This is a genomic window from Pseudomonas mandelii (genome assembly GCF_006438925.1).
Taxonomy (GTDB): domain Bacteria; phylum Pseudomonadota; class Gammaproteobacteria; order Pseudomonadales; family Pseudomonadaceae; genus Aquipseudomonas; species Aquipseudomonas mandelii_C.
Map to the genome: position 1 here is coordinate 344,107 of NZ_RCZA01000001.1, position 56,318 is coordinate 400,424.

The following is a 56,318-nucleotide window of genomic DNA, read 5'->3' on the forward strand; positions in this document are numbered from 1 at the left end:
TTGGCAGAAGCGCCCTACTGCGCAACTGTTAATGACCATGCACGAACTTGAAGGTGAACCTTTCTTCGCGGATCCCCGTGAAGTGCTGCGTCAAGTTGTTGCCAAGTTCGACGAGATGGGTCTGACCATCTGCGCCGCGTTCGAACTGGAGTTCTACCTGATCGACCAGGAGAACGTGAACGGTCGCCCACAACCGCCTCGCTCGCCGATCTCCGGCAAACGCCCGCATTCGACACAGGTTTACCTGATCGACGACCTCGACGAATACGTCGACTGCCTCCAGGACATTCTGGAAGGTGCGAAAGAGCAAGGCATCCCTGCCGACGCGATCGTCAAGGAAAGTGCCCCGGCGCAGTTCGAAGTGAACCTGCACCACGTGGCCGACCCGATCAAGGCCTGCGACTACGCGGTCCTGCTCAAGCGTCTGATCAAAAACATCGCCTACGACCATGAAATGGACACCACGTTCATGGCCAAGCCTTACCCGGGCCAGGCGGGCAACGGTCTGCATGTCCATATCTCGATTCTTGATAAAGATGGCAAAAACATTTTTGCCAGTGAGGATCCCGAGCAGAACGCCGCACTGCGTCACGCGATCGGCGGTGTGCTCGAGACCCTACCGGCGCAGATGGCTTTCCTCTGCCCGAACGTCAACTCCTATCGTCGTTTCGGCGCACAGTTCTACGTGCCAAATGCACCGTGCTGGGGTCTGGACAACCGTACTGTTGCGGTGCGTGTGCCGACGGGTTCCGCCGACGCGGTCCGTCTGGAACACCGCGTTGCCGGTGCCGATGCCAACCCGTACCTGCTGATGGCTTCGGTCCTGGCAGGCGTGCACCACGGCCTGACCAACAAGATCGAGCCAGGCGCACCCGTGGAAGGCAACTCCTACGAGCAGAACGAGCAAAGCCTGCCGAACAACCTGCGTGATGCGTTGCGCGAGCTGGACGACAGCGAAGTCATGGCCAAGTACATCGACCCGAAATACATCGATATCTTCGTCGCGTGTAAAGAGAGCGAGCTGGAGGAGTTCGAACACTCCATCTCCGACCTCGAGTACAACTGGTACCTGCATACCGTGTAAGCGGTTGCAGTAAAAACAACGCCGCAGGCTTCACAGCTTGCGGCGTTTTTTTATGTGTTCCTTCAGTTAAACCGAGGTGGATTCTTCGCGAGCAGGCTCGCTCCCACACTGGATCTTCAGGGAACATGGAAACTGTGCCCAACACAGATCAAATGTGGGAGCGAGCCTGCTCGCGATGGCGTCCAGGCAGACAACATCAAACCCTGCTCGTACAATGCCCGCTGCCCCGCAGGAGACTTCGATGACCCGACTCGCCACCCCACGCAAACCCCGCGCCCGCAGCCAGGCCCGGATCGATTCGATACTCGATGCCGCCCGCACGCTGCTGGCTGCCGAGGGCGTGGCCAGCCTGTCGATTTACAGCGTCGCCGAACGCGCGGAGATCCCGCCCTCCTCCGTCTACCACTTCTTTGCCAGCGTCCCGGCGCTGCTCGAAGCCCTGACGGCCGACGTCCATGCTGCGTTCCGTGCCTGCCTGCAAGCCCCCATCGACCATGACGCCCTCAACGGCTGGCGCGATCTATCGCGACTGGTGGAACAACGCATGCTCGCGATCTACAGCGAAGACGCCGCCGCCCGCCAGCTCATTCTTGCCCAGCACGGTTTGACCGAGGTCACCCAGGCCGACCGTCAGCACGACATCGAACTCGGCGACCTGATGCACAAACTCTTCGACCACCACTTCGAGCTGCCGAGACTGCCGACGGACGTCGATGTGTTTGCCCTGGCCATGGAGCTTGGCGACCGCGTCTATGCGCGCTCGGTGCAACAACACGGACAGATCACCCCACGCATGGCTGAGGAAGGGATGCGGGTATTCGATGCCTATCTGGGTCTGTATTTACCGCCCTACCTGTCCAAGCGCGACGCATAACGCAACGAGGTGTTCATGTCACACGTTCCAGACCACTACCTTGGCGTGTGGCAACGACGCCTGATCAACTTCCAGTCGGGGCGCGTCGACAGCGAAACAGCCGTGTACTGGCTGCAGACCCCGCGCTTGTTTGCCGACCTGCGCATCCCGCCTGCCCCGCTTCCGGCCTTGCCGCTGGAGCAACAGAATTACGCTGACTGGCTGACCCTGAGCGAGCAAAAAGGCTTCGCCGGCGTAACCGAGGTCAATGGCGACATTTGCCAGTGGCATCGCAAACTCGACTACCAGCCCGTCAGCGCCGAAGAAGACATCGGGCGCATGCATTTCGAAACCAGTGAACGCCTGATCGAAACCGCCTTGGACGACAGCTACTACGAGATCTGGGAGCGGTTGCCGGACTCTCGCGGCACCTGTCGCGGTCAGTGGTTGCAGGCGGTCGATGATCCGGCGCGATTTGCCTGCCTGGTGCTGGCCGGTGACTACTTTCTGTTCGCCGCCAGCCGCGCGGTCGCGCTGAACCCCGGCGGCCATTTGCGTGAACACATCGACGGAGCAAGCGCACAGCAACGGCTCGCCTGCGAACTGTCCTTCGGTCGCCACCACGGCGGGCACACGCCGTGGCACATCGACTATTCCACACTGCCCATGCTGACCGGCCAGCCACTGTTGCCGGCAGACATCGATCCAAACGCCAGTGAGCTACTCAGCGACCCACGGCTGCTGTCTTCACTCGGCACCTACGCGCCTGCCGACGGTTGGCGTTGCGTGCCCGAGCCCTGAACACCCGCGCATAAAAAACCCCGAAGGGTTCACACCCTTCGGGGTTGTGCGCAATGCACGCGCTTACAACTTGGCGATCGACACCTCGGTGGATTTCACAAACGCGATCACTTCGCTGCCGACCACCAGTTCCAGCTCTTTCACCGAGCGAGTGGTAATCACCGAGGTGACGATGCCGGAAGCGGTCTGTACGTCGATTTCGGACAGTACGTCGCCGAGTACGATTTCCTTGATGGCGCCTTTGAACTGGTTGCGAACGTTGATGGCTTTGATCGTCATGATGTTGATTCCTGTCGTTGGATAAGGCTTGAGTTATTGAGCCCAACGCAATTGCGTAGGCAATGGTGAAACAGGTTCCGGTGCCGGCGGTTCGCCGGGCAACGCCAGCACGCGATTGAGGACTTCGGTTTCCAGCGCCGCCAGCCGATGGGAGCCGCGAACTCGAGGGCGCGGCAGCTCAACGTGCAGGTCGAGGCCGACTTCGCCCTCTTCGATCAGGATCACCCGATCGGCAATCGCCACCGCTTCACTGACGTCGTGGGTGACCAGCAACACGGTGAAACCATGCTTTTGCCAGAGCCGCTCGATCAGCTGCTGCATTTCAATTCGGGTCAGTGCGTCCAGCGCGCCCAGCGGTTCGTCCAGCAACAGCAAACGCGGTTGATGGATTAGCGCGCGGGCCAGGGCCACACGTTGCTTCTGGCCGCCGGACAAGGCCGCCGGCCACTCATTGGCGCGATCGGCCAGACCGACCGACTCCAACGCTGCCAGCGCTTGCGGACGCCAGTTGCCCTTGAGCCCGAGGCCGACGTTGTCGATGACCTTTTTCCAGGGCAGCAAACGCGCTTCCTGGAACATCAATCGGGTGTCTTCCCGCGCCTCACTCAGGGGTGCGGAGCCTGCGAGCAATTCACCGCCCGTGGGTTTGTCGAGACCGGCGAGCAAGCGCAGCAAGGTACTTTTACCGCAACCGCTACGACCGACCACGGCGACAAACTGACCGGCCGGGATGTGCAGATCGATCTCGCGCAGCACCTGCCGCGAGCCAAAGGTTTTTTGCAGTTTGCGCACCGCCAGCGGAATCCCGCGCAGCAGGCGTGGAGGTTGTTGAGCCGTCATGCCGCACCTCCTTTAACAACCTGATAGGCCGGGTGCCAGCGCAACCACACGCGTTCAAGTCCACGGGCCGCGAGGTCGGCGAGTTTGCCGAGCACGGCGTACAAAAGAATCGCCAGTACCACCACGTCGGTCTGCAGGAACTCCCGGGCATTCATTGCCAGATAGCCGATGCCGGAGCTGGCGGAAATGGTTTCCGCGACGATTAACGTCAGCCACATGAAGCCCAGCGCGAACCGCACACCGACCAGAATCGATGGCAGCGCGCCCGGCAGAATCACCTGACGGAACAAGCTGAAACCGGACAAGCCATAACTGCGGGACATTTCCACCAGCGCCGGATCAACGTTGCGGATGCCGTGATAGGTGTTGAGGTAGATCGGGAACAACGTGCCCAACGCCACCAGGAAAATCTTCGCCGACTCATCGATGCCGAACCACAGGATCACCAGTGGAATCAGCGCCAGGTGCGGCACGTTGCGGATCATCTGCACCGAACTGTCGAGCAGGCGCTCGCCCCATTTCGACAGGCCGGTGATGAAACCCAGGGTCAGACCGATACTGCCGCCGATGGCGAAGCCCAGCGCTGCGCGCCAGCCGCTGATCGCCAGGTGCGTCCAGATTTCACCGCTGCGCACCAGGCTGACGCCGGCTTCGATGACGGCGATCGGCGCCGGCAGAATCCGTGTCGACAACCAGCCCGCCGACACCGACAACTGCCACACCGCCAGCAGCAACACCGGCAACGCCCAGGGCGCAAGGTTATGGATAAGTTTCTTCATGGCGCGCCTCAGCCCTGCGACGCGGCTTTGGGAAGAATGTCATTGGCGACCATCTCACCAAACGGGCTGACGTAACCGGCGCTTTTCGGCAATTCCGGGCGCTCGATATCGAGGTGCGGAAACAGCAATTCGGCGACGCGGTATGACTCTTCCAGGTGTGGGTAACCGGAGAAGATGAACGTGTCGATGCCCAGGTCCGCGTATTCCTTCACGCGAGCGGCCACGGTCGGACCGTCGCCCACCAGCGCCGTGCCAGCACCGCCGCGCACCAGGCCAACGCCAGCCCACAGGTTGGGGCTGACTTCCAGGTTGTCACGGCTGCCACCATGCAGCGCGGCCATGCGCTGCTGCCCGACCGAGTCGAAACGCGCCAGAGAAGCTTGAGCGCGAGCGATGGTGTCGTCGTCCAGATGAGAGATCAGCCGCTCCGCCGCTTGCCAGGCTTCGGCATTGGTTTCACGAACGATCACATGCAAACGTATGCCGAAGCGCACGGTGCGCCCGAGCTTCGCGGCTTTAGCGCGTACTTGTTCGATCTTCTCGGCAACGGCGGCCGGAGGTTCGCCCCAGGTCAGGACCATTTCGACCTGCTCTGCCGCGAGGTCTTGCGCCGCTTCCGAAGAACCGCCGAAGTACAGCGGCGGACGCGGTTGCTGGATCGGCGGGTAGAGCAACTTCGCGCCCTTCACGCTGATGTGCTGACCGTCATAATCGACGGTTTCGCCTTCCAGCACGCGGCGCCAGATGCGGGTGAATTCCACCGAGGCTTGATAGCGCTCTTCGTGAGTCAGGAACAAACCGTCGCCGGCCAATTCTTCCGGATCACCGCCGGTCACCAGGTTGAACAATGCACGACCGCCGGACAGGCGATCCAGTGTCGCGGCCTGACGCGCTGCCACCGTCGGGGAAATGATCCCGGGGCGCAGGGCGACGAGGAATTTCAAACGCTGGGTAACCGGGATCAGCGACGCGGCCACCAGCCACGAGTCTTCGCAAGAGCGACCCGTAGGAATCAGCACCCCGCCGAAGCCCAGCCGATCCGCCGCTTGCGCGACTTGTTGCAGATAACCATGGTCGACGGCGCGAGCGCCTTCGGCGGTGCCAAGGTAATGGCCGTCGCCGTGGGTTGGCAGGAACCAGAAGATATTGAGGCTCATGGAGTGGTCTCCTTAGGGATTCGAATTACTGAGCGTTGGCAACGGCCGCCGGTGGCGTCCAGATCACGTCTTTGATGCTCAACGGCTTTGGAATCAGCTTGAGCTGGTAGAAGCTGTCGGCGATTTTCTGTTGCGCGGCGACCACTTCAGGCGTGATGAACAGTGCGCCGAAACCTTGGCGCTTCATCGAAGTGAGGGTGATATCTGCCGGCAGGCCGAGCAGTGGCGAGACTTGTTGGGTCACGTCTTCCGGATTGGCCTTGGACCATTCGCCGACTGCGCGCACTTCTTCCACCAGGGTCTTGATCACCTCAGGATTTTTCTGCGCGTATGGCTTGGTCGCGAGGTAGAACTGATGGTTGTCGACGATGCCTTGGCCATCACGCAGGGTGCGTGCCTGCAACTGTTGTTCGGCGGCGGCCTGGTACGGGTCCCAGATCACCCAGGCATCGACGCTGCCACGTTCGAACGCAGCGCGGGCATCGGCCGGCGGCAGGAATACGGTCTGGATGTCGGTGTATTTGAGGCCCGCATCTTCCAGTGCGCGGACCAACAGGTAATGAACGTTGGAGCCTTTGTTCAGGACGACTTTCTTGCCCTTGAGGTCCTGCACCGATTTGATCGGCGAGTCCTTCGGCACCAGGATCGCTTCGCTGTGCGGCGCTGGCGGTTCGTAGGCGACGTAGAGCAGATCGGCGCCGGCGGCTTGAGCGAATACCGGTGGAGTTTCACCCGTAACGCCGAAGTCGATGGAGCCGACGTTCAGGCCTTCGAGCAGTTGCGGGCCGCCGGGGAATTCAGTCCATTGCACGTCCACGCCTTGGGCGGCGAGGCGTTTTTCCAAAGTGCCTTTGGCTTTGAGCAGCACCAGGGTGCCGTATTTTTGATAACCGATTCGCAACGTCTCGGCTTGAGCTTGAGTAATGGCGCCGAAGGTGACAGCCGCAGCAAACAGAGCGACCAGACCACGACGCAAAATGACAGTGCGCATGGCGCTCTCCTTTTTGCTGTTGGGTTTTGGCTGCACCTGCTTGGCCGTTGGCGGCTGAGTAAGGTGAGTACATCAAATTCAGGTGTGGCTTAAGTGCTGGCTTAAATGCTCCAGCGAGCACTCAACAAACGTTCATTCAACAGGTTCGGATCGATCGGCTTGGGCCGCCTCGCCATAGCGCTGAAAAACAGCTCCAGTGATTCATTCAGTCTTTCTTCCAGCTCCGGCGCCAACTGGGCCTGGACGCTGCCTTCGCCGTAAGCGATCTGACTGTCTACGGCGAAAATCCCGTGGAGCATTTCCTGTGCTTTCAACGCCGACAACACAGGCTTGAGCGCGTAGTCCACCGCCAGCATGTGGGCGATGCTGCCACCGGTGGCCATGGGAAAAACCACCTTGTGGGCCAGGGCACGCTCGGGCAGCAAGTCCAACACCGTTTTCAATGCCCCGGAGAACGACGCTTTGTAAACCGGCGTGGCGATCAGCAGGCCATCGGCGTTTTCAATCTGTTGCAGCAGGTCGATCACCTTCGGGCTGTCGAAGCGTGCATGCAGCAAGTCTTCGGCCGGGAAGTCCCGTACCTGGTAACTCACCACTTCCACACCTTGCTCCTGCAACCAGCGTTGGGAGCGCTCCAGCAGCACCCCGGAACGGGAGCGTTGACTGGGACTGCCATCGAGTGAGACGACCAGCATTCAGGCGATTCCTTGAACGGTGTTGGCGATTCGCGGTATGCGATCTCGCTTTGATGGGAGTGACCTTAACAGGGGATTTTTATATCCATAAATCATATTTATTCATTTGGTTATTCCTTGTAGATCTATAAGGAATGTCTTTTCCCAGGCAAAAAAATAGGCCGTAAAAACGACCTGAAATCCCCTGCTTTGTGGATACCTTGAAAAGATCGCAGCCTGCGGCAGCTCCTACATGGATCGGCGTACACCCGTAGGAGCTGCCGAAGGCTGCGATCTTTTGATCTTCAACGATTCGGCTGTGGCGTCAGACGCAGGTACGGCTTAACCGCGCGATAGCCCTTGGGAAAGCGTTTCTTGATTTCATCTTCGTCCTTGAGCGACGGCACAATCACCACTTCATCACCGTCCTGCCAGTTGGCCGGGGTGGCCACCTTGTAGTTGTCGGTGAGTTGAAGCGAGTCGATCACTCGCAGAATTTCATGGAAGTTACGACCGGTGCTCGCCGGGTAGGTGATGGTCAGCCGAACCTTTTTGTTCGGGTCGATCACGAACAGCGAACGCACGGTCAGGGTGTCGTTGGCGTTGGGGTGGATCAGGTCGTAGAGGTCCGAGACCTTGCGGTCGGCGTCGGCAAGAATCGGGAAGTTGACGAGGGTGTTCTGGGTTTCGTTGATGTCTTCGATCCACTTGTGGTGCGAGTCCACCGGGTCCACGGACAGGGCAATGGCTTTCACACCGCGCTGCGCAAATTCGTCCTTGAGCTTGGCAGTGAAGCCCAACTCGGTGGTGCACACCGGGGTGAAGTCCGCCGGATGGGAAAACAGCACGCCCCAGCTATCGCCCAGCCATTCGTGGAAACGGAGGGTGCCGGCGCTGGAATCCTGTTCGAAGTCGGGGGCGATATCGCCCAGTCTGAGGCTCATGGTGCTGCTCCTGGTGAGTGCTTGTTGAGGTCAACTGTGCCTGCATTTCTTATTCATTAAAAAGAATAAATATCGATTTATTTAGATCATAAATGAATATTAAAAATGTGTTCACTGGACCTCGGCGACGATCAGGACGACCATCACCCACAAGGTTCGAGAAGGCCTTGAGTTGCTGCACAAAGAGGGAAATTTCGAGGAAGGTTTACGGGGGTGAGCCTGACTTGAAAACGCAAAAGCCCCGCCCGGCGAGATGCCGGGCGGGGCTTTTTTGCTTCAGTTACGCGAGGGCTATTACAACAGCGGGATCGAGTAGCTGACGATCAGACGGTTTTCGTCCTGGTCGCGCTGGCCTGGAACGTCGTTGCGCCACATGGCGTTTTTCCATGTGAGGCCCAGGTTTTTCAGTGGGCCTTCCTGGACTACGTACGCCAGGGTCAGGTCGCGTTCCCATTCGGAACGGCCAGTTGCGTTGACGCTCGTCTGAGCAGCACCCACTTTACCGGTGGTGTCGATGTTATCGCCACGCAGGTAAACGATGCCGGCAGTTGCGCCTGGCAGGCCAAGCTTGGCGAAGTCATACGAGTAGCGAGCTTGCCAGGTACGTTCGCCGGCGCGAGCGAACTTGGCAATCTGCGAGTCGGTAGTGAGGTAAGCCGACGAGCCGTCACCCTGGTTCAACCAAGGGAAATCGCTGTTACCGTTGCTGACCTGGTAACCGCCACCGAAGGTGTGACCGGCAACCGAGTACAGGAACAGGCCGCTGTACAGGTTGTTGTCGACTTTGCCTTTGGTGATGCCAGTACCGTAGTCACCCGTGGTGAAATAGGCGGAATCATGGCCGTTGGCGCCATCGTCACGGCTGTTGAAGTAACGGAAGTCAGACTTCAGTACGCCCGGACCGATCGACCAGTTGTGAACCAGACCCAGGAAGTGCTGCTTGTAGAAATCTTCCAGGTTGCCGTAGTAGTACTGAGCAGTCAGGTCTTTGGTGATCTTGTAGTCGCCACCACCGTAGATGAACTTGTTGCTGTCACGGCCAGTAGCGGTGGGAGAGTTCGCACCGGCAATCGACAACTCTTCGTTGTTGCTGGAGTTACGACCTTTGGCGTGCTCGATCTGACCACCGACCACGGTCAGGTCCTTGATCTCGTTCGAGGTGATCTGGCCGCCCTGGAAGGTTTGCGGCAGCAGGCGACCATCGTTGGTCACGATCACCGGCAGTTTTGGCTGCAGGGTGCCCAACTTCAGCTCAGTCTGGGAGATCTTGGCCTTGGCCGTCAGACCCAGGCTGGAGAAGTTATCAACCGCTTCGCCGTTGGACTTGCTTGGGAAAACAGTGCCGCCGTAAGAAGTCGACGTGGCGCCGTTAGTGCCGCCGCCAGAATCCAGACGCACACCCAGCAGGCCGATAGCATCGATACCGAAGCCGACGGTGCCTTGGGTGTAGCCGGAGATGAAGCGCAGGTCGAAGCCTTGGCCCCATTCTTCGTTCTTGTTCTGCGCGCCGGCAGCTTTGGTGCCCGAATCACGGTTATCGGTATTGATGTAGAAGTTACGCAGCCCCAAAGTAGCCTTGCTGTCGTCGATGAAACCGGCGGCGCCTGCCTGCTGAGCCAAAACCCCTACGGCCACAGCCAGGGCCAAGGTGGACTTGTTCATTTGTTTCGCTCCTATCGTTTCTAATTTTTGAGGTCCTTGGTCGAATGCCCTGGATCCGCAGACGCGCCAATCGCGCCAGCCCCTCTAAATCGTTGGTGATCGCTACAGGACACCTCGAAAAAAGCCATAAAAGAATTTAAACATTCTTTTTCATTCCATTTGGCTATATAAAATCGCATCACAGAACAGAGGTATCGGCTAAAAAACCAATTCCTTAACCTGTTTGATTGTCGAGGGGGAAAATTGCCAAATCCGAGACCTGTCGCGAATCGGATGAGCTTACTTTATGCGTTTGGGGAAAAAGCTAAAAAGAATAAAAAATCATCATGCGCGCTGTTTATGGAATATAAAAAGAAACCCGAAAAAAAACCTCGCCAGCGGGCGAGGTTTTTTTCTGACAGCTATTACAAGAAGCTGTAGGTGTAGTTGAAGATCAGACGGGTCTGGTCCTGGCTGGCGATACCGGTATCGCTGCCACGGTAAGTGCCATGACGCAGCGTTGTGCCGAAGCCCTTGAGTACGCCTTGCTGGATGGTGTAGTCCACACGCAGGTCGCGTTCCCACTCGGACTGATCAGGGCTGGTACCGTTTTTGGCCTTGATGTTATCGCCATACAGGTAGGCGGCCGAGGCTTTCAGACCTGGCACACCCAACGCAGCGAAGTCGTAGCTGTACTGACCGAACGTGGTGTTTTCACCGGCCCGGACAAAGCCGTTGATCATGGAATCGGTGAACAGGTAGAAGCTTGCGCCGCCCGCTTCTTCGCTGCGACGGTTGTCATTCACAACGTTACCCTGGTTCAGGTAGACGAAACCGCCGTCATCATTGACGCGTTGATGACCCAGCAGGAACGCGTTGCCACCCAGGGTGTAGGTGAACATGGCGCTCCAGGTCTTGTTGTCGACCTCACCCGGGGTCTTGGCGTAACCACCGTTGTTGTTGAACTGATAGCCCGCATCGCCGTTCTTGCCATCGGAACCGCTATCGAAGTAGCGCAGGTCCGTCTTGAAGGACTGATTGGTACCAATCGGCCAGACATGCACCAGACCCAGGAAGTCCTGTTTGTAGTAGTCCTTCAGATTCGCATGGTAGTACTGCAGAGTCAGGTCTTTGGTGACCTTCCAGTCGGCACCGGCATAACGGAACTGGTTGCTCTCCTCGGTACCACCAGCCACGGCCAGACCGGTGCTGTTGGAAGAGGCGCGACCCGCCGCGTGCTCCAACTGACCAACGTTGAAGGTAACGTTGTCGATTTCCTTCGAGGAGATCGTGCCACCCTCAAAGGTCTGTGGCAGCAGACGGCTGTCGTTCGCGACCAGAATCGGCATGTTCGGTTGCAACGCGCCGCCCAAGTGGGCCTCGGTCTTGGAGAAGCGTGCCTTTACGTTAGCTGCCGCACGGCTCCACTCACTCGCCGCCGAACCATCGGAGTCGCTTGGGAAGAATGAGCTCGGGTACGGGTGATGCCCCTTGCCGCCGTCCAGATGGATACCGACGAGGGCCTGGGCGTCGATACCGAAGCCGACAGTTCCCTGGGTGAAACCAGACAGGTAATCGAATTTGAGGCCTTCAGCGGTCTCTTTCTGATCCGCTCCGCCGTCACGGTTATCGTTATTGAAATACATGGTCCGAGAACTGACGGAAGCCTTGCTGTCTTCGATGAAACCCGCGGCGCCTGCCTGCTGCGCCAAAACCCCAACAGCCACGGCCAGGGCCAAGGTCGACTTGTTCATTGTTTCGCTCCTATCGTTTCTAATTCTTGTGTTCCTGGTCCCGGGTCGTATGCCCGGGATCCTAAGATCCGCGATTAGCGCCAGACCGTGACTCACAAGTCAATCGTAACTATGTGTGTCTACGACCATGGTCTAATCCCCCGTAAATTTGCTCCTTGCCGGGTAATGAACGCTTCATAAACCCAAAAAGAATCACTCAACCTTTTTTCATACCGTTTAGGCATTTAGCTCTGCCGCACCCGAATGAGACGGAAGGCGGGTGCCGGGCCCATAAGCTAATTACTAAATGGTATTTGTTAGCCTTTTTTTAGATCGATTAGCGTTTACGCAATTCGCAATCCATCGAAAGGCAGCGCCATGACGACCAAACGCGCAATATCCAGCTTAATTGTTACAGTTTGTGTATCGCTAGTAATTTCTTCAAACGCTCACGCGGCGAACCTCACGGTCGGTTATCAAACCGGCATCGACCCCAGCAAGGTTCCCCAAGCAGATGGACTGTACGAGAAAACCATAGGCCATAAAATTGATTGGCGTCGTTTTAATAGCGGCCTGGAAGTGGGCCAAATTCCCCAAGGTCACGCTGGACTCGTTCGCCGACCATGCCGCGCATAAGGACAGCTGACTCGGTATCGGTGCAAAAAATCGCCAAACTGACCGGTGCCAATGCCGTCGATGTGCCGGAGTTGCTGGCCGGTTCCACGCTCTGCGTCGCAACGATCAAACGCAGAGCGTGGAACGATCAGGTCAGAGGGTTTTTTCGAAGATCTTCGAATTACGCTGATAGTTGTACAGCGACGCCCGCGCTGATGGCAGACGTTCAACACTGCTCGGCACAAACCCACGCTCACGAAACCAGTGAGCGGTCCGGGTCGTCAGTACGAACAAGGTTTTCAGCCCCTGAGCCCGGGCGCGGGTTTCGATGCGCTCCAGCAGCTCATCACCACGACCGCCATGGCGATACTCCGGGTTCACCGCCAGACACGCCAACTCCCCCGCATCCGAATCAGCAATCTGATACAGCGCCGCACACGCGATGATCATGCCTTCGCGCTCGACCACACTGAACTGCTCGATCTCACGCTCCAGCACCTCGCGGGAACGCCGCACCAGGATGCCCTGCTCTTCCAGCGGGCTGATCAAATCCAGCAAACCACCGACGTCTTCGATGGCCGCTTCGCGCACAATCTCGAATTGCTCCTGGGCCACCAGCGTACCGCCGCCATCGCGGGTGAACAGTTCAGTAAGCAATGCGCCGTTTTCGACATAACTGACGATATGGCTGCGGGCGACACCGCCGCGACAGGCTTCAGCGGCCGCATCCAGCAGCTCGGCCTGATAGTTGCTGCCCAACCGCTGCAGATGCGCCGGCACTTGTTGCGGACGCAACTCGCGAACCAGGCGACCGTTTTCATCGATCAGACCCAGATCGGCGCCGAACAACAGCAGCTTGTCCGCCCCCAGATCGATGGCCGCGCGGGTGGCGACGTCTTCGCAGGCGAGGTTGAAAATCTCACCGGTCGGCGAGTAACCCAGTGGCGACAACAGCACGATGGAACGCTCATCCAGCAGGCGATTGATGCCCTTGCGGTCGACCCGACGCACTTCGCCGGTGTGGTGATAGTCGACACCTTCGAGCACGCCAATCGGCCGCGCCGTCACCAGGTTGCCGCTGGCCACCCGCAGACGCGAGCCCTGCATCGGCGATGAAGCCATGTCCATCGACAGCCGCGCTTCGATGGCGATACGCAGCTGGCCAACCGCATCGATCACACACTCAAGGGTCGCGGCATCGGTGATGCGCATGCCGTGGTGGTAATGCGGGGTCAGGCCGCGCGCAGCCAGGCGGGTTTCAATTTGCGGACGGGAACCGTGAACCAGCACCAGTCGCACGCCCAGGCTGTGCAACAGCACCAGGTCGTGGACGATATTGCCGAAGTTCGGGTGCTCCACGCCGTCGCCGGGCAGCATGACGACGAAGGTGCAATCGCGGTGGGCGTTGATGTAAGGCGAAGCGTGACGAAGCCAATTAACGTATTCGGGCATGAACCTGGGCCTGTAATAAATAGCAGCCAAAAAATGGGCGAAACAGAAAAACGCACAGCGGGCTGATGGTTATCGTCGGAACAGGCTTGGCGACACGCGCGCTCTCCTCATGAATACGGGTTTAAACACCGGCAATTTATACGCGCTCCCTGTAGGAGCTGCCGAAGGCTGCGATCTTTTGATCTTTGTTTTTAGACGCAAGATCAAAAGATCGCAGCCTTCGGCAGCTCCTACTCTGGCATTGGCGTTTGGGCCGGTGTCAGGCAGTAATGTTCAATCAGTTGTCGTAATAGATGCACGGTAGGCTGCAAACGTGACATTTCGAGGTATTCCCCCGGTTGGTGCGCACAGGCGATGTCGCCAGGGCCGAGCACCAGGGTTTCGCAGCCAAGACGCTGAAGATAAGGCGCTTCGGTGCCGAACGCCACTGCTTCGGCGAGATGCCCGGTGAGCTTTTCAGCGACTCTGACCAATTCAGAGTCCTCGGCCTGCTCGAAGGGCGGCACCGCGGGGAACAGCGGCGCGTAATCGATCTTCACCTGATGCCACTCGGCAATGGGCTTGAGCTTCTGCAGAATCTCCGCGCGCAGGGCATTGGGGTCCATGCCTGGCAACGGGCGCAGATCAAACTCCAACGAACACTGGCCGCAAATGCGGTTGGGGTTATCGCCGCCATGAATGCAGCCGAAATTCAGGGTCGGCGTCGGCACGCTGAACTGTGGATTACGGAATTCACGCTGCCACAGCAGGCGCAAACCGCGCAGCTCACCGATGGCATCGTGCATGGCTTCGAGGGCGCTGTGGCCCAGGCGTGGATCCGAGGAGTGGCCGCTCTGGCCGAGGATGTCGATGCGCTCCATCATGATGCCTTTGTGCATGCGGATCGGCTTGAGCCCGGTCGGCTCGCCGATCACCGCCGCACGACCGAGCGGACGCCCGGCTTCGGCCAAGGCACGAGCGCCGGACATTGAGCTTTCTTCATCGCAGGTGGCGAGGATCAGCAGCGGTTGCTTGAATGGCTGATCGAGCAGCGGTATGACGGCTTCGATGGCCAGCGCGAAAAAGCCCTTCATGTCGCAACTGCCCAGCCCGACCCAGCGACCATCCACTTCGGTCAGCTTCAGCGGATCGGTCTGCCACAGCGCGCCATCGAACGGCACCGTGTCACTGTGACCGGCCAGCACCAAGCCACCGGGGCCGGAACCGAAACTGGCCAGCAGGTTGAATTTTCCGGGGCTGACCTGCTGGATGTCGCAGGTAAAACCCAGATCGCCGAGCCACGTCGCCAGCAAATCAATTACCGGACGGTTGGTTTGATCGAGGCTGGCCTGCGTGCAGCTGACGGACGGCGCAGCGATCAGTGCAGCGAACTGATCTCTCATGGACGGCAAAGGCATCGCTGACTCCAACTCCCGAATTGAAGTCCATCATAGAACCATCTGGCGACAGGAATAAACCGTCGCGGCCGTCACCAAGCGTCAACAGACCCTATCTCGGATGAGTCCTGTACACTGCACGACCTTGGCAGCCACACATTCCCCCCGGCTGCGCTCCCGATCCTGGATTTTCCGGCCATGCAGAAAGAAACCGAAATCAAACTCCGCGTCAGCCGAGAAACTCTCGCTGCCCTGCGCGAGCACCCGCTCCTGAAAAAACGCAACAAAAGTGGCTGGGAACGCCGTGAGTTGATGAACCAGTACTTCGACACGCCTGAGCGCGACCTGGCCCGCGCCAAGGTTGCCCTGCGCCTGCGCCGCGATGGCGAAGAAGTGATTCAGACCCTCAAGACCCGTGGCCAGAGCGTCGCCGGTTTGTCCGAGCGTAACGAATACGACTGGAACCTGCCCAAAGCCAAGCTCGACGTGAAGAAACTCGACGGCGAATGCTGGCCAGAAGAGTTGGCCGAGCTGGACAAGAAGACCCTGAAGCCGATCTTCACCACCGATTTCGTCCGCGAACGCGCGGAAATCGCCTGGGGCCGTGGCAAGACCAAAGTGGTGATCGAAGCCGCACTGGATCTGGGTCACGTGATCGTGGGCAAGCAGAAAGAAGAAATCTGCGAGCTTGAACTGGAACTGCGCGAAGGCGAGCCGGCCGCTCTGCTGGAACTGGCCGCCGAACTGGCCACGACCCTGGCCCTGATGCCGTGTGACATCAGCAAGGCCGAGCGTGGTTATCGCTTGTACGACGCCAACAGCTATTCGTTGAGCCTGCCGACGCCGCAGATCACCGCTGAAACCCCGCTGGACGACGCTTTCGCCGCGCTGAGCTGGCACTTGCTGAGCAGCAGCCAGCGTCTGGCCGAGCAGTATCGCTTCAATGGCCACTGGCGCCTGTTGCAGGACTGGGTCGAAAACCTGGCTGAATTGCGCGCGCTGCTGAGCAGCCTGGGCCAAGCCGCACCGCGTCAGTCGACACACGATCTGCGCGTCGCGCTGGATGCCTTGCTGGAAGACTGGCGCCCACTGGTGCAAGCCGGTGTCGACGACGAAGACGTGCGCAAAGCCGCGCCGGAGCAGTTCCTCGAAGAACTGGAAGACCCACGCTGGGGCTTATTCTCGCTGAACACTTCGCGCTGGTTGCTGGCCCGCACCTGGGCTGCCGATCGCAATGTCCGCGGCAATCGCCAGGGCGCTGCGCAATTGGGTAGCTGGTTGCCGCGTTTGCTGGGTGAAGAAGCGACTTCCCTGCAACTGCAGCGTTATCAGCAACAACCGGAAGACCTGGCCGAGCAACTGCCGCGCATCGAGCGCATCCAGGCCTGGCTGCACCACGCCCGCAGCGTGCTGGACATCCCGGAAATGGATCGCCTGTACGGTGAGCTGAAACAGCTTGCTCAATTGGCGAACGAGCCGATCACCGATGAATCGCTGGATGCGCGCAAGCAGCAGGCGATCGCGGTGTATCAGAATCGTGCCTGGAAGATGCTTCTGCGTATGTAACACCGCCAAAAGATCGCAACCTTCGGCAGCTCTACAGGTGTACGCATTCCCTTGTAGGAGCTGCCGCAGGCTGCGATCTTTTGCTTTATCGCAACACTGGCAAACTCGTCGTGGATTTGATCTCCGACAACGCCACGATCGAGTTCACCTCCTGAATCCCCGGCACCATCGACAGCTTCTCGAAAAAGAAGCGCTCATACGCCTCGATGTCCGCCGTCACAATCCGCAGCAAGAAATCCACCGACCCCATCAGCACATAACATTCCAGCACTTCGGGAAAACCGCGAATTGCCTCGGTGAATTCGGTGAAGTTCGAACGCCCGTGAGCGTTGAGTTTGATTTCGGCGAAGATCTGCGTGTTAAGCCCGATTTTTTTCCGATCAAGCAGCGTCACTTGCCCGCGAATGATCCCCTCGTCCTTCATCCGCTGTATCCGCCGCCAGCACGGCGACTGCGACAGCCCCACCTGTTCCGCAATCTGCGCACTGGAAAGTGAAGCGTCCTCTTGCAGTAACGCGAGGATCTTGCGGTCGTAGCCATCCAGCTCGCTATGCATAAAAAAACCTTCGATTGATCACTTTCCGAATCAAGCAATTCAAATAATCGCCAATAAGCCCCATCATAGATAAGAAATGCCCGGCACCGAATGTAAAAATTCCTCCAGTGATTTTGGAGACCGACCATGCCGCATCTAGAAGCCGTCAACACCCCGCACACCCGCGCCGATGTCTGGAACGTCAGCAACGCCCACTGCCGTGTTCATTACCAACTGTTGGCCGAGGCCGAACCGGATCTGCTGTGCCGGGCGCTCAACCTGTTCGCTTTGCAGTTTCTGACGCCGCAACAGGTCAACGTGCAGCGGACGGACGATCTGTTGTCGATCGACATCGTGATAGACGGCCTGAGCTGGCACCGCGCCCAAGTGATCGCGGAAAAATTACGTAACCTGATCAGCGTCTGTTCGGTTGAGCTGCAAGCGGCTGATTGCGCATGGAATGAACCGGCTCAGGCGGCGGGCTGAAAAAACTCGACACGGCTTCGTCGGGTAGTGGCCCAACGGTCTGCGGGTCCGCGACTATCCTTTGCGAACTGTTGTTCATGAGGAGCCCGCATGTCCGTTCAACTTGCCATTCAGGACCGCTGGCTGGATCTCAATGATTTGCTGCGCGAACTGGTCGCCCAAGGCTTTATCAGCCAGGACTCGGCCGAGCACGCGCTCAATGCTCGACGCCGTCATGCCGCCAATGGCCAGATGCACCCACTGGAATTCATCGCCAGCCAACACCTGGACGACCTCAGCCGTCCCGGCAAACACCTCGACCTGGAAAGCCTGACGCTTTGGCTGTCGCAGCAGGCCGGCCAGCCTTACTTGCGCATCGACCCGCTGAAAATCAACGTGGCGGCCATTACCCCGCTGATGTCCTACGCGTTCGCCCAGCGCCACAAGATCCTCGCCGTGTCCATCGACCGCGACGCGGTGACCGTGGCCAGCGCCCAGCCCTACGTCACCGGTTGGGAAGCCGACCTGACCCATGTGCTGAAGCTGCCGATCAAGCGTGTGGTGGCCAACCCGGTGGACATCCAGCGCTTCAGCGTGGAGTTTTTCCGCCTGGCCAAATCGGTCAGCGGTGCGACCAACGCCGATCAGCAGATGAACACCCTGGGCAATTTCGAGCAGTTGCTCAACCTCGGCGCCAGCGACCAGGAACCGGACGCCAACGACGCGCACATCGTCAACATCGTCGACTGGCTGTTCCAGTACGCCTTCCAGCAACGCGCCAGTGACATCCACATCGAACCCCGGCGCGAACAAGGCACGGTGCGCTTTCGCATCGACAGCGTGCTGCACAACGTCTATCAATTCCCGCCGCAAGTGACCATGGCCATCGTCAGCCGCCTGAAAAGCCTCGGGCGGATGAACGTCGCGGAAAAACGCAAACCCCAGGACGGCCGGGTGAAAACCAAAACCCCGGACGGTGGCGAAGTCGAGCTGCGGCTGTCGACTCTGCCGACGGCGTTCGGCGAAAAAATGGTCATGCGGATCTTCGACCCGGAGGTGCTGCTCAAGGATTTCGATCAGCTGGGCTTCTCCGCCGAAGACTTGCGCCGCTGGCAGGACATGACGAGCCAGCCCAACGGCATCATCCTTGTCACCGGCCCGACCGGTTCCGGCAAGACCACCACGCTGTACACCACCCTGAAAAAACTGGCGACGCCGGAGGTCAACCTCTGCACCATCGAAGACCCGATCGAAATGGTCGAGCCGGCGTTCAACCAGATGCAAGTCCAGCACAATATCGACCTGACCTTCGCCGCCGGTGTGCGCGCACTGATGCGACAGGATCCGGACATCATCATGATCGGTGAGATCCGTGATCTGGAAACCGCTGAAATGGCGATCCAGGCTGCGCTCACGGGCCACTTGGTGCTGTCGACATTGCACACCAACGATGCGCCGAGCGCGATCAGCCGCTTGCTGGAGCTGGGCGTGCCGCATTACCTGATCAAAGCCACGGTGCTCGGCGTCATGGCCCAGCGCCTGGTCCGCACCTTGTGCCCGCATTGCAAGGCGCCGCTGACCCTGGGTGAAGAAGACTGGCAAACCTTGACCCGGCCCTGGCAGGCACCGTTGCCGAACAACGCACATCGCGCCATCGGTTGCCTTGAATGCCGCGAAACCGGATACCGCGGCCGCGCCGGGGTCTACGAAATCATGCAGCTGACGGACGGCGTCAAAGCGCTGATCAACCCCGACACCGATTTGCTGGCGGTGCGGCGTCAGGCCTTCAAGGAAGGCATGCGCAGTTTGCGGTTGTCAGGGGCGCAAAAAGTGGCGGCGGGTTTAACGACGATCGAGGAGGTGCTGCGAGTAACGCCGCAGAGCGAACAAAAGTAGGCGCGGCCGTTATGGAACTCGATTGGGGGATTGGCAATCAAACGCCGTAGTTAACCCAGTGGAGTCACCCAATATGCGTCTCAAACTTGCTGTCGCTACCATCGCCTTGTTGTCCCTTCCTGTCGGTTCGGCGATGGCTGATAGCTTTTGGCGTAACGTCATCTCGTCCGGTGCGACCACCGGTTCGACCTACCTGACCTTCAAGGATCACAAACTGATCGTTGCTGCCCAGGACGATGCCGGCAGCTTTGTAGCCAGCGACGGCGGCATTCGCGGCCCATACCTGGAGGCCGCGATGCAGAAAGTCCGCGCCGACAACCCTGGCCTGCAGGCCACGGACATGGAACTGGCGAACGCGATCCTGGCGAAGAATGCCGTGGCTTCGGAATAAGCGTTGTTGCTGAATAAAAAATGCCGCTCTCACTGAGCGGCATTTTTTTGAACCACAGAAATTGCACAGCTTTTTCCTACGTAGGCTAACGCCAAAACACTGACATACAGACGAGTTTTCGCCGACCTACTGATGAAAGCTCTGATATGAGCGCCAGACGTGCGAACTCAAACTTTGTCGATTCGGATTACCCCCACAAGCGAATCGACTCACATGAAAAAACCAGTCTTATCTTTACTTCTGCTGGCCGCCTACAGTCACGTTTCCCAAGCCGAAGGCCTGTACGGCTCGATAAAAATCCAGAGCGTCCAGCAAGACCTTGCCGACGCCCTGCTCACAAGTCCCAGGGTGAACAACCGAATCGTCAGTCCGGAACGCAACAAAGATGTCGGCGGCTCCGTTGCGCTCGGCTATGAGTTCATAGGTGGCTGGCGTCTGGAAAGCGAGTACACCATCAAGCAGGACTCAGAATTCAAGAGTTACTGGGCGCCATTCAACGCCAACGTTAACAACATGCAGGTCTCATCCAAGCGCCTGATGTTCAATGCCTATAAGGACTTCCCCCTGACCCAAAGCCTATCGCTGTACGCCATGGCCGGCGCAGGCGTGGCCCATATCAATTCCGAAGGTTACCAGTCCAACCCTTCACGTCGATTTGCCAACAATACCCAAAACAATTTCGCCTACAACTTGGGCGTCGGTGCAGACCTCAAACTGACCCGGCAAATTACCGTCGGCACCGGCTACCGCTATGTCGACATGGGTAAGGTTGAAACCGGCTATAACACCTTCGCCAACCGCATCAATGCACGGGACGAACAACTAAAGGGCAAGCTACGAGAGCAGAATCTTTACGTTGAAGCGCGGATGTCGTTCTGATTCATGACTCAAAAAAATGCCGCTCTCCATGAGCGGCATTTTTTTGCCCGCTGCAAAACCCTGTCAGCGGTAATCGTCCACCGGGACGCAAGCGCAAAACAGGTTCCGGTCGCCGTAAACGTTATCGACACGGTTCACCACAGGCCAGTACTTATGCGCCTTGGTGTGAGCATCCGGTGTAACCGCCTGCTCGATGCTGTAGGGCCGCTCCCAAACCCCGGTGATATCCGCCAGGGTATGCGGTGAACGTTTCAGCGGGTTGTCATCGGCCGGCCAGTTGCCGTTCTGCACCTCGGTAATTTCCGCACGGATACTCAGCATAGCCCCGATAAACCGGTCCAGCTCTGCCTTCGATTCACTTTCGGTCGGTTCAACCATCAACGTCCCCGGCACCGGAAACGACATGGTCGGCGCATGGAAGCCATAGTCCATCAGCCGCTTGGCGACGTCCTCCTCGCTGATCCCGGTCAGCGCCTTGAGTGGCCGCAGGTCAAGAATGCATTCGTGAGCCACCCGCTCGTTGCGCCCGGTGTAAAGCACCGCAAACGCCCCGGACAAGTGCTGCGCCAGGTAATTCGCGGCGAGGATCGCCACCTCACTGGCATCCGCCAATTGCGGCCCCATCATCGCGATGTACATCCAGCTGATCGGCAGAATGCTCGCACTGCCCCAGGGCGCCGCACTGACTGCGCCGTTTTGCGCCAGTGGCCCGTCAATCGGCACCACCGGGTGATTGGCCACGAATGGCGCCAGATGCGCCCGCACACCAATCGGCCCCATGCCCGGGCCGCCGCCACCATGTGGAATGCAGAAGGTCTTGTGCAAGTTCATGTGGGACACGTCGGCGCCGATGTCCGCCGGACGCGCCAGCCCGACCTGAGCGTTGAGGTTGGCGCCATCCATATACACCTGGCCGCCGTGGCTGTGGATAACTTCGCAGATTTCGCTGATGCCTTCCTCGTATACGCCGTGGGTAGAAGGATACGTCGCCATCAGGCAGGCGAGTTTGTCGCCCGCCTCGGCTGCTTTGCCTTTGAGGTCATCCAGATCAACGTTGCCCGCCTCGTCGCATTCGACGATCACCACCCGCATCCCGGCCATCTGCGCCGAAGCCGGGTTGGTGCCGTGGGCCGAGGACGGAATCAGGCAAATATCTCGTGCGCCCTGATGGCGGCTCTCGTGATATTTGCGGATCGCCAGCAACCCGGCGTACTCGCCTTGGGCCCCGGAGTTGGGCTGCATGCAGATCGCGTCGAAACCGGTAATTGCGCAGAGCCAGCGCTCCAGTTCTTCGATCATCAGCGAATAACCGACCGCCTGCTCTTTCGGCACAAACGGGTGCAGGTTGGCGAACTGCGGCCACGTAATGGGGATCATCTCGCTGGTGGCGTTGAGCTTCATGGTGCAGGAGCCCAGCGGGATCATCGATTGATTGAGCGCCAGGTCCTTGTTCTCCAGTTGCTTGAGGTAGCGCAGCATCTCGGTTTCGCTGTGATGGGCGCTGAACACCGGGTGACGCAGATAAGGCGAGGTACGCAGCAGACCTGCGGGAATGCCGGAAGCAAGAGCTTCAGCGTCCAGTTCGTCGACGTTAAGCCCATGATCAGAACCGAGGAACACATCAAACAACTTCGCGACGGTGGATTCGTCAGAGGTTTCGTCGAGGCTCAGACCCAACTGCCCACGCCCGAGAATGCGCAAGTTGATCTGTGCAGCCTGAGCGCTTTCGATGATTGCGGTCTGAGTACCACCGACTTCCAGCGTCAGCGTGTCGAAAAAGTGTTCATTAAGGCGGGTGATGCCGTGGCGCTCCAGGCCAGCGGCGAGGATGCTGGTCAGCCGATGGACGCGTTGGGCAATGCGTTTGAGCCCTTCCGGACCGTGGTAGACCGCATAGAAACTGGCAATGTTGGCCAGCAGCACCTGAGCGGTGCAAATGTTCGAGTTAGCTTTCTCCCGGCGAATATGTTGCTCGCGGGTTTGCAGGGCCATGCGCAAAGCGACGTTGCCACGAGCGTCCTTCGACACGCCGATGATTCGCCCGGGAATCGCCCGTTTGTATTCATCGCGACTGGCAAAAAACGCCGCGTGAGGTCCGCCGTAACCCATGGGCACGCCGAAACGCTGGGATGAACCGAACACCACGTCGGCGCCCAACTCCCCCGGTGGCGTCAGCAACAGCAGACTCAGCAGATCGGTTGCGACACACGCCAAGGCTTGCTGCGCATGCAGATGATCGATCAATGGACGAAGATCGCGGATTTCGCCGTGGGTGTCGGGATATTGCAGGAGTGCACCGAACACCTGGTGCTGTTTCAAGTTATCCACAGTGTCGATGATCAGCTCGAAGCCGAACCCTTCTGCTCGGGTCTGCACCACGGAAATGGTTTGCGGATGACAGTTTTCGTCGACGAAGAACAGATTGCTTCTGGACTTGGCGACACGCTTGGCCAGTGCCATGGCTTCCGCCGCCGCCGTGGCTTCGTCCAGCAGCGAGGCGTTGGCCAGTTCCAGGCCCGTGAGGTCGATGGTCAATTGCTGGAAGTTCAGCAGCGCCTCGAGCCGCCCTTGGGCGATCTCTGGTTGATACGGTGTGTACGCGGTGTACCAACCGGGATTTTCCAGCACGTTGCGCACAATGACGGCCGGCGTGAGGGTGCCGTGGTAGCCCATGCCGATCAGGCTGGTCCAGACCTGGTTTTGCTCGGCGTAACCGCGCAGTTTGGCCAGCGCGGCTTCTTCGTCGAGGGCGGGCGGCAGGTCGAGCGGCCTGTTCAGGCGGATTCCCGGCGGCACCGTCTGCTCGATCAACTCGACCCGGCTGCCGAGGCCGAGGCTGTCGAGCATCGCCTGTTGCTCGGCGGCATCGGGCCCGAGGTGGCGGCGAAGGAAGGCATTGGGGTCGCGTAACTGGCTCAAGGACGGCAACTGGGACATGACGGGCTCTCTCTTGACTGGCGCTCAACGTCGATGCAACACGGTCAAACCAGCATAGCAGTCGATACCCGAGCGGATGGCGTGGCGCCGTCGACCAATCCGGATCATCATGTTCGGCGCCAACATTAACGTCCGCCATCGGGTCTCTACAGCTCATGAGCCAATTGCCATTTCTGCCGTTTTCCAAACCCACCATCGACGAAGCCACGATTGCCGCTGTGGGTGACGTATTGCGCTCGGGCTGGATTACCAGCGGCCCCAAGGTCCAGGCTTTTGAAGCGCAACTCTCGGAGTATTTTGGCGGGCGCCCGGTGCGCACCTTCAATTCCGGCACCTGCACCATGGAAATCGCCTTACGCATTGCCGGTATCGGGCCGGGCGATGAAGTGATCACCACACCGATTTCCTGGGTTGCCACCGCCAACGTCATTCTGGAAGTCGGCGCGACGCCGGTGTTTGCCGACATTGACCCGATCACCCGCAACATCGACCTGGATCAGCTGGAAGCGGCAATCACCCCGCGCACCAAAGCGATCATTCCCGTGTACCTCGCCGGTTTGCCGGTGGACATGAGCCGGTTGTATGCGATCGCCAAAAAACACGGATTGCGGATTGTCGAAGACGCCGCGCAAGCCTTGGGCTCGAGCTGGAACGGCCAACGCATTGGCTCAACCGGCGATTTCGTGTCCTTCAGTTTCCAGGCGAACAAGAACGTCACCTCGTCTGAGGGCGGTTGCCTGGTATTGAACAATGACGAGGAAGTGCGACTGGCGCAAAAGTACCGTTTACAGGGCGTCACCCGTAGCGGCTTCGATGGTCTGGATGTCGATGTGCTGGGCGGTAAGTTCAACATGACCGATGTTGCAGCGACCATTGGTCTGGGACAGTTTGCTCATATCGAAGCAATCACAGCCCATCGCCGTGAACTGGCCAGGCACTATTTCGCTTGTTTTGGCGAGGATTTCGAAGCGTTGTATGGGGCTCAACTGCCCCCGGCGGATTTCGAGAACAGCAACTGGCATTTGTTTCAGCTGGTGCTGCCTGAGCGCAGGGATAGCCAACCGGCACGGGCTACTTTCATGGAGCAGATGCAGGCATTGGGTATCGGCATCGGCTATCACTACCCGCCGATTCACCTGCTGAGTATTTATCGCGAGCGCGGGTTCAAGGAAGGGATGTTTCCGGTGGCCGAGCGGGTCGGTCGCCTGATCGTTTCACTGCCGATGTTCACCGCCATGACGAAAGCGGATGTTGAGCGGTCAGTCGCAGCGGTGAAGTCCGTACTAAATCCATAGACCCTGTGGGAGCGAGCCTGCTCGCGAAGTGGGAGTGTCAGTTGGCATAACTGTTTGCTGACACACCGCTTTCGCGAGCAGGCTCGCTCCCACATGGATTTCGCAAGGCGACGATTATTCGCCGATGGCAGCCTTGTAACCGGCGGCATCCAGCAGCTTGTCCAGATCGCCAGCGTTGCTTGGCTTGAGCTTGAAGATCCAGGCACCGTACGGGTCGGAGTTGAGCAACTCAGGGTTAGCGCTCAGTTCTTCGTTGATGGCAATCACTTCACCGGCAACCGGGGAGTAGATGTCCGAAGCGGCTTTAACCGACTCCACTACACCGGATTGATCACCGGCAGCGAAGACTGTTCCGACTTCGGTCAGCTCAACGAACACCACGTCGCCCAAGGCTTCCTGAGCGTGATCGCTGATGCCCACGGTGACGCTGCCATCGGCTTCGAGACGGGCCCACTCGTGACTTTCGGCAAAACGCAGGTCGGCAGGAATATCGCTCATGTTCTGTGTCCTCAAGAGAATTGTCAGCGGTCGTTGCCCGCCAAAAAAAGTTAGATCAAGGTTTTGCCATGGCGTACGAAGGTCGGTTTGACCACTCGGACCGGGTACCACTTGCCACGGATTTCCACTTCTGCGCGGTCGGCTGTTGCCATCGGCACGCGCGCCAGTGCTATCGACTTGCTAAGCGTAGGAGAGAAACTACCACTGGTGATCTCCCCTTCGCCAACATTGGCGATGCGGACTACTTGATGAGCGCGCAAAACCCCACGCTCTTCAAGGACCAGACCGACCAGTTTGTGCTGCACGCCACCCGCCCGCTCGGCTTCCAGAGCGCTACGACCGATGAACTGGCGAGTGGCCGGTTCCCAGGCAATGCTCCAGGCCATGTTGGAGGCCAGTGGTGAAACGTCTTGATGAATGTCCTGACCGTAGAGGTTCATACCGGCTTCGACCCGAAGAGTATCGCGCGCCCCGAGGCCGATCGGCGAGATCCCCGCGCCCACCAGATCGTTAAAGAATCCTGGCGCTTGATTCGCTGGCAGAACGATTTCCAGGCCATCTTCGCCGGTGTAACCCGTGCGTGCGATGAACCAGTCACCATCAGGCTGGCCTTCGAAGGGTTTGAGCATCTGAATCAGGTTGCCGCGGGACTGGGTCACCAGCTCGGAGATTTTGTGCCGGGCCTGAGGACCTTGAATGGCCAGCATCGCCAACTCGGAGCGCTCGTTGAGCTGCACATCGAAACCGTCGATATGGGCCTGCATCCAGGCGAGGTCCTGATTGCGGGTGGAGGCGTTGACCACCAGCCGATAACCCTCCTCGAGACGGTAGACGATCATGTCGTCGACGATGCCGCCGCGCTCGTTGAGCATGGTGCTGTACAAGGCACGGCCAGGGCTGTGCAGACGTTCGACGTCATTGGCCAGCAAATGCTGGAGCCAGGCCTTGGCCTGAAGGCCACTGACATCAATTACGGTCATGTGGGATACATCGAAAACCCCGCAATCGCGACGCACCTGATGGTGTTCCTCGACCTGCGAGCCGTAATGCAAAGGCATATCCCAACCGCCAAAATCGACCATCTTCGCGCCGAGGGCGAGATGAAGGTCATACAGAGGCGTGCGCTGTCCCATGGGTTTCTCCTTCCGGGCGTGGCGAAGATGCGGGCCGGTGCTGCACGGCTGTAAGCCTTGAAATAGAAGGCTTGCAGCCGATTTCAGCGACCTGATCCGTAGGACGGACCGCACCGAATGCCGCGCATTGTAGCCTCAAGGTGTAGGACTGGCACCTAGGCGTTTCGATGCGCTGAACGTCGAATCAATCCGATGACCGGTAACAGCCCGACCAAAACCAGGGTCAGGGCCGGCAACGAGGCCCTCGCCCACTCGCCTTCGCTGGTCATTTCGAAGATCCGCACCGCCAGCGTATCCCAGCCAAACGGGCGCATCAGAAGGGTCGCGGGCATTTCCTTGAGCACATCGACGAACACCAGCAACGCAGCGCTCAACGTTCCTGGCAGCAATAACGGCAGATACACTTTGAAAAACAGTCGTGGCCCACTGACGCCCAGGCTACGTGCCGCTTCGGGCAAAGATGGCCGTATTCGCGCCAGACTACTTTCCAGCGGCCCATAAGCCACCGCGATGAAACGCACCAGGTAGGCCAGCAACAACGCCGACAGGCTGCCCAGCAGCAATGGCTTGCCGGCGCCCCCCAGCCAACCCGACAACGGGATCACCACTTCGCGATCCAGGTAACTGAAGGCCAGCATGATCGACACCGCCAGCACCGAACCCGGCAAGGCGTAGCCGAGGTTGGCCAGGCTGATGCCGGTGCGGATCGCTCGGGTCGGGGCCAGACGCCGGGCAAACGCCAGTACTAAAGCAACACTGACGGTGATCAGCGCCGCCATGCCACCCAGGTACAGGGTATGGACGATCAGCCCTGCGTAACGCTCATCCAGGTCGAAGCGCCCGCGCTGCCAGAACCACACCACCAGTTGAAGTACTGGAATGACGAAAGCGCAGGCGAACACCAGACCGCACCAACTCATGGCCGCCAGCGCCTTGAAACCGCGCAGGTGATACAGCGCCTTGACCCGTGGTCGTTCGTTACTCGTCCGGTTGGCCCCGCGAGCACGGCGCTCGCCGTACAGCACGATCATCACCACCAACAGCAACAGGCTGGCCAGTTGCGCGGCGGTGGAGAGGCTGAAGAATCCGTACCAGGTCTTGTAGATCGCGGTTGTGAACGTGTCGAAGTTGAACACCGATACCGCACCGAAATCCGCCAGGGTTTCCATCAGCGCCAGCGCCACGCCAGCACCGATGGCCGGGCGCGCCATGGGCAACGCGACTCGCCAGAACGCCTGCCATGGGGATTGCCCCAGGACTCGCGCGGCTTCCATCAAGCCTTTGCCCTGAGCCAGGAACGCGGTTCGCGCCAACAAGTAAACGTAGGGATAGAAGACCAGCACCAGGACCAGAATCACGCCGCCAGTAGAGCGCACGCGCGGCAACCTCAAACCCGAGCCGAACCATTCGCGCAACAGGGTTTGCACGGGGCCGGCAAAATCCAACAGGCCGACGAAGACGAATGCCAGCACGTAGGCGGGAATGGCAAATGGCAGCATCAGCGCCCAGTCCAGCCAACGCCGACCGGGGAATTCGCAGAGGCTGGTGAGCCAGGCGAGGCTCACACCCAGGAACGTCACGCCGATACCGACGCCGAGCACCAGGGTCAGGGTATTGCCCAGCAGGCGCGGCATCTGGGTATCCCATAGGTGGGACCAGATCTGATGATCGATGGTTTGCCATGACAACAGCAAAACGCTGAGGGGCAGCAGGACCAGCGCAGCGATGGCGAAGACCAGGGGATACCAGCGGCGTTGGGCGGGGTGGGCCAAGGAAGGTCTCTCGCGGATAAATCGTGGAATTTAGGAAAACCGCAAAAAGATCGCAGCCTCGTTTCACTCGACAGCTCCTACATGGGTACACCATCCCAATGTAGGAGCTGTCGAGTGAAACGAGGCTGCGATCTTTTGATCTTTAACGCGCTGGACTCAGTTCCAACCCGCCCGATCCATCATCCGAATCGCTTCAGCCTGACGCTTGCCGGCAATTTCCACGGGCAAGGTATCAGCCACAAACTTGCCCCAGCTCGCCACTTCTGCAGAAGGCTGAACCGCAGGGTTGGCCGGGAATTCCTGGTTCACGTCAGCAAAGATCTTCTGCGCTTCAGGTGTGGTCATCCATTCCACCAGGGCCTTGGCCGCTTCCGGGTGCGGGGCGTGTTTGGTCAGGCCGATGCCCGACAGGTTCACGTGCACGCCACGGTCGCCCTGGTTCGGCCAGAACAGCTTCACCGCCAGGTCAGGCTTCTGCTTGTGCAGACGACCGTAGTAGTACGTGTTGACGATACCGACGTCGCATTGACCCGCGTTGATGGCCTCCAGCACCGCGATGTCATCCGAGAACACGTCGGTGGACAGGTTATTCACCCAGCCCTTGAGAATCTTCTCGGTTTTGTCGGCGCCATGGACTTCGATCATGGTGGCGGTCAGGGACTGGTTGTAGACCTTCTTCGACGTACGCAGACACAGGCGGCCTTCCCAGTTCTTGTCGGCCAGACCTTCGTAGGTGGTCAACTCACCGGGTTTCACCCGATCGGTGGAGTAAGCGATGGTCCTCGCCCGCAGACTCAGGCCAGTCCAGGCATGGGCGGATGAGCGGTATTGCAGCGGGATGTTGGCGTCGATCACCTTGGAGGTGAACGGTTGCAGGATGCCCATTTGCTCGGCCTGCCAGAGGTTGCCGGCATCGACGGTCAGCAGCAGATCCGCGGTGGCGTTCTCGCCCTCGGCCTTGATCCGCTGCATCAGCGGTGCTTCCTTGTCGGTGATGAACTTCACCTGCACGCCGGTTTTCGCGGTGTAGGCATCGAAGACCGGTTTGATCAGCTCGTCGATACGCGAGGAGTAAACCACCACCTCATCAGCGGCCTGGGCAGCGGTGCTGCCAATCAGGGTCAGGGCGAGCGCGGTCAGTAGACGCTTCGGTACCAACATGGGTGCGATCTCTCGATTGAAAAATTGAAGCCAAATGATATGGACTCACATTTCGCTTCTCAATCGAACAGTTCGCGGAGGCGTTACCAGATGTTGCACAGCCTGAAATTGATGGTGGAGGTACCCCGCCTTCGCGAGCAGGCTCGCTCCCACACTTGGAATGCATTTCAAAATGTGGGAGCGAGCCTGCTCGCGAAGGGGCCATCAGACACAGTGAATACTCAGGCCTTGGCGAGTGCCGGCAGATCCCCGGTCAACCCCAGCGCCTCACGCACGAACAGCGCCTTGGCTTCGGGCATTTGGTCGACCATCTTTAACCCGGCATTGCGCAACCAGCGAATCGGCAACGGATCAGCCTGGAACAGGCGCTCGAAGCCCTCCATCGCCGCCATCAACGCCAGGTTGTGGGGCATGCGCCGACGTTCGTAACGGCTGAGCACTTTCACATCAGCCAGACGCTCGCCGCGCGTGGCCGCTTGCAACAGCACTTCGGCCAGCACGGCGGCATCGAGAAAACCAAGGTTCACGCCCTGCCCGGCCAATGGGTGAATGGTGTGCGCCGCATCACCGATCAACGCCAGACCTTCAGCCACATAACGCTTGGCATGACGCTGCCGCAGCGGTACGCACAGACGTGGATCGGCGCTGAGCACCTTACCGAGTCGGCCTTCGAAGGCCCGCTCCAGCTCTTTGCAGAAACCGTCGTCATCCAGCGCCATCAGGCGTTCGGCTTCGCTCGGTGTGGTCGACCAGACGATCGAACACCAATCCTGCTGACCATCACGCTCCAGCGGCAAAAACGCCAGCGGACCGTTGTCGGTGAAGCGCTGCCACGCGGTCAGTTGATGAGGTTTGGTGCTGCGCACGCTGGTGACAATCGCGTGGTGCATGTAGTCCCACTCGCGCGTCGCCATGCCGGTCAGACGCCGAACGGCGGAATTGGCGCCATCCGCTGCGATCACCAAAGGTGCGCGCAAGGTGCGGCCATCGGCCAGGGTCAGCAGCCAGTCATCGCCGGAACGACGCATTTGCTCCAGGCGCGCGTTGGCCAACATTCCGAGATCGCAGTCGTGCAAGCGGTCGAGCAAGGCGTCCTGAACCACGCGGTTCTCGACGATATGCCCCAGCACGTCGGCATGCACACTGGTTGCCGAAAAATGAATCTGCCCGGTGCCGCTGCCGTCCCAAACCTGCATGTCGGTGTAGGGGCTGCTGCGCCGATTGGCGATGCCGTCCCAGACGCCCAGACGTTCAAGAATCCGCTGGCTGGCAGCCGATAAGGCGCTCACTCGCGGTTCGAACGAAGCCTGGGCATCGAAGGGTTTGACGCTCAGGGGGCTGCCGTCCAGCAGCAGGACTTCCAGCCCGCTGTCCTGCAACGCCAGCGCCAGGGCGCTGCCGACCATTCCGGCCCCGACAATCAGCAGATCTGCGCGCATTTCCATGCTTTAAGCCTGTCTCGCTTGCGGCTTGAGCCGCACGTAAAGGGTTTTTCCGACCCGCGCCACCAAAGTGCCGGCGCCGTCATGAATATCGACCTGCAATTGCGGCAGGTACTTTTCGCCATCCGCTGTCTGCCGACGGATTTCGTCGAGCAAGGTATCGTCGATTCTGAAGCTGGCGAAGACCGGGCCTTTGCCCGGCGCAATGAAATCGATGTCGGCGGCTTTGTCCCAGACGATGTACTTCGGTCCGAGGTTTTCCAGCAGCATCAGCATGTAGAACGGATCAACCATCGAGTACAGGCTGCCACCGAACTGGGTGCCGACGTAATTTCGGTTGTACCAGCCCAAGCCCATGGACACCCGGATGTCACGGAAATCATCACTGATGTATCTCACTCGGACCCCGGCGCCGAGGTACGGTGGGTAGTAGCTCATCACCCAACACATCAACCGCGCTTTGCCGAACTTGTTGGTCAGCCACTTAAGCATCGGGACGCGTTCCCAAACCCATAGCCTGCCGGGCGAACCAGCGTTTGGCCGGCGGCAACAGGTCCAGCCCGAGCAGACCGATGTTGCGGCCCAGGGAAACCAATGGTTGAGTGCTGCCGAACAAACGGGTGACCTGATCGGAGAAACCCACGGTCAGGTTCTGATCCAGACGCTGACGCTCGCGGTAGGCCTGCAAGGTCGCAAAGTTTCCGGGAGATGTTTCGCTGGCCAGCAACGCATCGGCCAGCGCTTGAGCATCACGCAAAGACAGGTTGAAACCTTGCCCGGCAATCGGGTGCAGGCTGTGGGCAGCATTGCCGAGAATCGCCAGGTGCGGACGCACCTGCTCTTCGGCCTCGATCAATGTCAGCGGGTACAAATGCCGCGCGCCAACCTGCTTCAAAGTGCCGAGGCGATAACCGAACACGCCTTGCAACTCGCTGAGGAAGCTCTTTTCATCGAGGGCCGCGAGCCGTTGCGCGTCCATGCCCAATCGAGTCCAGACCAGTGCGCAGCGGTTTTCCGGCAATGGCAACAAGGCCATCGGCCCGTCATCGGTGAAACGCTCGAAGGCCATGCCGTTGTGCGCTTCACTCGGCGTGATGTTGGCAATCAACGCGCTCTGGTTATACGGGCGCTTTTTGATGCCGATCCCCAGTTGCTCGCGCAGGCCGGAACGGCCGCCATCAGCCAGCACCGCAAGATCGCATTCCAGAGTGGTTTCGTCATTGAGGGTCAGGCGATAGCCATCGGTCAGCGGCTCCATGCGCGTGACTTCCGCCGGGCAACGCCAGCTGATCACGTCCTTGTCCAGACCTTGCCAGAGGCATTGGCCGAGCCAAGCGTTTTCCACCACATAACCCAGCGCCGGAACACCCTCTTCCATCGCTGACAATCGCGCGGTGGAGAAGCGTCCACGGTCGGAGACATGAATCTGTTTGATCGGCTCGGCGCGGCGGGAGATTTCCTGCCACACGCCCAAGCGTTGATAAATCTGCTTGGCGCCGTAGGACAACGCCGAAGAACGGGCGTCGTAGCTCGGTTGATAGGTGTCGCCGGGGGCAAACGGTTCGATCAGCACGATCTTCCAGCCACGAGCCTTGGCCCCGGCCTGCAGTGCCAACGCCAGACTGGCGCCGACCAGCCCCCCACCGATGATTGCCAGATTGACTCGACTCATGCCGCTTGTGTCCGCGCGGCGGCCATCAAGGCCTCGATCTCGGCGACCGTTTTCGGTACGCCTTTGGTCAGGATTTCACAGCCGGTTTTGGTGACCACTACGTCGTCCTCGATGCGCACGCCAATGCCGCGCCATTTCTTCGCTACGTTCTGGTTGCCCGGGGCAATGTAGATGCCCGGTTCCACGGTCAGCGCCATGCCGACTTCCAGCACACGCCATTCGCCGCCGACCTTGTATTCGCCGACATCATGCACATCCATGCCCAGCCAGTGGCCGGCGCGGTGCATGTAGAACGCTTTATAGGCTTCGCTGGCGATCAACTCGTCGACGTCGCCCTGCAACAGGCCCAACTTCACCAGACCGGCGGTAATCACCCGGACCGTGGCTTCGTGGGCCTGATTCCAGTGTTTGTCCGGGGCGATTTCGGCAAACGCGGCTTCTTGCGACGCCAGCACCAGCTCGTAGATTGCCTTCTGTTCCGCTGAATACTTGCCATTGACCGGCCAGGTGCGGGTGATGTCGCTGGCGTAGCAGTCGATTTCGCAACCGGCATCGATCAGTACCAGATCGCCGTCCTTGAGCACCGCGTCATTCTGCTGGTAATGCAGGATGCAGCTGTTGCGCCCTGCGGCGACGATCGAACCGTAGGCCGGCATTTTCGCCCCGCCTTTGCGGAATTCGTAATCGAGCTCGGCTTCGAGGCTGAACTCATGCAGCCCCACACGACTGGCCTGCATCGCGCGGATGTGTGCCTGTGCGGAAATCCGTGCGGCTTCGCGCATCACTTTCACTTCTGCCGCCGATTTATACAGGCGCATGTCGTGAAGCAGATGATCCAGGGCAACGAATTCGTTCGGCGGCTGGGCGCCGAGGTGCGCTTTAGAGCGGATCACGTTGATCCAGTCCATCAGGTGCCGGTCGAATTCCGGGTTGCTGCCCATGGCCGAATACACCCGGTCACGACCTTCGATCAGGCCCGGCAGTATGTCGTCGATGTCGGTGATGGGGAAGGCGTCGTCGGCGCCAAAGTCGCGAATCGCGCCTTCCTGCCCGGCGCGCAGGCCGTCCCACAACTCTCGCTCGGCATTGCGTTCACGGCAGAACAGTATGTATTCGCCATGTAAACGTCCAGGCATCAAAACGATGACCGCCTGAGGCTCTGGAAAACCGCTGAGGTACTGGAAGTCGCTGTCCTGACGGTAGACGTGCTCGACGTCGCGGTTGCGGATCGCAACGGCGGCGGCGGGCAGGATGGCGATGCTGTTGGGTTCCATCTGCGCCATCAGGGCCTTGCGGCGACGGCTGTATTCCGATTTCGGGATATGAATCATGGGCAGATGGCTTTCCCTGGCGCGCGATTAATGCAACGACGGTTTGGCGGCAGCCGGCGCGTCCGGCTTTTTGTTTTCGGTGAACAGCAGCAGCGGCGCGACGCGCAGGTACTCCATCACTTCCATGTAATCGCTTTCGCCGTCGTCGGACTCTTCCAGAGCGTCTTGCACCTGTGAAATAGCCGCCAGGTCCTGAAGTACTTCGGTGGCCTCGGTGCTCAGCATGCTGCTGTCACGGCAGTTCAGGCCAAAACCGCTGAGGAAACCCTGGCACCATTGGCCCAGTGCGGCGGCGCGGTCGGCCAGTGGTTCGTCATCGGTCGGCAGCAGCAGAACGACGGTCACGTCGTCGCCGGTGAGCTCGCCCTTGACCATCTCCTGCAAGCCGATCAAGGCGTTGCGGACATTATCCTGCGGCTCGCTTTCGAGCAGCTCGGCGGCATCGACCAGCCAGCCTTCGGCATCGAAACCGGCACCAGCGCAGCTGCGGCCGAGCAACAGGCCATGCAGTTCGGCAGGCGAGACATTATGACCGCTGGAAGTCAGCAGTTTGGCGAAGGCTTGGTACGGGGAATTCTGAATGGGCATGGGCAGCTAGGCGCCAGACGGCGCTATGTCTAGAATGAAGGCCTTGTATCCTACATCGACAGACTCGCCAAGACTATTAAAGGCTGTCCGCCAGCTACCACTCATCAAGCACAAATTCAGTGGACACAATGGAAGACACCGACCTGCAAGCGCTGATGGCCAGACTCGAACTGCTAATTACCCGCGTCGAGCAACTAAAGAGTCAAAACGGACTCCTATTAGCTCAGGAAAAGACCTGGCGCGAGGAACGCGCTCACCTCATTGAAAAGAACGAAATCGCCCGGCGTAAGGTCGAATCAATGATTTCGCGCCTCAAGGCCCTGGAGCAAGACTCATGAGTTCAAGCAATAGCGTTACCGTGCAGATCCTCGATAAAGAGTATTCGATCATCTGCCCCCAGGAAGAACGCAGCAACCTGGTGAGCGCCGCCCGTTACCTGGACGGCAAGATGCGCGAAATCCGCAGCAGCGGCAAAGTCATCGGCGCCGATCGCATCGCCGTGATGGCCGCCCTGAACATCACCCACGATCTTCTGCACAAGGAAGAACGCCCGGATGTACAGGCCAGCGGCTCGACCCGCGAGCAGGTTCGCGACCTGCTGGATCGCGTCGATCTGGTGCTTGCAACCGATCCGGACGTCACCAAGGGCTGAAACGCGAAACCGCTTGGGGTATACTCGCATCACTCCCTGGGGTGCTTGCCAGTTGGCGATGTCCCTGAGCCGATTTGCTATACCCTGGAGGTTGCACGTTGGGCTGGTGTGCATGTCCGCTAGACGGAAAGCCTTAAAGCCTACTGCATCTTCCACCTTGAACTTTCGGGTTCAAGGGCTAAGTCGACAGCGGTACATCCGGGGAGCCTGATTCCAGTCCGATGCCGGTTTAAATACCGGCATCGGCTTTTTTACGGGTACGCTTTACGTACTCGTACTGCCGAAGCCGAATCCATGACCGAACCTGCGCTGCTGCCCCGCCCGCAACTTCGACGCATGCTGCGCAAGGCCCGCCGCGCACTGACTCCCAGTCAGCAACGCCAGGCCGCTCGCGGGCTGTACAAGCAATTGGCCCAGCAGCCGCTGTTTCGCCGCGCAAAACACATCTCCCTGTATCTGCCCACCGACGGTGAAATCGATCCGCGTGTTTTGCTGCGTGCCGCTCAACGTCGGGGCAAGGCAACGTATCTGCCGGTGCTCAGCGCCTGGCCACGAACCAAAATGGTGTTCCAGCGAATTCGCCCCGGTGAAAAACTGAAACCCAACCGCTTTCGTATTCTCGAACCCCGGCACAACCTCGCCCGGCAACGCAAAGTCTGGGCGCTCGATCTGGTGCTGTTGCCATTGGTGGGATTTGACGATGTCGGCGGACGCCTGGGCATGGGCGGTGGTTTTTATGATCGAAGCCTGGCGTACCTGGCACGACGTAAAAACTGGCGCAAGCCGACGCTATTGGGGCTGGCCCATGAATGTCAGAAGGTCGAACGATTGGCTCAAGCGAGCTGGGATGTGCCGTTACAGGGAACGGTGACAGACAAGGCGCGGTATTTCGCCGGCTAGACGCCACTGGAATCAGCGGCGTCCGAAGACAGTTTCAGCGTCTGAAGGCCGACGGCTGTTGTTGCTGCGCGATTTCGATCGGAGCGTCGGTCTTGTTGCTCCACAGGCTTTGGGCATAGCCGGTGGTCACGACGCCGAGGCCGAACAAAATAACCAAAATCCATAGTAAATCCGGTTTGCGTTTCATCGATTGCCCCCCAAAGGCACATCAACACGATGACAGCAGCGGTTTCCGTTGTAGGTGTAGGCCGTGCAGCAGCGTCAAGCTTAGAAGGCCGGCATTTTGCGACAACGTGAACCGACACGCAAACGCTGGCGTCAACCGACCGTCGGTTTGTCATAAAATTCCCTGACAACTTGCCCACCCACTTCGCAAGGAGCAAAAACCATGGCTTATTGGCTGATGAAATCCGAGCCCGACGAGCTCTCGATCAAGGGCCTGGAGACGCTTGGCAAAGCGCGCTGGGACGGGGTTCGCAACTACCAGGCACGTAATTTTCTGCGGGCCATGGCCGTGGGCGACGAGTTTTTCTTCTATCACTCCAGCTGCCCCGAACCGGGGATCGCCGGGATCGGAAAGATTGTCGAAGCCGCGTATCCGGACCCGACGGCGCTGGAGCCGGAGAGTCATTACTTCGATCCGAAAGCCACGGCAGAGAAAAACGCCTGGAGCGCGATCGATGTCGCGCATGTCGAGACGTTTCCCAACGTGCTTAAGCTGGATTACCTGAAACAGCAGACCGCGCTGGCCGAGATGCCGCTGGTGCAGAAAGGCTCGCGACTGTCGGTGATGCCGGTGACCGCGGAGCAATGGGCTGCGGTGATTGCGCTCAAGCCATAGATTTGCGGCGCTTTTCAGAATGCCATCGCGAGCAAGCTCGCTCCCACATTGGGTTCTGCGTCGGATGCAAAACTTGCAGCCACTGGAGTTCAATTGTGGGAGCGAGCTTGCTCGCGATGAGGCCGGTTCAGACAACAAAATTCTTACTGGATGATCAGGTTGTTGAACAACAGATCCTCAACCACCGGGTTGCCGGTTTCGTCGCTCATGATTTGCTGGGTCTGCTTAAGGGCTTCCTGACGCAGCTTTTCCTTGGCCTCGACGTTGTTCATCGCTTCAGTGGTCTGCTGGGAAAACAGCGCCACCAGTTGATTACGAATCAACGGCTCATTGGCTTTCACCAGTTTGGTCGCCTCATCACCGGTCACTCGCAATGCCACATCGGCCTTGTAGACCTTGAGCTTCGGCGTCCCGTCCAGCCCATAGTTGCCCACGAATGGCGGGCTCAGGGTGATGTAATTAACCTTCGGAGCTGCACCTTCTTTGGCTTCTTCGGCCATCGCTGCCACAGGCAGAGACAGGGCCAGCAACAACATGATCCACGCTTTCACAATTCGCTCCTTATCCGGTTTGCGGCCTAGCATAACGACCCGCCGCTCAAGCACAAGCTTATGGCTGACTATCAGGGCCGGGCATGCTCGTTGACCCATCGACTCACACACCTACACTTATCGGCCATCACTCCCAAAGGAATAGCCCTGATGAAAGCCGTGCTGTGCAAAGCCTTCGGCCCTGCCGAATCGCTGGTGCTGGAAGACGTCGCCAGTCCTGTCGCGAAGAAGAATGAAATCCTGCTGGACGTGCACGCCGCCGGGGTGAATTTCCCGGACACGCTGATCATCGAGGGCAAATATCAGTTCAAGCCGCCCTTCCCGTTTTCCCCGGGCGGCGAAGCGGCTGGCGTGGTCAGCGAAGTAGGCGAAAAGGTTAGCCACCTCAAGGTCGGCGACCGCGTCATGGCGCTGACCGGCTGGGGCAGTTTCGCTGAACAGGTCGCGGTGCCGGGCTACAACGTGCTGTCCATCCCGCCATCGATGGACTTCAACACCGCCGCCGCGTTCAGCATGACTTACGGCACTTCGATGCACGCGCTCAAGCAACGGGGCAACCTGCAACCGGGTGAAACCTTGCTGGTACTCGGTGCTTCCGGCGGTGTCGGTCTGGCCGCCGTGGAAATCGGCAAAGCCATGGGCGCCCGCGTGATCGCCGCCGCCAGCAGCGCCGAAAAACTCGCGGTGGCCAAGGCTGCCGGCGCCGATGAGCTGATCAATTACAGCGAAACCAGTCTCAAGGACGAAATCAAGCGCCTGACCGATGGCCAGGGCGCCGACGTGATCTACGATCCGGTGGGCGGCGACCTGTTCGACCAGGCCATCCGCGCCATTGCGTGGAACGGCCGCCTGCTGGTGGTCGGCTTCGCCAGCGGACGCATCCCCGAACTCCCCGTGAACCTCGCGCTGCTCAAAGGCGCAGCGGTGGTCGGCGTGTTTTGGGGCTCGTTTGCCCAGCGCCAGCCTCAAGACAACGCGGCGAACTTCCAGCAATTGTTTGGCTGGTTTGCCGAGGGCAAGTTGAAGCCGCTGGTGTCGCAGGTGTATCCACTGAGCAATGCGGCGCAGGCGATCAATGATCTTGGCCAGCGCAAAGCGGTTGGGAAAGTGGTGGTTCAGGTTCGCTGAGCCCAATAAAGCGGTCTGGACTTCAAATGAAGTTGTTCAGACCGCTTATTTCCCATTCAAACGAAGGACATTTCCCAAAGCCTCGTCCTACCCTGTACTGAAATGCGGCATGTAGACCTGTAAGTAATGTTTCCCACAACGCCCTACATTTATACCTGAGCGACATGTTCATAAAAGAACATTCAATCTTCAGCATTTCCGCTATTTGGCCGATGCGAACCGGTGCTATTTTCGGTAACGAAACTGTAACATTCGCATCCGCAGTCAAAACAAGAAATCTGGAGCTTTTGAATGTTTGCTTTCTTTCGTCCTGCCGCACATCAGGCTCCATTGCCTGAAGAAAAAATAGACAGCACCTACCGACGCCTTCGCTGGCAGATCTTCGCCGGGATTTTCTTTGGCTATGCGGGGTATTACCTGCTGCGCAAGAACTTCTCCCTGGCCATGCCGTACCTGATCGACGAGGGTTACACCCGTGGTCAGCTGGGTTTGGCGATGTCGGCGATCGCGATTGCCTACGGCCTGTCGAAGTTCCTCATGGGACTGGTGTCCGACCGCTCCAACCCGCGTTACTTCCTGCCCTTCGGCCTGCTGGTTTCGGCCGGGGTGATGTTCATTTTCGGTTTCGCGCCCTGGGCTACGTCCAGCGTCACCATGATGTTCATCCTGCTCTTCATTAACGGCTGGGCTCAGGGCATGGGCTGGCCACCGAGCGGCCGGACCATGGTGCACTGGTGGTCGCAGAAGGAACGCGGCGGCGTGGTGTCCGTGTGGAACGTGGCGCACAACGTCGGCGGCGGTTTGATCGGTCCGCTGTTCTTGCTCGGCATGGGCTTGTTCAATGACTGGCACGCTGCGTTCTACGTACCGGCAGTGGTCGCTCTGGCGGTGGCGGTGTTTGCCTTCATGACCATGCGCGACACCCCGCAATCGGTCGGCCTGCCGCCGATCGAGAAGTACAAGAACGACTATCCCGAAGGTTACGACGCCAGCCACGAAGACGAATTCGGCGCCAAGGAAATCTTCGTCAAGTACGTGCTGCGCAACAAAATGCTCTGGTACATCGCCATGGCCAACGTCTTCGTCTACCTGCTGCGCTATGGCGTACTGGACTGGGCACCGACCTATTTGAAAGAAGCCAAAGGTTTCAACGTGGATAAAACCTCGTGGGCGTACTTCTTCTACGAATGGGCCGGGATCCCGGGCACGCTGCTGTGCGGCTGGATGTCGGACAAGATCTTCCGTGGCAACCGTGGCCTGACCGGCATGGTGTTCATGGCATTGGTGACTATTGCGACCTTGGTGTACTGGCTCAACCCGGCCGGCAACCCGACAGTCGACATGATCGCGCTCGTCTCGATCGGCTTCCTGATTTACGGCCCGGTGATGCTGATCGGCCTGCAAGCGCTGGAACTGGCTCCGAAGAAAGCCGCCGGTACGGCAGCGGGCTTCACGGGTCTGTTCGGTTATCTGGGTGGTTCGGTCGCGGCCAGTGCAGCGATGGGCTACACCGTGGACCACTTCGGCTGGGACGGCGGTTTCGTGCTGCTGATCGGCGCATGCTTACTGGCGATGGCCTTCCTGGCGCCGACGCTGTGGCACAAACAAGTCGCCAGTCAGAGCCGCGAAGCAATCGCCTGATCGGCCTTTGATTTGCAGCGCTTGAGCCGCGCCTCCAGATTCCGGTCTGGCATGGCGTGGCTACGCAGGGCGTGGGCGGTCTGCTCGACATAATCGCGAGTAGTGCCGTAACGCCCGCAAGCGTTTTCGAAAACGTGGCTCAGCACGTGATCCGGCAAGTTGCCCGCATAGCTGGGCAGATGCCGCTCCAATACAAACCCCAACGCCTGAACCTGACTTCCGTCTTCAAGACGGCAGTTGAGCCAGTGTGGGCGATAGGACGGGAATGGCATTTCGCGCTGCCAAAGTGCGTAAAGAGAGGCTTCAAGTTGTTCTTCAGGCAAGCGATAGGCGAAGCCGCTGCAAGAACCACCGCGATCCAGGCCGAATACCAGCCCAGGCACTTCGGGTGTGCCGCGATGTTCGTGGGACCATAAATACAAACCGCGATGGTAGCCATGCACACGACCACGCACTCGCTCCACCGCTGCGCATTCGGGACGCCAGATCAGCGAGCCGTAAGCGAACAGCCACACCGGCCCGCCCTTGTGGCGCGCCATCGTCGACTGCATCGAGCTGAGCAATTGTTCGTGCGTGAGCTGCGGCCCCAGATCGAGCCGCGGAGGGTAAGCCAGATTCAAAAAAGCAGATTCAATGGCACTCATGGCGATGAAATTTCGGCCCTGCAATCATTACAAAATATAAGCAACATTCACGTCATAGAACATATAGCAGTAATACTAAAACGAAAAGTGCTAAGAGACAGTCAACCTTCCGGAGCCGCCATAAGCCATCAAATGCCGAAGCTGAAGGCCTGCCCATATACCCTAATACCATTTAGAAAAACTCTTAAATACCAGAATGAAATATACATAAGCATTCGCGCGTCTAGGATAAAGACCACTTAGGAGAAACTTCCTACACATCGTTCAGCTTTTCCATCTGCCCGTTGCGGTATGTATTGCGTATAACGACCACCCCAGGCGCAAGCCAAACTGCCTTACAGGCCTGAACAATGAAAAAACCATGGATTTACGGACTACTTCTGGTGCTCATGGCGCGGCTTTCGCTGGCAGAAGATACCGCCGGGAAAGACACGGGCTCCTGGTATTTGCAGGCCAGCGTCTACACCAAACACTACTCCGACGACTCCGATCACAATAACAATCAGGACCTCATCGGCCTTGAGCGTGAGCAAGCGTCCGGCTGGTTGTTTGGCGGCGCAACTTTTCGTAACTCGTTCAGCCAGCGTTCATATTATGCGTATGCGGGCAAACGCTACGAGAGCGCCGACTATCCCGTGTACATCAAATTGAGTGGTGGTTTGCTACAAGGTTACAGCGGCAAGTCCAAGGACAAGATCCCCCTGAATCACTTCGGCGTCGCGCCGGTGATCATTCCTTCAATCGGTGCACACTACGGACCGGTTGCAGCCGAGCTGGTGTTGCTCGGCTTCAATGCCGTCATGGTGACGACTGGGGTGCGCTTCTAGAACGGCTCGCCCACCTAGGATCGCGGGGCGTAAGCAAATACATCGGCGCGCATTTGATGGGCGTCCATCCCGGCTTCGACCAAAGCATCCAGTGTGCCGTAGACCATGGCCGGAGAGCCGCTGGCGTAGACATGCAAGGATTTCAGATCCGGAAAGTCCTCACACACCGCTTCGTGCAACATGCCGCAACGTCCCTGCCAGCCACATGAATCGCTGACGATTTTATGCAGGAACAGATTGGGCAGCTTGAGCCATTCATCCCAATGTTCGACCTCATAAAAGTCCTCGGGACGACGCACGCCCCAATACAGATGCACTGGATGTTTGAAGCCCGTGGCACGGCAATGTTCGATCAGGCTATGAATCTGGCCCATGCCGGTGCCCGCAGCGATGAGCACCAATGGCCCATCGGGCAATTCCGCCAAATGTGTATCGCCGAACGGCATTTCGATCCGAACCATGGGGTTGCGTTGCAACTGGTCGATCAGGCTCAGCGCACTGCTTTCGCGCGCCAGTACATGAATTTCCAGATCACGCCCGCCATGCGGTGCCGAAGCCAGGGAGAACGCGGATTTCTCACCATTCTCGCGCTCGATCATCAAGTACTGACCGGCGTGATAACGCGGCGGCTTGCCGGCCGGCGCTCGCAGACGCACACGCCAGGTATCGCCGCCGACGTCCCTGCATTCAATGACCTGACACGACAAGCTGCGCACCGGTAATTCTCCCAGCGCGAGCACGCCATCCCACAGCACGATGCAGTCTTCCAGCGGCTCTGCAATGCAAGTGTAGAACTCGCCATGGTCGCGCACACCGCCTTCCTGTTCGACCCGCCCTTCCACCAGCAGTGCGGCGCACACGTGGCAATTGCCGTTTCGACAGCTTTGCGGGCATTCGTAGCCCAAACGCCGCGCGCCATCGAGAATCCGCTCGCCGGGCAGAATCTGTAGCACTGCTCCGGAGGGCTGCAAGGTTACACGCATCAATCTATTCCTAACTGATTCCAGATGGCATCGATCCGCTGGGTAACGGCTTCGTCCTTGACGATCACCCGGCCCCACTCGCGAGTGGTTTCGCCCGGCCATTTATGCGTGGCATCGAGCCCCATCTTCGAACCCAGGCCGGAAACCGGCGAGGCGAAGTCCAGGTAATCGATCGGCGTGTTGTCGATCATCACCGTGTCGCGCTTGGGGTCCATGCGCGTGGTGATGGCCCAGATCACGTCGTTCCAGTCGCGTGCGTTGATATCGTCATCACAGACGATAACGAACTTGGTGTACATGAACTGTCGCAAAAACGACCAGACACCCAGCATTACCCGCTTGGCATGGCCGGGATACGACTTCTTCATGGTCACGATGGCCATGCGGTACGAGCAGCCTTCGGGCGGCAGGTAGAAGTCGGTGATCTCCGGGAACTGCTTTTGCAGGATCGGCACGAACACTTCGTTCAGCGCCACACCAAGAATAGCCGGCTCATCCGGTGGGCGGCCGGTGTAGGTGCTGTGGTAAATCGGTTTGATGCGGTGGGTGATACGCTCGACGGTGAACACCGGGAAGCTGTCGACTTCGTTGTAGTAGCCGGTGTGGTCGCCGTACGGGCCTTCATCAGCCATTTCGCCCGGATGGATCACGCCTTCGAGGATGATCTCGGCGGTGGCCGGCACTTGCAGGTCGTTGCCTCGGCACTTCACCAGTTCGGTGCGGTTGCCGCGCAGCAGACCGGCGAAGGCATATTCGGAGAGGCTGTCCGGCACCGGCGTCACGGCACCGAGAATCGTCGCCGGGTCAGCGCCCAACGCCACGGACACCGGGAACGGCTGGCCCGGATGCTTCTCGCACCACTCGCGATAATCCAGCGCGCCGCCACGGTGGCTCAGCCAACGCATGATGACCTTGTTGCGGCCAATCACTTGCTGACGATAGATGCCGAGGTTCTGGCGATCCTTGTTCGGGCCTTTGGTGACGGTCAGACCCCAGGTGATCAGCGGGCCAACGTCACCGGGCCAGCAGGTCTGCACCGGCAGCATCGCGAGATCGACGTCGTCGCCTTCGATGACCACTTCCTGGCACACCGCGTCTTTGACGACTTTCGGCGCCATGGCGATGATCTTGCGGAAGATCGGCAGCTTGGACCAGGCATCTTTCAGGCCTTTCGGTGGCTCGGGTTCCTTGAGGAACGCCAGCAGTTTGCCGATCTCGCGCAATTCGCTGACCGCTTCTGCACCCATGCCCAGCGCCACGCGCTCAGGGGTGCCGAACAGGTTGCCGAGCACAGGGATGTCATAACCCGTGGGCTTTTCGAAAAGCAGGGCCGGACCTTTGGCACGCAAGGTGCGGTCGCAGACCTCGGTCATTTCGAGCACTGGGGACACCGGAACCTGGATGCGCTTGAGTTCGCCGCGCTTTTCCAGGCCGCTGATAAAGTCGCGCAAGTCGCGATACTGCATGCGTGAGCCTCGTGTTGGCCGTGCCGTTCGGGGGTGGCAGTTTAGCGCCGAACCCCTCTATTCAGAACCACGAACTGCCGGTTCATCAAAAATCAGATAGCAAAAAGCCGGGTTTCCCCGGCTTTTTGGCCTGTTCGACTTACTTGCGTTTCATCGACAGGAAGAACTCATCGTTGGTCTTGGTCGTTTTCAACTTGTCGACCAGGAACTCGATGGCAGCGATTTCGTCCATCGGGTGCAACAGCTTGCGAAGGATCCACATGCGTTGCAACTCGTCGTCGGCAGTCAGCAACTCTTCGCGGCGGGTGCCGGAACGGTTGATGTTGATGGCCGGGAAGACGCGTTTTTCGGCGATACGACGATCCAGCGGCAGTTCCATGTTGCCCGTGCCTTTGAATTCTTCGTAGATCACTTCGTCCATCTTCGAGCCGGTTTCAACCAGCGCGGTGGCGATGATGGTCAGCGAACCGCCTTCTTCGATGTTCCGCGCGGCGCCGAAGAAACGTTTCGGTTTCTCCAGGGCATGGGCATCGACACCACCGGTGAGTACTTTGCCGGAGCTCGGGATCACGGTGTTGTAGGCGCGAGCCAGACGAGTGATGGAGTCGAGCAGGATCACCACGTCCTTCTTGTGTTCGACCAGGCGCTTGGCCTTCTCGATCACCATCTCGGCAACCTGCACGTGGCGGGTTGGCGGCTCGTCGAACGTCGAGGCAACCACTTCGCCGCGCACGGTGCGCTGCATTTCGGTCACTTCTTCCGGACGTTCGTCGATCAGCAATACGATCAGATGAACTTCAGGATTGTTACGCGCGATGTTGGCTGCGATGTTCTGCAGCATGATGGTTTTACCGGCTTTCGGCGGTGCAACGATCAGACCGCGTTGACCTTTGCCGATCGGGGCGCACAGGTCGATGACACGACCGGTCAAGTCTTCGGTGGAACCGTTGCCGGCTTCCATCTTCATGCGCACGGTCGGGAACAGCGGGGTCAGGTTCTCGAAGAGAATCTTGTTTTTCGCGTTCTCGGGACGATCGTAGTTGATCGTGTCGACCTTGAGCAGCGCGAAATAACGCTCGCCTTCCTTGGGAGGACGGATCTTGCCAACGATGGTGTCACCGGTGCGCAAGTTGAAGCGACGGATCTGGCTCGGCGAGACATAGATATCGTCTGGGCCGGCGAGATAGGAAGCGTCAGCGGAGCGAAGGAAGCCGAAGCCGTCCTGGAGAATCTCCAGCACGCCATCACCGGAGATTTCCTCGCCGCTTTTAGCGTGCTTTTTGAGCAGGGAGAAAATCACGTCCTGCTTGCGCGAACGGGCCATATTTTCTATGCCCATCTGTTCGGCCAATTCGAGCAGTTCGGTAATCGGCTTTTGCTTGAGTTCAGTCAGATTCATATAGGAATGACGTAATCATTTATGGAGGGGGGGAAATTAAGCTTTTGGCTTAATGAGGCCGCGCCGCAGAGAAGGCGACAGGATCGCGTACTTATTCGAAAAGGAGTGCGTCGGCGACGGCTAGCAGGGGGCAGTGGAGAAACCAGTGCGGGGCCGAATGTACCACCTGAGTTTCGGAGCGTCTAGCCCTGAATAACGAAAAGGCCCCGCAATGTGCGGGGCCTTTTTGATGACGCTTGAACGACGCTTAGATGTTGGCGTCGAGGAAGGCAGCCAGTTGCGACTTCGACAGCGCGCCAACCTTGGTTGCTTCAACGTTGCCGTTCTTGAACAGCATCAGAGTCGGGATACCACGCACGCCGTGCTTGGCCGGGGTTTCCTGATTTTCGTCGATGTTCAGTTTGGCAACGGTCAGCTTGCCTTTGTAGGTTTCAGCAATTTCGTCCAGAACAGGAGCGATCATTTTGCAAGGGCCGCACCATTCAGCCCAGTAGTCGACCAGTACAGCGCCTTCGGCCTTGAGGACGTCGACGTCGAAGCTAGCGTCGGTGACGTGTTTAATAAGATCGCTGCTCATGGAAGTCTCCAGGTTGTAAGCAAAAAAACGTGGCCCATCATAGCTGCCCTTCCCTCGTTCAGGAAGGTGCAGATGATTGAGTCTCGCTATGGTGCCGCATGAGTTTGGGTATAGCCCAAGTCACGAGGTGGCGGGAGCGACGAAGGCAATTCCTGTTCGCAGTGCCGCGTTACGCACATGTTCGTGCATGGCCTTCTGCGCTGCACCGGATGCCCGCCGGGCCAGCGCGCGGAGGATTTTGCGGTGTTCCTGCCAGGTTTCCATGGCCCGCTCTGCCCGGATGAACGGTAGTTTCTGGCTCTCCAGAAAAATGTCGGCGCTGGCCGTCAGGATGCTCAGCATCGCCTGATTGCCGCTCGCCAGCAGGATGCGCCGGTGAAACTCGAAATCCAGTCGCGCCGCGGCCTCGAAGTCGCCGGCCTTCAATTCGATGCGCATCGCGGCGACGTTATCTTCCAGTGCATCGAGCTCGTGAGTACTCAGGGTCACCGCCGCCAAACCGGCGGCAAAACCTTCCAGGGCATAGCGCAACTGGAAGATGTCCAGCGGCGAGGCTTGCGCCGCAAATGGCCAACTCACCGCCGCATCACCTCGCGGCAAATCAACCGGTGACTGCACGAACACACCTTTGCCCGGCTGGATGCTGATCACCCCCAACGCACTCAATGACGACAACGCTTCACGCAGCGACGCACGACTGACGCCCAGTTGCACCGCCAAATCCCGTTGCGAGGGCAAGGCATCGCCCGGCCCGAATCCTTGTTCGGTGATCAGTTTACGGATGGCTTGCAGCGCCACTTCAGGTACGGCGCGGGAGATCGAGTTCATGGTTTTTCAGACGAACCAGGCCAATGAGCGGTTAGTTGTAAAGCTATTCGCGACGCCCGGCAAGTCGTGCCCCATGGGGGTTCGGAGATATTCATGGATGCGCTATCGGGGTGCGAAATTGCGCACGACTGTTCAGACCAGTAAGACCGATTGACTCCAGCAAAACCGTGGCCTTGCGCCCCCAAAACCCGATATTGGCACGGCCCATGCTCTGTCGATCCGCAGAAATCACTTCTCGCCGATTCGGAGATTTGCCATGACCTTGCGTTACCGCGCCCTCCTCGCAACCCTGTTTGCCAGCCTGATGCTCAGCCAGGCGCCCGCCCACGCCGACGGTCTGGAGGATGTGGTCAAGCGCGGCGTCCTCAAGGTTGCCGTACCTCAGGACTTCCCGCCCTTCGGCTCGGTCGGCCCGGACATGAAACCGCGCGGCCTGGACATCGATACGGCAAAACTGCTGGCCGACCAACTCAAGGTCAAACTCGAGCTGACGCCGGTCAACAGCACCAACCGCATTCCGTTCCTGACCACCGGCAAGGTTGATCTGGTGATTTCCAGCCTCGGCAAGAACCCCGAGCGCGAGAAGGTCATCGACTTCTCCCGTGCCTATGCGCCGTTCTACCTCGCCGTATTCGGCCCGCCGGATGCCGACATCAAAGGCCTGGACGACCTCAAGGGCAAAACCATCAGCGTCACCCGTGGCGCTATCGAAGACATCGAGCTGACCAAAGCCGCGCCCGAAGGTGTGACCATCAAGCGCTTCGAAGACAACAACTCGACCATCGCCGCTTACCTCGCCGGGCAAGTCGATCTGATCGCCAGCGGCAACGTGGTGATGGTGACCATCAGCGAGCGCAACCCGAAACGCATTCCGGCGCTGAAAGTGAAGCTCAAGGATTCGCCGGTCTACGTCGGCGTAAACAAAAACGAGCCGGCGCTGCTGGACAAGGTCAACCAGATCCTCGCCACCGCCAAGACCGACGGCGCGCTGGAGAAGAACTCCCGGACCTGGCTCAAAGAGCCGCTACCGGCCGATCTCTGATCGTCGTTGCGGAGACTGAACATGGCTTATCAGTTCGATTTCATACCGGTGATGCAAAACACCGACCTGCTGCTGCGCGGTGCGCTGTTCACCCTTGAACTGACGGCCATCGGCGCGGTGCTCGGGGTGAGTCTGGGCATCGTTGGGGCGTTGGTGCGGGCGTGGAACATCCGCCCGTTCGCCGGCATTTTTGGGGTCTATGTCGAGTTGATCCGCAACACGCCGTTTCTGGTGCAGTTGTTTTTCATCTTCTTCGGCCTGCCGTCACTGGGTGTGCAGATTTCGGAATGGCAGGCGGCGGTGCTGGCGATGGTGATCAACCTCGGCGCCTATTCGACCGAAATCATCCGTGCCGGCATTCAAGCAATCCCTCGAGGACAGCTTGAAGCCGCTGCGGCGCTGGCAATGACGCGCTTCGAAGCCTTTCGCCACGTGGTGCTGCTGCCGGCGCTGGGCAAGGTTTGGCCGGCGCTGAGCAGCCAGATCATCATCGTCATGCTCGGCTCGGCGGTCTGCTCGCAGATCGCCACCGAAGAGCTGAGCTTCGCCGCCAACTTTATTCAGTCGCGCAACTTCCGCGCCTTTGAGACCTACGCCCTGACGACGCTGCTCTACCTGTGCATGGCGCTACTGATCCGCCAGTTGCTGAACTGGATTGGCCGCCGCTTCATTGCGAGGAGCAGCCAATGAGTGATTTCACTTTCTGGGACGTCGTACGCAACCTGCTCACAGGCCTGCAATGGACCCTGGCGCTGTCGCTGGTGGCATTTATCGGTGGCGGACTGATCGGCTTGCTGATCATGGTCATGCGCATCTCGAAAAAATCCCTGCCGCGCAGCTTCGCCCGCACCTACATCGAACTGTTCCAAGGCACGCCGCTGTTGATGCAGCTGTTTCTAGTGTTCTTCGGCGTGGCGTTGGCCGGGGTGGAGATTTCGCCGTGGATGGCCGCGGCGATTGCCCTGACGCTGTTCACCAGCGCCTACCTGGCAGAGATCTGGCGTGGTTGCGTCGAATCGATCCCCAACGGCCAGTGGGAAGCCTCGTCGAGCCTGGCATTGAACCCGCTGGAGCAACTGCGCTACGTGATCCTGCCGCAAGCGCTGCGGATCGCCGTAGCACCGACCGTGGGCTTCTCGGTGCAGGTGGTCAAAGGCACCGCCGTCACCTCGATCATCGGCTTCACCGAACTGACCAAGACCGGCGGCATGCTCGCCAACGCGACCTTCGAACCGTTCATGGTCTACGGCCTCGTGGCCCTCGGTTACTTCCTGCTCTGCTACCCCTTGTCCCTCAGTGCGCGCTACCTGGAAAGGAGACTGCATGCCTCTGCTTAGAATTTCCGCCCTGCATAAATATTACGGCGACCACCATGTGCTCAAAGGCATCGACCTGAGCGTCGAGGAAGGCCAGGTGGTGGCGATCATCGGTCGCAGCGGCTCGGGAAAATCCACCTTGCTGCGCACCCTCAATGGCCTGGAATCGATCAACGACGGCGTGATTGAAGTCGACGGCGAATACCTCGACGCCGCCCGTGCCGATCTGCGCAGCTTGCGACAGAAAGTCGGGATGGTGTTTCAGCAGTTCAACCTGTTCCCGCACCTGACGGTCGGCGAGAACGTGATGCTCGCACCGCAAGTGGTGCAGAAAGTGCCAAAAGCCAAAGCTGCCGAACTGGCGCGGGAGATGTTGGAACGGGTCGGGCTGGGGGAAAAATTCGATGCCTTTCCGGATCGGTTGTCTGGCGGGCAGCAACAGCGGGTCGCGATTGCCCGGGCGCTGGCGATGTCGCCGAAGGTCTTGCTGTGCGATGAGATCACCTCGGCGCTGGACCCGGAATTGGTCAATGAAGTGCTGAGCGTGGTCCGGCAACTGGCCAAGGAAGGGATGACGTTGATTATGGTCACCCATGAGATGCGTTTTGCCCGGGAGGTTGGGGATAAGTTGGTGTTCATGCATCAGGGCAAGGTGCATGAGGTGGGGGATCCGAAGATTCTGTTCGCGAATCCGCAGACGGCGGAGTTGGCAAACTTTATTGGGACGGTTGAGGCGGCGGACTGAAAGCTCTTCAGCGCCTATCAGACCGTCTTCGCGAGCAGGCTCGCTCCCACATTGGTTCTGCGTTGTCCACGGCATTGGCGGCAACATCGAACCCTGTGGGAGCGAGCCTGCTCGCGATTGACCGCGCAGCGGTCACTGCATAACTGCGCAGGATCAAGGCTTTGAACCGTACGCGTTGGCGGCAGCGTTTGATCGTGGCACGATGTCGAGGTTATCGACCGAGACCCCCTGACCATGCCGCAATCTCAAGCCAAGAATCTGTCCCTGATCGCCGCAATCGACCTGGGCTCCAACAGCTTTCACATGGTCGTGGCCAAGGCCCAGAACGGCGAAATCCGTATTCTCGAGCGTCTCGGGGAGAAGGTTCAGCTGGCCGCCGGCATCGACGATGAGCGCCAGCTCAGTGAAGAATCCATGCAACGCGGGCTCGATTGCCTGAAGCGCTTTGCCCAACTGATCAACGGTATGCCGCCCGGCGCCGTGCGGATCGTCGGCACCAACGCCCTGCGTGAAGCCCGCAACCGTGGCGAATTTATCCGCCGCGCTGAAGAAATTCTTGGCCATCCGGTGGAAGTCATTTCCGGCCGTGAAGAAGCGCGCCTGATCTACCTCGGTGTTTCCCACACCCTCGCCGACACCCCGGGCAAGCGCCTGGTGGCCGACATCGGCGGCGGCAGTACCGAATTCATCATCGGCCAGCGCTTTGAACCACTGCTGCGCGAAAGCCTGCAAATGGGCTGCGTCAGCTACACCCAGCGCTATTTCAAGGACGGCAAGATCACCCCGGCCCGCTACGCCCAAGCGTACACAGCGGCGCGGCTGGAGATCATGAGCATTGAACACGCCTTGCATCGCCTGACCTGGGATGAAGCCATCGGCTCCTCGGGCACCATCCGCGCCATTGGCCTGGCGCTGAAGGCCGGCGGACACGGCACCGGCGAGGTCAACGCCGAAGGCCTGGCCTGGCTCAAGCGCAAGCTGTTCAAACTGGGCGATGTCGACAAGATCGATTTCGAAGGCATCAAGCCCGACCGCCGGGCGATCTTCCCGGCGGGCCTGGCGATTCTCGAAGCGATCTTCGACGCGCTCGAGCTGCAACGCATGGACCACTGTGAAGGCGCCCTGCGTGAAGGCGTGCTCTATGATCTGTTGGGCCGTCATCATCACGAAGACGTCCGTGAGCGCACCCTCAGCTCGTTGATGGAGCGCTATCACGTCGATCTGGAACAAGCGGTGCGCGTCGAGCGCAAGGCGTTGCATGCTTTCGATCAAGTGGCTGAGGATTGGGAGCTGGATGACGGGGTCTGGCGTGAATTGCTCGGCTGGGCGGCCAAGGTCCATGAAGTGGGCCTGGACATCGCTCACTATCACTATCACAAGCACGGCGCTTATTTGATCGAGCACTCGGACCTGGCCGGGTTCTCCCGCGAAGACCAACTGATGCTTGCGCTATTGGTGCGTGGCCACCGCCGCAATATTCCTCGGGACAAGTTTGCCGAGTTCGGCGATGACGGCATCAAGCTGATTCGCCTGTGCGTGCTGCTGCGCTTTGCGATTCTGTTCCATCACATCCGCGGCACCCAGGAAATGCCTCAGGTCGTGCTGCAGGCCAATGGCGACAGCCTGGATGTGTTGTTCCCGGAAAACTGGCTGGACGAAAACCAGCTGACCCAGGCCGACTTCGGCCTGGAAGCGGAATGGCTGACCCGGGTGGGCTTTGTGCTTAACGTTCGCTAAGCCTTGTTTGATGACCGCCGAACACCTGTAGGAGCTGCCGAAGGCTGCGATCTTTTGATCTTGTCGGAACTGCTGAAAGGCAAAATCAAAAGATCGCAGCCTGCGGCAGCTCCTACCGAGAATGATGTCGGCCTCGACATTCGATGAAAACAAAAATGGCGATCCGCAGGGATCGCCATTTTTTACATCACGCCAGGATTAACGGACCGCCAGAATCGGGCTGCCCAAACGTTCCAGCAGTGTTGCCTGCGCGCTGCGCGGGTTCTGGTTGCCGGTCGGCGTGTTGCGGATGTAACGGCCGTCCGCCTGCAGGCTCCAGCTGTGAGTGTTATCGGTGAGATACAGCTCCAGCTCTTTCTTGACCCGCATGATCAGCTTCTTGCCCTCGACCGGGAAGCAAGTCTCGACGCGCTTGTCGAGGTTACGCTCCATCCAGTCGGCGCTGGACAGGAACATCTGCTCTTCACCGCCATTGAGGAAGTAGAACACCCGGGTGTGCTCCAGGAAACGCCCGATGATCGAGCGCACGTGGATGTTGTGCGAAACCCCGGCGATGCCCGGACGCAGGCAGCACATGCCACGCACCACCAGATCGATACGCACCCCGGACTGACTGGCCTTGTACAGCGCGCGGATGATCTTCGGATCGGTCAGCGAGTTGAACTTGGCGATGATGTGCGCCGGTTTGCCGTCGAGGGCGAACTGGGTTTCCCGGGCAATCATGTCGAGCATGCCCTTCTTCAACGTGAACGGCGCGTGCAGCAGCTTCTTCATGCGCAGGGTTTTACCCATGCCGATCAGCTGACTGAACAGTTTGCCGACGTCTTCACACAAGGCGTCATCCGAGGTCAGCAAGCTGTAGTCGGTGTACAGACGGGCGTTGGCCGCGTGGTAGTTGCCGGTACCCAAGTGGGCGTAACGCACGATCTCGCCGGCCTCGCGACGCAGAATCAGCATCATCTTGGCGTGGGTCTTGAAGCCGACCACGCCGTAGATCACCACCGCACCGGCCGCTTGCAGACGGCTGGCCAGTTGCAGGTTGGACTCTTCGTCGAAGCGCGCACGCAATTCGATCACCGCAGTGACTTCCTTGCCGTTACGCGCCGCATCGACCAGCGCATCGACGATTTCCGAGTTGGCGCCGGAGCGATACAGGGTCTGACGGACCGCCAATACATGCGGATCCTTGGCTGCCTGGCGCAGCAGGTCGACCACCGGGGTGAACGACTCGAACGGGTGCAGCAACAGAATGTCCTGCTTGCTGATCACGCTGAAGATGTTCTCGCTGTTTTGCAGCAATTTCGGGATCTGAGGAGTGAACGGCATGTATTGCAGTTCTCGCTGGCTGTCCAGGCCGGTGATGCTGAACAGGCGGGTCAGGTTGACCGGACCGTTGACCTGATACAACTCGGTCTCGTGCAGGTTGAACTGCTTGAGCAAGTAATCGGACAGGTGTTTCGGGCAGGTGTCGGCGACTTCGAGGCGCACCGCGTCACCGTAGCGACGGGAGAACAACTCGCCGCGCAGGGCGCGGGCCAGGTCTTCGACATCTTCGGTGTCGACGGAGAGGTCGGCGTTTCGAGTCAGGCGGAACTGGTAGCAGCCCTTGACCTTCATGCCCTGGAACAGGTCATCGGCGTGAGCATGGATCATCGACGACAGGAACACATAGTTGTCGCCCGAGCCGCCCACTTCTTCCGGCAACTTGATCACGCGCGGCAGCAGACGTGGCGCCGGGATGATCGCCAGACCGGAATCGCGGCCGAAGGCGTCGATCCCTTCGAGCTCGACGATGAAGTTCAGGCTCTTGTTCACCAGCAACGGGAACGGGTGCGTCGGGTCCAGGCCAATCGGGGTAATGATCGGCGCAATCTCGTCGCGGAAATAGCGGCGCACCCAGGTTTTGATCTTGGTGGTCCAGTGACGCCGACGGATGAAGCGGACCTGATGCTTTTCCAGCTCCGGCAACAGAATGTCGTTGAGGATCGCGTACTGGCGGTCGACGTGACCGTGTACCAGCTCGCTGATGCGGGCCAGGGCCTGGTGCGGTTGCAGGCCATCGGCGCCGGCTTGTTCACGGGCGAAGGTGATCTGCTTTTTCAGGCCGGCCACACGAATCTCGAAGAACTCGTCCAGGTTGCTGGAAAAGATCAGCAGAAACTTCAGCCGCTCCAGCAACGGGTAGGACTCATCCAGCGCCTGTTCCAGCACGCGGATGTTGAACTGCAGTTGCGAGAGCTCGCGATGGATGTACAGGCTGCTGTCATCCAGACCGGGAATGGCAATCGCCGGCGCCGCTACTGCGGGCTCGGTCACCGCTGCGGGAGGAGCAGGCTCCAGTTCCGGCGGGGTTTCGGCGATTTGCTCCACCACAGGTTGAGCGTCTTTTACGGCAACTTCAGTGAGTACTTCGGTATTCATCGAATGTTCCTGGGAGGGCTATTTTTGCTCTCGTAACAATTGAGCGGCACGGACGGCAAAGTAAGTCAGGATGCCATCAGCGCCTGCACGTTTAAAAGCGGTCAGGGATTCGAGGATAACCCCTTCGCTCAACCAGCCATTCTGGATTGCCGCCATGTGCATGGCGTATTCACCGCTGACCTGATAAACAAAGGTCGGCACTTTAAATTCTTCTTTGACCCGGTAGAGGATATCCAGATACGGCATGCCTGGCTTGACCATGACCATGTCTGCGCCTTCTGACAAGTCTGCCGCCACTTCATGCAGCGCTTCGTTGCTGTTGGCCGGGTCCATTTGATAGGAGGCCTTGTTGGCCTTGCCCAGGTTCAGCGCCGAACCGACCGCATCGCGGAACGGGCCGTAATAGGCGCTGGCGTACTTCGCCGAGTAGGCCATGATCCGCACATTGACGTGATCGGCCAGCTCAAGCGCTTCGCGGATCGCCTGGATGCGCCCGTCCATCATGTCCGACGGGGCCACCACCTGAGCGCCGGCTTCGGCGTGGGACAGCGCCTGCTTGACCAGTGCGTCGACGGTGATGTCGTTCTGCACGTAGCCTTCTTCGTCGAGGATACCGTCCTGACCGTGGGTGGTGAACGGGTCCAGAGCGACGTCAGTGATCACACCCAGCTCAGGAAATTGCGCACGCAATGCGCGGGTGGCGCGCTGGGCGATCCCGTTCGGGTTCCAGGCTTCAGCGGCGTCCAGAGACTTGAGCTCTGGTGGCGTCACCGGGAACAACGCCAAGGCCGGAATCCCCAGCTCGACCCACTTGGCCGCTTCTTCAAGCAACAGATCGATGGTCAGGCGCTCGACGCCCGGCATCGACGCCACCGCTTCGCGACGGTTTTCACCGTCCAGCACGAACACCGGCAGGATCAGATCGTCGACGGTCAGAACGTTTTCACGGACCAGTCGACGCGAAAAATCATCACGGCGATTGCGACGCAGGCGGGTTGCTGGAAACAAACGGTTGGCGGGGGTAAAGCTCACGGCAGACTCCTGAGCCCGCGCTGGCGGGCGAGCGTGACAGTTATAAGCGGCCATTATGACCAACGTATGACAGTTGTGTGCATCCCTGCGTCACGTAGCCGCATTCCATTGTCCTTGTAGGAAATGTTCACGTCGAGACACATTTGGACACTTTCATGAATGATCACGAAGGGTTAGGCTGCGCGTTCATTTCGCCAGCATCCAGACAATGCTCCAACAATTTCTTCAGGAATTCGGCTACTTCGCCCTCTTTCTCGGCACGTTTTTCGAAGGCGAAACCATTCTGGTGCTCGCAGGCTTCCTCGCGTTCCGCGGATACATGGACCTCAAAGTGGTCATGATCGTGGCGTTCCTCGGCAGTTATGCCGGTGATCAGCTGTGGTATTTCCTGGGGCGCAAGCACGGCCGCAAGTTGCTGGCGCGCAAACCGCGCTGGCAATTGATGGGCGACCGGGCACTGGAACACATCCGCAGGCACCCGGACATCTGGGTACTGAGCTTCCGCTTTGTCTATGGCCTGCGCACGGTGATGCCGGTGGCGATCGGCCTGTCGGGCTATCCGCCAGGACGTTATCTGCTGCTCAACGGGATTGGTGCCGCGATCTGGGCCGCGGCGCTGGCTGCCGCCGCCTATCACTTCGGTGCGGTACTCGAAGGCATGCTCGGCAGCGTCAAGAAGTACGAGCTGTGGGTGCTCGGCGCCCTGCTGATACTGGGCGTTTGCCTGTGGCTGCGCCGACGCTTCAAGAACGCCCGTCTGGCGAAGAAGATCTACGCCGACGAGCAGGCCTTGAAAGCTGAACAAGCC

The 56,318-nt window shown here is 59.2% G+C and carries 54 protein-coding genes, 1 other RNA gene and 1 pseudogene (2 of these 56 only partly in view); 24 read left to right on the plus strand and 32 right to left on the minus strand.

All coding sequences use genetic code 11. The annotated features are described in order from the left end of the window. The 3 genes from EAH74_RS01605 to EAH74_RS01615 form a co-directional block, all read left to right on the plus strand. A protein-coding gene (locus EAH74_RS01605) for a glutamine synthetase family protein (RefSeq protein WP_008150449.1) crosses the window boundary here: on the plus strand, positions 1 to 1,084 show its 3' portion. 293 nt of this gene lie to the left of the window's left edge; 1,084 of the gene's 1,377 nt are visible here — the last part of the coding sequence; its start codon lies off the left edge, out of view; it ends in the stop codon at positions 1,082 to 1,084. 241 nt (positions 1,085 to 1,325) lie between these two features. Further along, the gene (locus EAH74_RS01610) at positions 1,326 to 1,958 is read left to right on the plus strand and encodes a TetR/AcrR family transcriptional regulator (RefSeq protein ID WP_140675244.1); all 633 of its coding nucleotides are present in this window, start codon (positions 1,326 to 1,328) and stop codon (positions 1,956 to 1,958) included. 15 nt (positions 1,959 to 1,973) lie between these two features. Next, a complete protein-coding gene (locus tag EAH74_RS01615; protein ID WP_140675247.1) occupies positions 1,974 to 2,738 on the plus strand; it encodes a hypothetical protein in 765 nt (254 codons plus the stop codon). Between the two features lie 63 nt (positions 2,739 to 2,801). Here the strand turns inward: EAH74_RS01615 and EAH74_RS01620 are convergent, their stop codons facing one another. The 9 genes from EAH74_RS01620 to EAH74_RS01660 form a co-directional block, all read right to left on the minus strand. Beyond that, the gene (locus tag EAH74_RS01620) at positions 2,802 to 3,017 is read right to left on the minus strand and encodes a TOBE domain-containing protein (protein ID WP_007942473.1); all 216 of its coding nucleotides are present in this window, start codon (positions 3,015 to 3,017) and stop codon (positions 2,802 to 2,804) included. A gap of 33 nt (positions 3,018 to 3,050) precedes the next feature. After that, positions 3,051 to 3,857 (minus strand): aliphatic sulfonates ABC transporter ATP-binding protein, encoded by an 807-nt coding sequence (ssuB, locus tag EAH74_RS01625; protein ID WP_140675250.1) that lies wholly within the window; start codon positions 3,855 to 3,857, stop codon positions 3,051 to 3,053. Then, complete coding sequence (gene ssuC, locus EAH74_RS01630) at positions 3,854 to 4,636, minus strand: aliphatic sulfonate ABC transporter permease SsuC (RefSeq protein WP_008150441.1); 783 nt, start codon at positions 4,634 to 4,636, stop codon at positions 3,854 to 3,856. The genes ssuB and ssuC overlap by 4 nt, the downstream gene beginning before the upstream one ends. Before the next feature lie 8 nt (positions 4,637 to 4,644). After that, a complete protein-coding gene (gene ssuD / locus EAH74_RS01635) occupies positions 4,645 to 5,793 on the minus strand; it encodes an FMNH2-dependent alkanesulfonate monooxygenase (protein WP_140675253.1) in 1,149 nt (382 codons plus the stop codon). A gap of 25 nt (positions 5,794 to 5,818) precedes the next feature. Next, positions 5,819 to 6,784 carry a sulfonate ABC transporter substrate-binding protein gene (locus EAH74_RS01640; protein WP_140675256.1) on the minus strand — a complete coding sequence of 322 codons (966 nt, stop codon included), beginning with the start codon at positions 6,782 to 6,784 and terminating at the stop codon, positions 5,819 to 5,821. 101 nt (positions 6,785 to 6,885) lie between these two features. Next, positions 6,886 to 7,479, minus strand: coding sequence for an NADPH-dependent FMN reductase (gene ssuE / locus EAH74_RS01645; RefSeq protein ID WP_140675259.1), 594 nt, complete (start codon positions 7,477 to 7,479; stop codon positions 6,886 to 6,888). 284 nt (positions 7,480 to 7,763) lie between these two features. Then, positions 7,764 to 8,402 carry a peroxiredoxin gene (locus EAH74_RS01650; protein ID WP_129440176.1) on the minus strand — a complete coding sequence of 213 codons (639 nt, stop codon included), beginning with the start codon at positions 8,400 to 8,402 and terminating at the stop codon, positions 7,764 to 7,766. Positions 8,403 to 8,696: 294 nt separating this feature from the next. After that, on the minus strand, positions 8,697 to 10,064 hold the full coding sequence (locus EAH74_RS01655) for an OprD family porin (protein WP_140675262.1): 1,368 nt from the start codon (positions 10,062 to 10,064) through the stop codon (positions 8,697 to 8,699). Between the two features lie 404 nt (positions 10,065 to 10,468). Further along, on the minus strand, positions 10,469 to 11,797 hold the full coding sequence (locus EAH74_RS01660) for an OprD family porin (RefSeq protein WP_140675266.1): 1,329 nt from the start codon (positions 11,795 to 11,797) through the stop codon (positions 10,469 to 10,471). Positions 11,798 to 12,154: 357 nt separating this feature from the next. Between EAH74_RS01660 and tauA the strand changes: the two are divergent. Beyond that, positions 12,155 to 12,358, plus strand: a pseudogene (tauA, locus tag EAH74_RS01665) (taurine ABC transporter substrate-binding protein); the annotation flags it as partial. 186 nt (positions 12,359 to 12,544) lie between these two features. On the opposite strand, the gene argA reads toward tauA, so the two are convergent. Next, positions 12,545 to 13,843 (minus strand): amino-acid N-acetyltransferase, encoded by a 1,299-nt coding sequence (gene argA / locus EAH74_RS01670; RefSeq protein WP_140675270.1) that lies wholly within the window; start codon positions 13,841 to 13,843, stop codon positions 12,545 to 12,547. A 230-nt stretch (positions 13,844 to 14,073) separates the two neighbouring features. After that, a complete protein-coding gene (argE, locus tag EAH74_RS01680; protein ID WP_140675273.1) occupies positions 14,074 to 15,240 on the minus strand; it encodes an acetylornithine deacetylase in 1,167 nt (388 codons plus the stop codon). A gap of 177 nt (positions 15,241 to 15,417) precedes the next feature. On the opposite strand from argE, the gene EAH74_RS01685 reads away from it, so the two are divergent. Further along, positions 15,418 to 16,785: an inorganic triphosphatase gene (locus EAH74_RS01685; protein WP_140675276.1), complete on the plus strand. Its 1,368-nt coding sequence runs from the start codon at positions 15,418 to 15,420 to the stop codon at positions 16,783 to 16,785. An 85-nt stretch (positions 16,786 to 16,870) separates the two neighbouring features. On the opposite strand, the gene EAH74_RS01690 is transcribed toward EAH74_RS01685, so the two are convergent. Then, entirely contained in the window at positions 16,871 to 17,341 is a 471-nt protein-coding gene (locus EAH74_RS01690) for an Lrp/AsnC family transcriptional regulator (protein WP_140675279.1), read from the minus strand. A gap of 126 nt (positions 17,342 to 17,467) precedes the next feature. On the opposite strand from EAH74_RS01690, the gene EAH74_RS01695 reads away from it, so the two are divergent. From EAH74_RS01695 to EAH74_RS01710, 4 genes are all read left to right on the plus strand, one after another. Next, entirely contained in the window at positions 17,468 to 17,806 is a 339-nt protein-coding gene (locus EAH74_RS01695; RefSeq protein ID WP_140675282.1) for a hypothetical protein, read from the plus strand. Positions 17,807 to 17,896: 90 nt separating this feature from the next. Then, positions 17,897 to 19,681, plus strand: coding sequence for a GspE/PulE family protein (locus EAH74_RS01700; protein WP_140675285.1), 1,785 nt, complete (start codon positions 17,897 to 17,899; stop codon positions 19,679 to 19,681). Between the two features lie 73 nt (positions 19,682 to 19,754). Beyond that, positions 19,755 to 20,072: a DUF2388 domain-containing protein gene (locus EAH74_RS01705; RefSeq protein WP_010466645.1), complete on the plus strand. Its 318-nt coding sequence runs from the start codon at positions 19,755 to 19,757 to the stop codon at positions 20,070 to 20,072. A gap of 213 nt (positions 20,073 to 20,285) precedes the next feature. Beyond that, a complete protein-coding gene (locus tag EAH74_RS01710; RefSeq protein ID WP_140675288.1) occupies positions 20,286 to 20,951 on the plus strand; it encodes an outer membrane protein in 666 nt (221 codons plus the stop codon). Positions 20,952 to 21,014: 63 nt separating this feature from the next. Here EAH74_RS01710 and gcvP read toward each other — a convergent pair whose 3' ends face one another. After that, a complete protein-coding gene (gene gcvP, locus EAH74_RS01715; protein ID WP_140675290.1) occupies positions 21,015 to 23,888 on the minus strand; it encodes an aminomethyl-transferring glycine dehydrogenase in 2,874 nt (957 codons plus the stop codon). Between the two features lie 155 nt (positions 23,889 to 24,043). Here gcvP and EAH74_RS01720 point away from each other — a divergent pair, with 155 nt between their 5' ends. After that, entirely contained in the window at positions 24,044 to 25,183 is a 1,140-nt protein-coding gene (locus tag EAH74_RS01720) for a DegT/DnrJ/EryC1/StrS family aminotransferase (protein WP_140675293.1), read from the plus strand. A 114-nt stretch (positions 25,184 to 25,297) separates the two neighbouring features. On the opposite strand, the gene gcvH is transcribed toward EAH74_RS01720, so the two are convergent. The 9 genes from gcvH to EAH74_RS01765 form a co-directional block, all read right to left on the minus strand. Beyond that, the gene (gene gcvH, locus EAH74_RS01725) at positions 25,298 to 25,681 is read right to left on the minus strand and encodes a glycine cleavage system protein GcvH (RefSeq protein WP_074871817.1); all 384 of its coding nucleotides are present in this window, start codon (positions 25,679 to 25,681) and stop codon (positions 25,298 to 25,300) included. Between the two features lie 50 nt (positions 25,682 to 25,731). Beyond that, positions 25,732 to 26,814 carry a glycine cleavage system aminomethyltransferase GcvT gene (gcvT, locus tag EAH74_RS01730; protein ID WP_140675296.1) on the minus strand — a complete coding sequence of 361 codons (1,083 nt, stop codon included), beginning with the start codon at positions 26,812 to 26,814 and terminating at the stop codon, positions 25,732 to 25,734. A 155-nt stretch (positions 26,815 to 26,969) separates the two neighbouring features. Then, on the minus strand, positions 26,970 to 28,586 hold the full coding sequence (locus EAH74_RS01735) for an ABC transporter permease (RefSeq protein ID WP_140675299.1): 1,617 nt from the start codon (positions 28,584 to 28,586) through the stop codon (positions 26,970 to 26,972). A gap of 156 nt (positions 28,587 to 28,742) precedes the next feature. After that, positions 28,743 to 29,747 carry an extracellular solute-binding protein gene (locus EAH74_RS01740; RefSeq protein ID WP_140675302.1) on the minus strand — a complete coding sequence of 335 codons (1,005 nt, stop codon included), beginning with the start codon at positions 29,745 to 29,747 and terminating at the stop codon, positions 28,743 to 28,745. Between the two features lie 221 nt (positions 29,748 to 29,968). Beyond that, entirely contained in the window at positions 29,969 to 31,186 is a 1,218-nt protein-coding gene (locus EAH74_RS01745; protein WP_170206234.1) for a 2-octaprenyl-3-methyl-6-methoxy-1,4-benzoquinol hydroxylase, read from the minus strand. A 9-nt stretch (positions 31,187 to 31,195) separates the two neighbouring features. Then, positions 31,196 to 31,681: a DUF4442 domain-containing protein gene (locus tag EAH74_RS01750; protein WP_140675309.1), complete on the minus strand. Its 486-nt coding sequence runs from the start codon at positions 31,679 to 31,681 to the stop codon at positions 31,196 to 31,198. Beyond that, on the minus strand, positions 31,674 to 32,861 hold the full coding sequence (gene ubiH, locus EAH74_RS01755) for a 2-octaprenyl-6-methoxyphenyl hydroxylase (RefSeq protein WP_140675312.1): 1,188 nt from the start codon (positions 32,859 to 32,861) through the stop codon (positions 31,674 to 31,676). The genes EAH74_RS01750 and ubiH overlap by 8 nt, the downstream gene beginning before the upstream one ends. Then, entirely contained in the window at positions 32,858 to 34,192 is a 1,335-nt protein-coding gene (gene pepP / locus EAH74_RS01760) for a Xaa-Pro aminopeptidase (protein ID WP_140675315.1), read from the minus strand. Before pepP ends, ubiH begins: the two co-directional genes overlap by 4 nt. Positions 34,193 to 34,219: 27 nt before the next feature. Next, positions 34,220 to 34,780: a YecA family protein gene (locus tag EAH74_RS01765; RefSeq protein ID WP_102616160.1), complete on the minus strand. Its 561-nt coding sequence runs from the start codon at positions 34,778 to 34,780 to the stop codon at positions 34,220 to 34,222. 128 nt (positions 34,781 to 34,908) lie between these two features. On the opposite strand from EAH74_RS01765, the gene EAH74_RS01770 reads away from it, so the two are divergent. The 4 genes from EAH74_RS01770 to EAH74_RS01785 all read left to right on the plus strand — a co-directional run bounded on the left by EAH74_RS01770 (position 34,909) and on the right by EAH74_RS01785 (position 36,332). Next, positions 34,909 to 35,118 (plus strand): TIGR02449 family protein, encoded by a 210-nt coding sequence (locus tag EAH74_RS01770; RefSeq protein ID WP_007982902.1) that lies wholly within the window; start codon positions 34,909 to 34,911, stop codon positions 35,116 to 35,118. Then, positions 35,115 to 35,432, plus strand: a complete 318-nt coding sequence (locus EAH74_RS01775) for a cell division protein ZapA (protein WP_007942435.1) — start codon at positions 35,115 to 35,117, stop codon at positions 35,430 to 35,432. Before EAH74_RS01770 ends, EAH74_RS01775 begins: the two co-directional genes overlap by 4 nt. A 30-nt stretch (positions 35,433 to 35,462) precedes the next feature. Beyond that, a non-coding RNA gene (gene ssrS / locus EAH74_RS01780) (6S RNA) lies at positions 35,463 to 35,641 on the plus strand. Positions 35,642 to 35,726: 85 nt separating this feature from the next. Then, the gene (locus EAH74_RS01785; protein WP_140675317.1) at positions 35,727 to 36,332 is read left to right on the plus strand and encodes a 5-formyltetrahydrofolate cyclo-ligase; all 606 of its coding nucleotides are present in this window, start codon (positions 35,727 to 35,729) and stop codon (positions 36,330 to 36,332) included. 34 nt (positions 36,333 to 36,366) lie between these two features. Here EAH74_RS01785 and EAH74_RS01790 read toward each other — a convergent pair whose 3' ends face one another. Continuing rightward, positions 36,367 to 36,519 (minus strand): hypothetical protein, encoded by a 153-nt coding sequence (locus EAH74_RS01790; RefSeq protein WP_140675320.1) that lies wholly within the window; start codon positions 36,517 to 36,519, stop codon positions 36,367 to 36,369. A gap of 201 nt (positions 36,520 to 36,720) precedes the next feature. On the opposite strand from EAH74_RS01790, the gene EAH74_RS01795 reads away from it, so the two are divergent. Then, a complete protein-coding gene (locus EAH74_RS01795; protein WP_140675323.1) occupies positions 36,721 to 37,173 on the plus strand; it encodes an EVE domain-containing protein in 453 nt (150 codons plus the stop codon). 143 nt (positions 37,174 to 37,316) lie between these two features. Here EAH74_RS01795 and EAH74_RS01800 read toward each other — a convergent pair whose 3' ends face one another. Next, complete coding sequence (locus EAH74_RS01800) at positions 37,317 to 37,724, minus strand: flagellar basal body-associated protein FliL (RefSeq protein WP_140675326.1); 408 nt, start codon at positions 37,722 to 37,724, stop codon at positions 37,317 to 37,319. Positions 37,725 to 37,874: 150 nt separating this feature from the next. On the opposite strand from EAH74_RS01800, the gene EAH74_RS01805 reads away from it, so the two are divergent. Then, a complete protein-coding gene (locus tag EAH74_RS01805; RefSeq protein ID WP_140675329.1) occupies positions 37,875 to 38,852 on the plus strand; it encodes an NADPH:quinone oxidoreductase family protein in 978 nt (325 codons plus the stop codon). Between the two features lie 291 nt (positions 38,853 to 39,143). Continuing rightward, the gene (gene glpT, locus EAH74_RS01810) at positions 39,144 to 40,493 is read left to right on the plus strand and encodes a glycerol-3-phosphate transporter (protein ID WP_140675332.1); all 1,350 of its coding nucleotides are present in this window, start codon (positions 39,144 to 39,146) and stop codon (positions 40,491 to 40,493) included. Here glpT and EAH74_RS01815 read toward each other — a convergent pair. After that, positions 40,469 to 41,137, minus strand: coding sequence for a gamma-glutamylcyclotransferase (locus tag EAH74_RS01815; RefSeq protein ID WP_129440131.1), 669 nt, complete (start codon positions 41,135 to 41,137; stop codon positions 40,469 to 40,471). The genes glpT and EAH74_RS01815 overlap by 25 nt on opposite strands. A 350-nt stretch (positions 41,138 to 41,487) precedes the next feature. Between EAH74_RS01815 and EAH74_RS01820 the strand changes: the two genes are divergently transcribed. Continuing rightward, entirely contained in the window at positions 41,488 to 41,964 is a 477-nt protein-coding gene (locus EAH74_RS01820; RefSeq protein WP_170206232.1) for a sn-glycerol-3-phosphate transporter, read from the plus strand. 14 nt (positions 41,965 to 41,978) lie between these two features. Here the strand turns inward: EAH74_RS01820 and EAH74_RS01825 are convergent, their stop codons facing one another. The 5 genes from EAH74_RS01825 to EAH74_RS01845 all read right to left on the minus strand — a co-directional run bounded on the left by EAH74_RS01825 (position 41,979) and on the right by EAH74_RS01845 (position 47,217). Beyond that, positions 41,979 to 42,947: a CDP-6-deoxy-delta-3,4-glucoseen reductase gene (locus EAH74_RS01825; protein ID WP_140675335.1), complete on the minus strand. Its 969-nt coding sequence runs from the start codon at positions 42,945 to 42,947 to the stop codon at positions 41,979 to 41,981. After that, positions 42,947 to 44,413 (minus strand): 4-hydroxy-3-polyprenylbenzoate decarboxylase, encoded by a 1,467-nt coding sequence (gene ubiD / locus EAH74_RS01830; protein ID WP_046045118.1) that lies wholly within the window; start codon positions 44,411 to 44,413, stop codon positions 42,947 to 42,949. Before ubiD ends, EAH74_RS01825 begins: the two co-directional genes overlap by 1 nt. 139 nt (positions 44,414 to 44,552) lie before the next feature. Continuing rightward, positions 44,553 to 45,812: a transcription termination factor Rho gene (gene rho / locus EAH74_RS01835; protein ID WP_007942421.1), complete on the minus strand. Its 1,260-nt coding sequence runs from the start codon at positions 45,810 to 45,812 to the stop codon at positions 44,553 to 44,555. A gap of 247 nt (positions 45,813 to 46,059) precedes the next feature. Then, positions 46,060 to 46,389 carry a thioredoxin TrxA gene (trxA, locus tag EAH74_RS01840; protein ID WP_008150340.1) on the minus strand — a complete coding sequence of 110 codons (330 nt, stop codon included), beginning with the start codon at positions 46,387 to 46,389 and terminating at the stop codon, positions 46,060 to 46,062. A 120-nt stretch (positions 46,390 to 46,509) separates the two neighbouring features. Next, complete coding sequence (locus tag EAH74_RS01845; protein ID WP_140675338.1) at positions 46,510 to 47,217, minus strand: FadR/GntR family transcriptional regulator; 708 nt, start codon at positions 47,215 to 47,217, stop codon at positions 46,510 to 46,512. 256 nt (positions 47,218 to 47,473) lie between these two features. Between EAH74_RS01845 and EAH74_RS01850 the strand changes: the two genes are divergently transcribed. The 5 genes from EAH74_RS01850 (at position 47,474) to ppx (ending at position 52,057) form a co-directional block, all read left to right on the plus strand. Next, complete coding sequence (locus tag EAH74_RS01850) at positions 47,474 to 48,259, plus strand: transporter substrate-binding domain-containing protein (protein WP_140675341.1); 786 nt, start codon at positions 47,474 to 47,476, stop codon at positions 48,257 to 48,259. A gap of 21 nt (positions 48,260 to 48,280) precedes the next feature. Further along, positions 48,281 to 48,949, plus strand: coding sequence for an amino acid ABC transporter permease (locus tag EAH74_RS01855; protein WP_140675344.1), 669 nt, complete (start codon positions 48,281 to 48,283; stop codon positions 48,947 to 48,949). Further along, positions 48,946 to 49,596, plus strand: a complete 651-nt coding sequence (locus EAH74_RS01860) for an amino acid ABC transporter permease (protein ID WP_033060645.1) — start codon at positions 48,946 to 48,948, stop codon at positions 49,594 to 49,596. Before EAH74_RS01855 ends, EAH74_RS01860 begins: the two co-directional genes overlap by 4 nt. Then, entirely contained in the window at positions 49,583 to 50,320 is a 738-nt protein-coding gene (locus tag EAH74_RS01865) for an amino acid ABC transporter ATP-binding protein (RefSeq protein WP_140675347.1), read from the plus strand. Before EAH74_RS01860 ends, EAH74_RS01865 begins: the two co-directional genes overlap by 14 nt. A 234-nt stretch (positions 50,321 to 50,554) precedes the next feature. Beyond that, positions 50,555 to 52,057 carry an exopolyphosphatase gene (gene ppx / locus EAH74_RS01870; protein ID WP_140675350.1) on the plus strand — a complete coding sequence of 501 codons (1,503 nt, stop codon included), beginning with the start codon at positions 50,555 to 50,557 and terminating at the stop codon, positions 52,055 to 52,057. A 198-nt stretch (positions 52,058 to 52,255) separates the two neighbouring features. On the opposite strand, the gene ppk1 is transcribed toward ppx, so the two are convergent. Together ppk1 and hemB are read right to left on the minus strand one after the other, a co-directional pair. Then, positions 52,256 to 54,478 (minus strand): polyphosphate kinase 1, encoded by a 2,223-nt coding sequence (ppk1, locus tag EAH74_RS01875; RefSeq protein ID WP_140675353.1) that lies wholly within the window; start codon positions 54,476 to 54,478, stop codon positions 52,256 to 52,258. 18 nt (positions 54,479 to 54,496) lie between these two features. Continuing rightward, positions 54,497 to 55,510 carry a porphobilinogen synthase gene (gene hemB / locus EAH74_RS01880; RefSeq protein WP_008150323.1) on the minus strand — a complete coding sequence of 338 codons (1,014 nt, stop codon included), beginning with the start codon at positions 55,508 to 55,510 and terminating at the stop codon, positions 54,497 to 54,499. A 208-nt stretch (positions 55,511 to 55,718) separates the two neighbouring features. On the opposite strand from hemB, the gene EAH74_RS01885 reads away from it, so the two are divergent. Continuing rightward, a protein-coding gene (locus EAH74_RS01885; protein ID WP_140675356.1) for a DedA family protein crosses the window boundary here: on the plus strand, positions 55,719 to 56,318 show its 5' portion. The gene runs 33 nt beyond the window's last position; the window shows 600 of its 633 coding nt (coding positions 1–600); the start codon lies at positions 55,719 to 55,721; the stop codon falls past the right edge of the window.

Coding starts and splice junctions, on each gene's coding strand:
- EAH74_RS01845 (WP_140675338.1), bottom strand. CDS start 47,217: ATGAACTCGATCTCCCGCGCCGTACCTGAAGTGGCGCTGCAAGCCATC.
- EAH74_RS01620 (WP_007942473.1), bottom strand. CDS start 3,017: ATGACGATCAAAGCCATCAACGTTCGCAACCAGTTCAAAGGCGCCATC.
- EAH74_RS01690 (WP_140675279.1), bottom strand. CDS start 17,341: ATGCATAGCGAGCTGGATGGCTACGACCGCAAGATCCTCGCGTTACTG.
- EAH74_RS01650 (WP_129440176.1), bottom strand. CDS start 8,402: ATGAGCCTCAGACTGGGCGATATCGCCCCCGACTTCGAACAGGATTCC.
- gcvP (WP_140675290.1), bottom strand. CDS start 23,888: ATGTCCCAGTTGCCGTCCTTGAGCCAGTTACGCGACCCCAATGCCTTC.
- EAH74_RS01865 (WP_140675347.1), top strand. CDS start 49,583: ATGCCTCTGCTTAGAATTTCCGCCCTGCATAAATATTACGGCGACCAC.
- argE (WP_140675273.1), bottom strand. CDS start 15,240: ATGCCTTTGCCGTCCATGAGAGATCAGTTCGCTGCACTGATCGCTGCG.
- EAH74_RS01610 (WP_140675244.1), top strand. CDS start 1,326: ATGACCCGACTCGCCACCCCACGCAAACCCCGCGCCCGCAGCCAGGCC.
- ssuC (WP_008150441.1), bottom strand. CDS start 4,636: ATGAAGAAACTTATCCATAACCTTGCGCCCTGGGCGTTGCCGGTGTTG.
- EAH74_RS01765 (WP_102616160.1), bottom strand. CDS start 34,780: ATGCCCATTCAGAATTCCCCGTACCAAGCCTTCGCCAAACTGCTGACT.
- pepP (WP_140675315.1), bottom strand. CDS start 34,192: ATGATTCATATCCCGAAATCGGAATACAGCCGTCGCCGCAAGGCCCTG.
- ssuE (WP_140675259.1), bottom strand. CDS start 7,479: ATGCTGGTCGTCTCACTCGATGGCAGTCCCAGTCAACGCTCCCGTTCC.
- EAH74_RS01790 (WP_140675320.1), bottom strand. CDS start 36,519: ATGAAACGCAAACCGGATTTACTATGGATTTTGGTTATTTTGTTCGGC.
- EAH74_RS01770 (WP_007982902.1), top strand. CDS start 34,909: ATGGAAGACACCGACCTGCAAGCGCTGATGGCCAGACTCGAACTGCTA.
- EAH74_RS01705 (WP_010466645.1), top strand. CDS start 19,755: ATGCGTCTCAAACTTGCTGTCGCTACCATCGCCTTGTTGTCCCTTCCT.
- gcvT (WP_140675296.1), bottom strand. CDS start 26,814: ATGGGACAGCGCACGCCTCTGTATGACCTTCATCTCGCCCTCGGCGCG.
- EAH74_RS01640 (WP_140675256.1), bottom strand. CDS start 6,784: ATGCGCACTGTCATTTTGCGTCGTGGTCTGGTCGCTCTGTTTGCTGCG.
- glpT (WP_140675332.1), top strand. CDS start 39,144: ATGTTTGCTTTCTTTCGTCCTGCCGCACATCAGGCTCCATTGCCTGAA.
- EAH74_RS01655 (WP_140675262.1), bottom strand. CDS start 10,064: ATGAACAAGTCCACCTTGGCCCTGGCTGTGGCCGTAGGGGTTTTGGCT.
- ubiD (WP_046045118.1), bottom strand. CDS start 44,413: ATGCAGTATCGCGACTTGCGCGACTTTATCAGCGGCCTGGAAAAGCGC.
- gcvH (WP_074871817.1), bottom strand. CDS start 25,681: ATGAGCGATATTCCTGCCGACCTGCGTTTTGCCGAAAGTCACGAGTGG.
- EAH74_RS01795 (WP_140675323.1), top strand. CDS start 36,721: ATGGCTTATTGGCTGATGAAATCCGAGCCCGACGAGCTCTCGATCAAG.
- ppk1 (WP_140675353.1), bottom strand. CDS start 54,478: ATGAATACCGAAGTACTCACTGAAGTTGCCGTAAAAGACGCTCAACCT.
- ssuB (WP_140675250.1), bottom strand. CDS start 3,857: ATGACGGCTCAACAACCTCCACGCCTGCTGCGCGGGATTCCGCTGGCG.
- EAH74_RS01695 (WP_140675282.1), top strand. CDS start 17,468: ATGCCGCATCTAGAAGCCGTCAACACCCCGCACACCCGCGCCGATGTC.
- EAH74_RS01815 (WP_129440131.1), bottom strand. CDS start 41,137: ATGAGTGCCATTGAATCTGCTTTTTTGAATCTGGCTTACCCTCCGCGG.
- EAH74_RS01745 (WP_170206234.1), bottom strand. CDS start 31,186: ATGCGCGCAGATCTGCTGATTGTCGGGGCCGGAATGGTCGGCAGCGCC.
- EAH74_RS01785 (WP_140675317.1), top strand. CDS start 35,727: ATGACCGAACCTGCGCTGCTGCCCCGCCCGCAACTTCGACGCATGCTG.
- EAH74_RS01850 (WP_140675341.1), top strand. CDS start 47,474: ATGACCTTGCGTTACCGCGCCCTCCTCGCAACCCTGTTTGCCAGCCTG.
- ubiH (WP_140675312.1), bottom strand. CDS start 32,861: ATGAGTCGAGTCAATCTGGCAATCATCGGTGGGGGGCTGGTCGGCGCC.
- ssuD (WP_140675253.1), bottom strand. CDS start 5,793: ATGAGCCTCAATATCTTCTGGTTCCTGCCAACCCACGGCGACGGCCAT.
- EAH74_RS01860 (WP_033060645.1), top strand. CDS start 48,946: ATGAGTGATTTCACTTTCTGGGACGTCGTACGCAACCTGCTCACAGGC.
- EAH74_RS01660 (WP_140675266.1), bottom strand. CDS start 11,797: ATGAACAAGTCGACCTTGGCCCTGGCCGTGGCTGTTGGGGTTTTGGCG.
- ppx (WP_140675350.1), top strand. CDS start 50,555: ATGCCGCAATCTCAAGCCAAGAATCTGTCCCTGATCGCCGCAATCGAC.
- rho (WP_007942421.1), bottom strand. CDS start 45,812: ATGAATCTGACTGAACTCAAGCAAAAGCCGATTACCGAACTGCTCGAA.
- EAH74_RS01750 (WP_140675309.1), bottom strand. CDS start 31,681: ATGCTTAAGTGGCTGACCAACAAGTTCGGCAAAGCGCGGTTGATGTGT.
- EAH74_RS01740 (WP_140675302.1), bottom strand. CDS start 29,747: ATGTTGGTACCGAAGCGTCTACTGACCGCGCTCGCCCTGACCCTGATT.
- EAH74_RS01825 (WP_140675335.1), bottom strand. CDS start 42,947: ATGCGTGTAACCTTGCAGCCCTCCGGAGCAGTGCTACAGATTCTGCCC.
- EAH74_RS01805 (WP_140675329.1), top strand. CDS start 37,875: ATGAAAGCCGTGCTGTGCAAAGCCTTCGGCCCTGCCGAATCGCTGGTG.
- EAH74_RS01720 (WP_140675293.1), top strand. CDS start 24,044: ATGAGCCAATTGCCATTTCTGCCGTTTTCCAAACCCACCATCGACGAA.
- EAH74_RS01685 (WP_140675276.1), top strand. CDS start 15,418: ATGCAGAAAGAAACCGAAATCAAACTCCGCGTCAGCCGAGAAACTCTC.
- EAH74_RS01710 (WP_140675288.1), top strand. CDS start 20,286: ATGAAAAAACCAGTCTTATCTTTACTTCTGCTGGCCGCCTACAGTCAC.
- EAH74_RS01855 (WP_140675344.1), top strand. CDS start 48,281: ATGGCTTATCAGTTCGATTTCATACCGGTGATGCAAAACACCGACCTG.
- argA (WP_140675270.1), bottom strand. CDS start 13,843: ATGCCCGAATACGTTAATTGGCTTCGTCACGCTTCGCCTTACATCAAC.
- trxA (WP_008150340.1), bottom strand. CDS start 46,389: ATGAGCAGCGATCTTATTAAACACGTCACCGACGCTAGCTTCGACGTC.
- EAH74_RS01820 (WP_170206232.1), top strand. CDS start 41,488: ATGAAAAAACCATGGATTTACGGACTACTTCTGGTGCTCATGGCGCGG.
- EAH74_RS01775 (WP_007942435.1), top strand. CDS start 35,115: ATGAGTTCAAGCAATAGCGTTACCGTGCAGATCCTCGATAAAGAGTAT.
- EAH74_RS01700 (WP_140675285.1), top strand. CDS start 17,897: ATGTCCGTTCAACTTGCCATTCAGGACCGCTGGCTGGATCTCAATGAT.
- EAH74_RS01615 (WP_140675247.1), top strand. CDS start 1,974: ATGTCACACGTTCCAGACCACTACCTTGGCGTGTGGCAACGACGCCTG.